The sequence below is a fragment of the Paenirhizobium daejeonense genome (genome assembly GCF_014280875.1).
GTDB classification, from domain to species: Bacteria; Pseudomonadota; Alphaproteobacteria; order Rhizobiales; family Rhizobiaceae; genus Allorhizobium; species Allorhizobium daejeonense.
This window is the reverse complement of record NZ_JACLAL010000010.1, coordinates 122,267-172,500: the sequence shown is the minus strand read 5'-3', so window position 1 is coordinate 172,500 and position 50,234 is coordinate 122,267. Positions and strand designations below refer to the sequence as shown.

The 50,234-nt window shown below is 60.0% G+C and carries 34 protein-coding genes, 1 tRNA gene, 2 rRNA genes and 1 other annotated feature (1 of these 38 cut by a window edge); of the genes, 24 read left to right on the top strand and 13 right to left on the bottom strand.

From position 1 onward, the window contains the following. Positions 1–51 precede the first annotated feature (51 nt). The 5 genes from H4I99_RS21535 to H4I99_RS21515 all read left to right on the top strand — a co-directional run bounded on the left by H4I99_RS21535 (position 52) and on the right by H4I99_RS21515 (position 5,502). Positions 52–2,850: ribosomal RNA gene (locus H4I99_RS21535) — 23S ribosomal RNA — on the top strand. 123 nt (positions 2,851–2,973) lie between these two features. Continuing rightward, positions 2,974–3,088 (top strand): 5S ribosomal RNA (gene rrf / locus H4I99_RS21530). 197 nt (positions 3,089–3,285) lie between these two features. Next, positions 3,286–3,362 (top strand) — tRNA-Met (locus H4I99_RS21525). A 7-nt stretch (positions 3,363–3,369) separates the two neighbouring features. Continuing rightward, positions 3,370–3,921 (top strand): hypothetical protein, encoded by a 552-nt coding sequence (locus tag H4I99_RS21520; RefSeq protein WP_163901780.1) that lies wholly within the window; start codon positions 3,370–3,372, stop codon positions 3,919–3,921. Between the two features lie 349 nt (positions 3,922–4,270). Continuing rightward, positions 4,271–5,502 (top strand): IS3 family transposase gene (locus H4I99_RS21515; protein ID WP_163901778.1). Its coding sequence is split into 2 segments (ribosomal slippage): positions 4,271–4,562 and positions 4,562–5,502, totalling 1,233 coding nucleotides; the frame shifts between segments, so codons are not numbered across the junction. Further along, positions 4,555–4,671, top strand: a sequence feature (AL1L pseudoknot). (Overlaps the previous gene by 117 nt.) Positions 5,503–5,685: 183 nt before the next feature. Here H4I99_RS21515 and H4I99_RS21510 read toward each other — a convergent pair. Beyond that, positions 5,686–7,500: a hypothetical protein gene (locus H4I99_RS21510; RefSeq protein ID WP_186663387.1), complete on the bottom strand. Its 1,815-nt coding sequence runs from the start codon at positions 7,498–7,500 to the stop codon at positions 5,686–5,688. A gap of 144 nt (positions 7,501–7,644) precedes the next feature. On the opposite strand from H4I99_RS21510, the gene H4I99_RS21505 reads away from it, so the two are divergent. The 14 genes from H4I99_RS21505 (at position 7,645) to H4I99_RS21440 (ending at position 31,544) form a co-directional block, all read left to right on the top strand. Beyond that, a complete protein-coding gene (locus H4I99_RS21505) occupies positions 7,645–10,122 on the top strand; it encodes an NACHT domain-containing protein (RefSeq protein ID WP_163901776.1) in 2,478 nt (825 codons plus the stop codon). 156 nt (positions 10,123–10,278) lie between these two features. Continuing rightward, on the top strand, positions 10,279–12,024 hold the full coding sequence (locus tag H4I99_RS21500; RefSeq protein ID WP_163901774.1) for a hypothetical protein: 1,746 nt from the start codon (positions 10,279–10,281) through the stop codon (positions 12,022–12,024). Positions 12,025–12,212: 188 nt separating this feature from the next. Continuing rightward, positions 12,213–13,631, top strand: coding sequence for an ABC transporter ATP-binding protein (locus tag H4I99_RS21495; protein WP_163901772.1), 1,419 nt, complete (start codon positions 12,213–12,215; stop codon positions 13,629–13,631). Between the two features lie 389 nt (positions 13,632–14,020). Beyond that, entirely contained in the window at positions 14,021–15,049 is a 1,029-nt protein-coding gene (locus tag H4I99_RS21490) for a hypothetical protein (RefSeq protein ID WP_163901770.1), read from the top strand. Between the two features lie 218 nt (positions 15,050–15,267). Then, positions 15,268–15,873 (top strand): DUF4238 domain-containing protein, encoded by a 606-nt coding sequence (locus H4I99_RS21485; protein ID WP_163901768.1) that lies wholly within the window; start codon positions 15,268–15,270, stop codon positions 15,871–15,873. Beyond that, positions 15,870–20,501 (top strand): hypothetical protein, encoded by a 4,632-nt coding sequence (locus H4I99_RS21480; protein WP_163901766.1) that lies wholly within the window; start codon positions 15,870–15,872, stop codon positions 20,499–20,501. Before H4I99_RS21485 ends, H4I99_RS21480 begins: the two co-directional genes overlap by 4 nt. Positions 20,502–21,255: 754 nt before the next feature. Continuing rightward, positions 21,256–23,142 carry a sigma-54-dependent Fis family transcriptional regulator gene (locus H4I99_RS21475; protein WP_163901764.1) on the top strand — a complete coding sequence of 629 codons (1,887 nt, stop codon included), beginning with the start codon at positions 21,256–21,258 and terminating at the stop codon, positions 23,140–23,142. 170 nt (positions 23,143–23,312) lie between these two features. After that, positions 23,313–24,386: a 2,3-butanediol dehydrogenase gene (locus H4I99_RS21470; RefSeq protein WP_163901762.1), complete on the top strand. Its 1,074-nt coding sequence runs from the start codon at positions 23,313–23,315 to the stop codon at positions 24,384–24,386. 127 nt (positions 24,387–24,513) lie between these two features. Continuing rightward, positions 24,514–26,316, top strand: a complete 1,803-nt coding sequence (locus H4I99_RS21465) for an NAD(P)/FAD-dependent oxidoreductase (RefSeq protein ID WP_163901760.1) — start codon at positions 24,514–24,516, stop codon at positions 26,314–26,316. Positions 26,317–26,490: 174 nt separating this feature from the next. Continuing rightward, complete coding sequence (locus tag H4I99_RS21460; protein WP_163901758.1) at positions 26,491–27,327, top strand: metallophosphoesterase family protein; 837 nt, start codon at positions 26,491–26,493, stop codon at positions 27,325–27,327. Continuing rightward, positions 27,324–28,493: an ABC transporter ATP-binding protein gene (locus H4I99_RS21455; protein WP_163901756.1), complete on the top strand. Its 1,170-nt coding sequence runs from the start codon at positions 27,324–27,326 to the stop codon at positions 28,491–28,493. The genes H4I99_RS21460 and H4I99_RS21455 overlap by 4 nt, the downstream gene beginning before the upstream one ends. A gap of 16 nt (positions 28,494–28,509) precedes the next feature. After that, positions 28,510–29,421, top strand: a complete 912-nt coding sequence (locus H4I99_RS21450) for a carbohydrate ABC transporter permease (RefSeq protein WP_425314404.1) — start codon at positions 28,510–28,512, stop codon at positions 29,419–29,421. Then, positions 29,421–30,254, top strand: coding sequence for a carbohydrate ABC transporter permease (locus H4I99_RS21445; RefSeq protein WP_425314403.1), 834 nt, complete (start codon positions 29,421–29,423; stop codon positions 30,252–30,254). Before H4I99_RS21450 ends, H4I99_RS21445 begins: the two co-directional genes overlap by 1 nt. 24 nt (positions 30,255–30,278) lie before the next feature. After that, positions 30,279–31,544 carry an ABC transporter substrate-binding protein gene (locus tag H4I99_RS21440; protein ID WP_163901750.1) on the top strand — a complete coding sequence of 422 codons (1,266 nt, stop codon included), beginning with the start codon at positions 30,279–30,281 and terminating at the stop codon, positions 31,542–31,544. Between the two features lie 80 nt (positions 31,545–31,624). Here H4I99_RS21440 and H4I99_RS21435 read toward each other — a convergent pair whose 3' ends face one another. The 9 genes from H4I99_RS21435 to H4I99_RS21395 form a co-directional block, all read right to left on the bottom strand. Beyond that, the gene (locus H4I99_RS21435) at positions 31,625–32,611 is read right to left on the bottom strand and encodes a substrate-binding domain-containing protein (RefSeq protein WP_163901748.1); all 987 of its coding nucleotides are present in this window, start codon (positions 32,609–32,611) and stop codon (positions 31,625–31,627) included. 147 nt (positions 32,612–32,758) lie between these two features. Next, positions 32,759–33,673 carry a TIM barrel protein gene (locus H4I99_RS21430; RefSeq protein ID WP_163901746.1) on the bottom strand — a complete coding sequence of 305 codons (915 nt, stop codon included), beginning with the start codon at positions 33,671–33,673 and terminating at the stop codon, positions 32,759–32,761. A 28-nt stretch (positions 33,674–33,701) separates the two neighbouring features. After that, positions 33,702–34,448, bottom strand: a complete 747-nt coding sequence (locus tag H4I99_RS21425) for a glycerophosphodiester phosphodiesterase family protein (protein WP_163901744.1) — start codon at positions 34,446–34,448, stop codon at positions 33,702–33,704. 33 nt (positions 34,449–34,481) lie between these two features. Next, positions 34,482–35,315: an ABC transporter permease gene (locus H4I99_RS21420; RefSeq protein ID WP_244625225.1), complete on the bottom strand. Its 834-nt coding sequence runs from the start codon at positions 35,313–35,315 to the stop codon at positions 34,482–34,484. 61 nt (positions 35,316–35,376) lie between these two features. Next, a complete protein-coding gene (locus H4I99_RS21415) occupies positions 35,377–36,303 on the bottom strand; it encodes an ABC transporter permease (RefSeq protein WP_163901740.1) in 927 nt (308 codons plus the stop codon). Positions 36,304–36,319: 16 nt separating this feature from the next. Beyond that, positions 36,320–37,306: an ABC transporter ATP-binding protein gene (locus H4I99_RS21410; RefSeq protein WP_163901738.1), complete on the bottom strand. Its 987-nt coding sequence runs from the start codon at positions 37,304–37,306 to the stop codon at positions 36,320–36,322. Continuing rightward, positions 37,307–38,338 carry an ABC transporter ATP-binding protein gene (locus tag H4I99_RS21405; protein ID WP_425314399.1) on the bottom strand — a complete coding sequence of 344 codons (1,032 nt, stop codon included), beginning with the start codon at positions 38,336–38,338 and terminating at the stop codon, positions 37,307–37,309. An 88-nt stretch (positions 38,339–38,426) separates the two neighbouring features. Next, entirely contained in the window at positions 38,427–40,061 is a 1,635-nt protein-coding gene (locus tag H4I99_RS21400) for an ABC transporter substrate-binding protein (protein ID WP_163901736.1), read from the bottom strand. Positions 40,062–40,196: 135 nt separating this feature from the next. After that, the gene (locus H4I99_RS21395; RefSeq protein WP_163901734.1) at positions 40,197–40,916 is read right to left on the bottom strand and encodes an HAD family hydrolase; all 720 of its coding nucleotides are present in this window, start codon (positions 40,914–40,916) and stop codon (positions 40,197–40,199) included. Positions 40,917–41,105: 189 nt separating this feature from the next. Here H4I99_RS21395 and H4I99_RS21390 point away from each other — a divergent pair, with 189 nt between their 5' ends. Beyond that, positions 41,106–42,050, top strand: coding sequence for a sugar-binding transcriptional regulator (locus tag H4I99_RS21390; RefSeq protein WP_163901732.1), 945 nt, complete (start codon positions 41,106–41,108; stop codon positions 42,048–42,050). Positions 42,051–42,137: 87 nt separating this feature from the next. Here H4I99_RS21390 and H4I99_RS21385 read toward each other — a convergent pair whose 3' ends face one another. Both H4I99_RS21385 and H4I99_RS21380 read right to left on the bottom strand, forming a co-directional pair. Continuing rightward, the gene (locus tag H4I99_RS21385) at positions 42,138–43,832 is read right to left on the bottom strand and encodes an SGNH/GDSL hydrolase family protein (RefSeq protein WP_163901730.1); all 1,695 of its coding nucleotides are present in this window, start codon (positions 43,830–43,832) and stop codon (positions 42,138–42,140) included. A 198-nt stretch (positions 43,833–44,030) separates the two neighbouring features. Then, entirely contained in the window at positions 44,031–44,612 is a 582-nt protein-coding gene (locus tag H4I99_RS21380) for an SGNH/GDSL hydrolase family protein (RefSeq protein ID WP_244625220.1), read from the bottom strand. A 439-nt stretch (positions 44,613–45,051) separates the two neighbouring features. Between H4I99_RS21380 and H4I99_RS21375 the strand changes: the two genes are divergently transcribed. The 4 genes from H4I99_RS21375 to H4I99_RS21360 all read left to right on the top strand — a co-directional run bounded on the left by H4I99_RS21375 (position 45,052) and on the right by H4I99_RS21360 (position 50,094). Continuing rightward, a complete protein-coding gene (locus H4I99_RS21375) occupies positions 45,052–46,314 on the top strand; it encodes an O-antigen ligase family protein (protein ID WP_163901726.1) in 1,263 nt (420 codons plus the stop codon). Beyond that, a complete protein-coding gene (locus tag H4I99_RS21370) occupies positions 46,311–47,450 on the top strand; it encodes an acyltransferase family protein (RefSeq protein WP_163901724.1) in 1,140 nt (379 codons plus the stop codon). The genes H4I99_RS21375 and H4I99_RS21370 overlap by 4 nt, the downstream gene beginning before the upstream one ends. A gap of 157 nt (positions 47,451–47,607) precedes the next feature. After that, on the top strand, positions 47,608–48,624 hold the full coding sequence (locus H4I99_RS21365) for a polysaccharide pyruvyl transferase family protein (protein ID WP_164490834.1): 1,017 nt from the start codon (positions 47,608–47,610) through the stop codon (positions 48,622–48,624). 24 nt (positions 48,625–48,648) lie between these two features. After that, a complete protein-coding gene (locus tag H4I99_RS21360; RefSeq protein ID WP_163901720.1) occupies positions 48,649–50,094 on the top strand; it encodes an oligosaccharide flippase family protein in 1,446 nt (481 codons plus the stop codon). Positions 50,095–50,133: 39 nt separating this feature from the next. On the opposite strand, the gene H4I99_RS21355 is transcribed toward H4I99_RS21360, so the two are convergent. Further along, a protein-coding gene (locus H4I99_RS21355; protein ID WP_163901718.1) for a beta-1,6-N-acetylglucosaminyltransferase crosses the window boundary here: on the bottom strand, positions 50,134–50,234 show its end. 847 nt of this gene lie beyond the right edge of the window; 101 of the gene's 948 nt are visible here — the last part of the coding sequence; its start codon lies off the right edge, out of view; its stop codon occupies positions 50,134–50,136.

Here is a 50,234-nt window from a genome sequence, read left to right as displayed (position 1 = left end):
GGAGGATGGGAATTCCAAACCCAATAGGTGATGAGCATTGGCAATGAGAACGATTAAGTGTCGTAAGGGCATTTGGTGGATGCCTTGGCATGCACAGGCGAAGAAGGACGTGATACGCTGCGATAAGCCGTGGGGAGCTGCGAATGAGCTTTGATCCATGGATCTCCGAATGGGGAAACCCACCTTAGATGCTTGGAAAATCCAAACTGTCAGCGATGACGGCTTGGGTTTCCAAGCATTGTTATAAGGTATCTGCACCTGAATAAAATAGGGTGTAAGAAGCGAACGCAGGGAACTGAAACATCTAAGTACCTGCAGGAAAGGACATCAACCGAGACTCCGCAAGTAGTGGCGAGCGAACGCGGACCAGGCCAGTGGCAATGCAGAATAAAGTCGAACCATCTGGAAAGTTGGGCCATAGCGGGTGACAGCCCCGTAGACGTAGAACATGCATTGTCCTTGAGTAAGGCGGGACACGTGAAATCCTGTCTGAACATGGGGAGACCACTCTCCAAGCCTAAGTACTCGTGCATGACCGATAGCGAACAAGTACCGTGAGGGAAAGGTGAAAAGCACCCCGACAAGGGGAGTGAAATAGAACCTGAAACCGGATGCCTACAAGCAGTTGGAGGCCGTAAGGCTGACAGCGTACCTTTTGTATAATGGGTCAACGACTTAGTGTAACGAGCAAGCTTAAGCCGGTAGGTGTAGGCGTAGCGAAAGCGAGTCTGAACAGGGCGTTCAGTTCGTTGCATTAGACCCGAAACCGAGTGATCTAGCCATGAGCAGGTTGAAGGTTGGGTAACACCAACTGGAGGACCGAACCCGCATCTGTTGCAATAGATTGGGATGACTTGTGGCTAGGGGTGAAAGGCCAATCAAACTCGGAGATAGCTGGTTCTCCGCGAAATCTATTTAGGTAGAGCGTCGACCGAATACCCTCGGGGGTAGAGCACTGGATGGGCTATGGGGACTCACCGTCTTACTGATCCTAACCAAACTCCGAATACCGAGGAGTACTAGTCGGCAGACACACGGCGGGTGCTAACGTCCGTCGTGAAAAGGGCAACAACCCTGACCTCCAGCTAAGGTCCCCAAGTCATGGCTAAGTGGGAAAGGATGTGAGGATCCCAAAACAACCAGGATGTTGGCTTAGAAGCAGCCATCATTTAAAGAAAGCGTAACAGCTCACTGGTCTAAATAAGGGTCTTTGCGCCGAAAATGTAACGGGGCTAAAGCCATGCACCGAAGCTGAGGATGTGGATTTATCCACGTGGTAGCGGAGCGTTCCGTAAGTCTGTGAAGGGGGATCCGTGAGGACCCCTGGAGATATCGGAAGTGCGAATGTTGACATGAGTAACGATAAAGGGAGTGAGAGACTCCCTCGCCGAAAGACCAAGGGTTCCTGCTTAAAGTTAATCTGAGCAGGGTTAGCCGGCCCCTAAGACGAGGCGGACACGCGTAGTCGATGGGAACCACGTTAATATTCGTGGGCCTGGTGGTAGTGACGGATTGCACAAGTTGTACTGGTTTATTGGATTATCAGTGCAGCGGAGCGGTTCCAGGAAATAGCTCCACCGTACAGACCGTACCCGAAACCGACACAGGTGGTCAGGTAGAGTATACCAAGGCGCTTGAGAGAACTATGCTGAAGGAACTCGGCAAATTGCACGCGTAACTTCGGAAGAAGCGTGACCCCATGGCACGCAAGTGTTGTGGGGTGGCACAGACCAGGGGGTAGCGACTGTTTATCAAAAACACAGGGCTCTGCGAAGTCGCAAGACGACGTATAGGGTCTGACGCCTGCCCGGTGCTGGAAGGTTAAGAGGAGAGGTGCAAGCTTTGAATCGAAGCCCCAGTAAACGGCGGCCGTAACTATAACGGTCCTAAGGTAGCGAAATTCCTTGTCGGGTAAGTTCCGACCTGCACGAATGGCGTAACGACTTCCCCGCTGTCTCCAGCATAGACTCAGTGAAATTGAATTCCCCGTGAAGATGCGGGGTTCCTGCGGTTAGACGGAAAGACCCCGTGCACCTTTACTATAGCTTTACACTGGCATTCGTGTCGGCATGTGTAGGATAGGTGGTAGGCTTTGAAGCTTGGACGCCAGTTTGAGTGGAGCCATCCTTGAAATACCACCCTTATCGTCATGGATGTCTAACCGCGGTCCGTTATCCGGATCCGGGACAGTGTATGGTGGGTAGTTTGACTGGGGCGGTCGCCTCCGAAAGAGTAACGGAGGCGCGCGATGGTGGGCTCAGACCGGTCGGAAATCGGTCGTCGAGTGCAATGGCATAAGCCCGCCTGACTGCGAGACTGACAAGTCGAGCAGAGACGAAAGTCGGTCATAGTGATCCGGTGGTCCCGCGTGGAAGGGCCATCGCTCAACGGATAAAAGGTACGCCGGGGATAACAGGCTGATGACCCCCAAGAGTCCATATCGACGGGGTTGTTTGGCACCTCGATGTCGGCTCATCGCATCCTGGGGCTGGAGCAGGTCCCAAGGGTTTGGCTGTTCGCCAATTAAAGCGGTACGTGAGCTGGGTTCAGAACGTCGTGAGACAGTTCGGTCCCTATCTGCCGTGGGTGTAGGAATATTGACAGGATCTGTCCCTAGTACGAGAGGACCGGGATGGACATATCTCTGGTGGACCTGTTGTCGTGCCAACGGCATAGCAGGGTAGCTATATATGGAAGGGATAACCGCTGAAGGCATCTAAGCGGGAAACCCACCTGAAAACGAGTGTTCCCTATCAGAGCCGTGGAAGACGACCACGTTGATAGGCCGGGTGTGGAAGCGCAGCAATGTGTGAAGCTTACCGGTACTAATAGCTCGATTGGCTTGATCGTTCTCATTGACCATGCTCATCAAGGGCCCGCAGCGGCCTTGATGATGCTGAAAACAAAGACGTGTTCATAAAACAAAAGAGGCTTCACGCCTCGCCAGCTTCTCAAATTGTTGCGCTTCGCTGACCTGGTGGTTATTGCGGGGCGGCTGCACCCGTTCCCATTCCGAACACGGCCGTGAAACGCCCCTGCGCCAATGGTACTTCGTCTCAAGACGCGGGAGAGTAGGTCGCTGCCAGGTCTGCAAAACGCAACAAAACAAAATCTTCTCCAAACACAAAGGGCCTCGAGCCCATATCGAGGCCGCACTAATCGCGGCCTCTTTCGTTTGAGCGTCACATCGACGAAATCAACCGCCAAACCAAATGGTCTGGCAATTCCGGCAAGCCTAAGGGAATGCCGATAAAACAGGCCAAAAACGGCCCGTTATCTTGGTGACGCGGGGTGGAGCAGCCCGGTAGCTCGTCAGGCTCATAACCTGAAGGCCGCAGGTTCAAATCCTGCCCCCGCAACCACCGACACTTGCAAATTCTCCCACTCGGGAGACTTCCGCAAAAGCTCCTCGGCGTAAGCCTCGAGGAGCTTTTTGCGTTTCTGCTCCGTGTCGATCTCGCCGGACGCAATGCGGGCCATGAAGTCGTTCTGCGCAGCCGCCACAAACTGCTGCTGCAGGATGTCCATCACATCCATAGACGCCATGATGTTGGCGATATCGCCATGGACCTGCAGGGCCGCCGGCTGGTGGCCGGGAGTCTTGCCGATCACGACCGTCTGGATGAGATCACGGACGATCGGCATCAGTCGGCGCTTGGCTTGCTCGTCGGCATTGTTGCGGGCGAGGAAGATCAGCTCGCGGATGGCAAGCTCCGTGTTGGCTGGATTGAACTGCGCCTTCAGCTTCGCAATCTTCGCCTGAAAATCCTCGACCGGCTCTTCGGCTGTGCCGGCGAGCTCCTTGACCAGCTTCTCGCGCGTGACTTCCAGCTCATCGAGCTGGTCGTCGAGGATGGCGAGGCGCGGCCGGCCTTCGGCATGCCGGTCCTGGATCTGCTGCATGAGGCTCGCCTGCTTTGACTTGATGGTCGCAAGCTCTTCCCCCAATTCGTCTCTTCGGGAAGGGGCGCTCTTCAGCTTGTTCGTCTCGTGCGCGACCATCTTCTCAGAAATACGGTCGAAGATATCAAGCGAGTAGAAGGCGACGGGTAAGCAGTTGAGCACGCGTTCTTCAAGTTCGTGGCGGGTGATTGTCTTGCTGTTACCGCAGCAGGCGCCACCGAGTTCATCGATCGGCAGGCGCTTCTTGCGGTTGGTACAGCTATAGCGATCCTTGCCGGAGATCGCGTAGGGGCCGCCGCACTCGGCGCATTGCAACATGAACCGCCCCGGCTTTGCCGGAGACCCCAACTCGTGAGAAGTAGGGTCTATGACAAGCAAGACGACGAACAAGTTCTCCCCTGAGGTCCGTGCCCGCGCCGTTCGAATGGTGACGGATCATGAAGCCGAACATCCTTCGCGGTGGGCGGCAGTATCTTCCATAGCGGCCAAGATCGGCTGCTCGGCGCATACGCTCAATGAGTGGGTGAAGAAGGCCGAGGTGGATAGCGGCAAGCGTGCTGGCCTGCCGAGTGACGTCGCCGAGAAGATGAAGGCTCTGGAACGGGAGAACCGCGAGCTTCGTCAGGCTAACGAGATTTTGCGCAAAGCCTCTGCATATTTTGCCCAGGCGGAGCTCGACCGCCCACTGAAGCGATGATTTCCTTCATCGATGCACACCGCTCGGTGCTCGGGGTCGAGCCGATCTGCAGACTGCTGCCGATTGCCCCGTCCACCTATTACGAGGTTATCGCCAAGCGCACGGACGTGGACCGCCTTTCGACCCGTGCCCGGCGTGACATGGCCATGAAGATCGAGATACGTCGGGTATTCAACGAAAACTTCCAAGTCTATGGCGTGCGTAAGGTCTGGCGACAATTGCAGCGAGAGGGTTACGACATCGCCCGCTGCACTGTCGCTCGGCTCATGAGGTCAATGGGCCTGCAGGGCATCATTCGCGGCAAGCCCGTCAGAACCACCGTATCGGACAAGGCCGCTCCATGCCCACTCGACCGGGTGAACCGACAGTTCTTTGCTCCAGAACCAAACATGCTGTGGCTTTCCGATTTCACGTATGTCGCGACCTGGCAGGGCTTCGTCTACGTGGCCTTCGTGATCGATGCCTTTGCCCGCCGCATCGTCGGTTGGCGGGCGAGCCGGACCGCCCATGCGGGCTTTGTGCTCGATGCCCTCGACCAAGCGCTTTATGATCGGCGGCCCGTTCATCGCAGCGGTCTGGTTCATCATTCCAACCGTGGCTCGCAATATGTGTCCATTCGCTATTCTGAACGACTGGCGGAGGCAGGCATCGAGCCGTCTGTCGGAAGCGTCGGCGACAGTTACGACAACGCCCTCGCCGAAACGATCAACGGTCTCTACAAGGCTGAGGTCATCCATCGGCGGGGGCCTTGGCGAAACTTCGAAGCCGTGGAGTTCGCCACGCTGGAATGGGTCGATTGGTTCAACAACCGCCGCATTCTGGAGCCCATCGGAAACATTCCGCCCGCCGAGGCCGAGGAACGATATTACGCCATGCTGGACGAACCAGCATTGGCCGCATAACTTAAATCAAACGGTCTCCGGTAAAGCCGGGGCGGTTCACTCTCCAGTTCCCATGCAACCAAGGAGCGCGCGTGAGAGTATGGCAACACAGCGCTCCGCCTAGTGCCGTTGGAAGGGGTGTTTAGCGACTTCATTGCGGCCATTCAACCAGCATCGGCAGGTTCCAGAGAGCGGGCGGTTCGCCTACGGCTGACACACAATTGATCCGGACGCACCCACCTCTGTGCATGCAGAAAAGAAAGACTGCAGGAGCCAATACAGTTGCACAAATGTGTGGGTTGGCCGATGCCCAGCCTGGATGCCAGCAAATGCATCCTCAACAGCCTGCTTGCTAAGTGACGACGTTACAATTACCGCCCGCCGCCGCACATCGGGCGCAATTCTTGCACGCACGATCGCTGCACCAAGGTCGCCCGCGTTGTTCCGAATGATCCTTCCGATCTGTGTCGGCTGGCCTTTTGCGTTGTATGTGGCGTTCCAACTCTGGACCTTGGCCTCCATCCGCTCAGGCGGAAACGTCATGTTGCCAAGGTTCTTAATCGCCTGACTCACTGCAACGTGAAACGATCCGGCACTAAGTGTCAATGCATCATGCTTCGCGTGGTAGAAACACACTTGGACGAAGCCGGCCTCTTCCTTGATGCCAATGAAGTCAGCCCACTCATCACCAAGATCGTCGCAGATCAGGATGGCATCCTCCGCGCCAACGTGCTCAACGATGGCTCCGAAGGTGGAAGTCCCGTCGAATGCCACCTGCCCGGCCAAGAATGCACCCTTCTCGTCGGTAACGGCCTGAAGAGATGCATCCGGATGTAGGTACGGAAGAAACGACGCCCCTCCATCCAGCATAGTTTCATCTCGAAACACTTGGCCGTCGATGTAGGAAAGTCGAACGTCATCAAACAAGACTATGAAGCAGTCCTCTTCATCGATATATGAATATAGCGGTCGCCGCTCCGGATCCTCTCCCAGCGCCAGATCGAGCGTTTCCACTTCTACAGCGGCGGCCATTCCGAGGGTCAGCGACCTTAATGCAATGCGGCTCTTGTTTAAACTTATCGTGGCGAGCTCGTCGTCGCAGTCTGGAAGTTTCGCAGCGCGCAACTTCCCGTTCCCTTCGATGGTGAGTGCTTGGTCGAGCTGACCGAGGAGCTCGTTGACGTCATCGGTGGAGAGTTCCGTGACTTTGTCTCCGACATGAACCAGCCGGATGGTGGCTTCGTTACCGAAAACCGCAGCCGCAAGTCGCGCAGTGTCCACCGCAATTGTTGTGGGCTGTGAGGCGGCAAGGGCATCCGCAAGCGACATGGGGCGCGCAAATGTCCTGATGAATGGGGAGACATCGGCAGGATCAATCCGGAGGGCGTCGATCATCGTCTCTGCGAACTCGATCAGCTCACCGTGACCCACCTTATCCGATCGAACACCAATACGACCTGTGCTCGGTGTCGTCGTGCTATGGATGCCATCGACCGACACCGTGTATGTCTGCGGAGCGTACCTTCGGCTGCCGGCCGGACCCACCACATTCGCCAGATTGGGGGCTTCCAAAGTCTTGTTCCGCATCACATGAGGCGACACTGACATATTGCGCATTCGCATTTTCTGGAAGATGGCGTTCTCGCGCGCTATTGCGCCTTCCATCCGGTTCACCGAGACTGACGCAAAGTGCCGAGACTTAAATGCAGTCGGCAGACCGAGGCGCGAGGAAAACAGCGCCGCGTGTCCTTGAGATTCAACGAGCATTAAGTAACCGAAAAGTTTCTCTTTTACCCCTGAGGCCGGACCGAGAAATGCAGGCGGTGTTTCGTACTCGAAGCAAATCGCCGACCACCGCGCATTACCCTGACTCTCGCGGATGTGTCTGAATACATTGTTCGCGGTTGTGCCGTGTGACTTGCGAAGAGCCGTAAAGAGATCCTCAATAGCCTTGTCGGTTAGATTCTTGCGGATAGTGAAAAACACCGCCGACTTTGCAATTGACAGGTTGTCAATCATGCCCCCTCCCATCATGAACATCGTCGCGGATTAATTCGCATCATATCGAGCTAAATGTCTATCTCTCTCAACCCACGATGTAGTTAATATACCGACACAAGCGTGTTATTCGGCGTTTGATTGCAGCAAAGACACTAATCAGCCATGTCCAGAGAACTCGACAATTTCATTGACCTCGATCGCACCTTTCGCGACCTCTCGATCTCCGATGATGAGGGCGACGAGGCGAAGATGGTGCGTCTCTGGGGGCTGGAGACACCGACCCGCTGGGTAGACCTGTTGACCGAACCTCGGGTCATCCTCCTGGCGGAGGCAGGATCGGGCAAGACCGAGGAAATACGGCACGTCTGCCGGCGCCAACGACGGAGAGGCAAGCCGGCGTTTTTTCTGCGCATCGAGCACGTCGTCGAGGATTTCGAGACCAGCTTCGAAGAAGGGAGCATTGAGGAACTCGAAGCATGGATCGCATCGGGCGAACCTGGTTGGTTGTTCCTCGACTCCGTCGACGAGGCACGCCTACGTGACCCCAAGGATTTCGAGCGTGCCATCCGCAAAATCGGTAAGAAGATCGAACGCATTCTCCAGCACGCGCACATCGTTATTACGGGCCGCACAGAGGCGTGGCGCCCGACAACGGATCTCCTGCTGTGCAGAAACAATTTGCGTTGGGATGCGTCGGCCGCGGCTAGGGGAGACGAGGCCGAATCCCAAAGTGAAATTGCTATTGCGCCAAAGCGGACTATCAAAGAGGTCGACAAAAAGGGGCCGTTCCGGATCGTGACCTTGGAGGATTTGCACGGAAGCCAGGTCGATACATTCGCCCAAGCGAAGGGTGTGACAGATCTGAAGGCCTTCAAAAAGGCGGTTGATCGTGCCGAGGCGTGGTCGTTCACCACGCGGCCGCTCGATCTCGCCGAGACGGTCGAATTCTGGAACGATCACCTGCGGATCGGCTCACGCTTCGATCTGATGACGAGCAGTATCGCTAAGCGATTGCAGGAGCGCGATCAGGATCGTGCCGATGCGCGTCCCATCTCCACAGACCGGATTCGCGAAGGTGCCCGTCTGGTCGCAGCGGCTGCGACCCTGTGTCAGGAATCCGCGATCCGGATCCCCGACGGGAATCAGAAAGCGAAGGGCCTGCCGATCAAAGAAGTGCTGACGGATTGGAACGATCAGGATTGCACCGCCTTGCTCAGCCGGCCGATTTTCGATCCCGGAATCTACGGCACAGTGCGTTTTCATCACCGTTCTGTCCGGGAATACTTGACCGCCGAATGGCTGCATTCGTTGCTTGTTGACGAAGGGTCGCGCGCGAAGATCGAGGGCCTGTTCTTCCGCAAGCAATATGGCATCGAGGTGATCGTACCGACGATGCGGCCGATACTGCCTTGGCTCGCCGTGCTCGATCGCCGAACCCTCGACAAGGTCGTGGACCTGGCGCCTGAGATCCTATTCGAGGGCGGCGATCCCAGTAAACTGCCCCTTGAGACGAGGCGCCGTATCCTACGTCAAACCTGTGAGCAGCTTGCGCAGCCCGCGCATGGTCGCAGTGTCATGGACTACGAGGCGGTACAGCGCTTCGCTAATTCGGATCTTGCTGACGATATACGTACACTGCTCGACCAATATTTCGGTGATGACGACATCACCTGGTTTTTGCTGCGGATGGTCTTTCAGGGCGGTATCGAGGCGCTCGCCGACAGGGCGAAGCATTTCGCGCTCACCTCGCGCGCCAAATATACCCGTATCGCAGCGATCCGGGCGGTCTTAACCGTCGGCACCCCGGCTGACGCCGCAGAAGTGCGCGATAGTTTCGTTGCAGAGGGACCATCACTTTCCCGCGAGTGGCTCGGGGAACTGCTAGCCGAACTGCCTCACACACTGGAGGCGATCACATGGCTCATAGAGGCACTTGAATGCTCGGCACTCCAGGACCCCCATCAGGTCGATCCACTCAAAGATCCTCTCTCACACTACGTTAATGAGCTCCCGCTCGCACTGCTCGGGCCGCTCATGGAGGGGCTGGTGGTCCTGCTCCGGCGCGAGCCAATTGTCGAGCGTCGGCACTGTGAGATCTCGCAGAAGTATGGGTGGTTAGCCTCGACGGCTGCCCGCGTGGCGATGCGGCAAATTGAGGCGCGCGACCCTGCAGCGCTGTTGTCGCCGACTCTGACGGCGTTGTGGCTACTCCCGATCGCGAGCGGCTATGGCCGCCACGATTTCGAGGAGATCCGCAAAGAGTTGCCGATCTTGGTAAAGGGGTGGCCGGACCTCAACTATGCCGTGTTCTGGCAATCTGTCGCACAGGAGCGCGCGTGGCGCGAGCGAGAGAAAGACGAGCGTCTCGTCGACTATTGGCATGTATCAATTTTCGGCAGCTACTGGGGCTTCGACCAGACCAGCTTCGATATCATCGCATACGACGTTGCCAATCGGACGCTGCCTGATGATCGCCTCGTCGCGCTGACCTTAGCGTTCCGTCTATTCGTCGTCGGCGGGCGTCCGCGGAAGTGGCGCGAACGGTTGAAACGTCTCGCCGCCAAAGAGGACGCCTTGCGCTCGAAGCTGGAGACGCTGCTCCATCCTCCTGCGGGCGAGCTGGCGAAATATCGCAAATAGGAGGCCCAGTGGAAGCGGCGCGACGCGCGAACAGCGGCGGCCCAAGAGGCGCTGCTGGAGCGCGGTAGGGCGCTACTAGCCGAGCGGGTCGATCAGATTCGCGATCCGGGCAAGGCAGGCATCTACACCCAAGATCAACATTACTTGCATGAGCGGATGCGATCGGCGGCCAACGAGAACGGCAACCACTGGACCGAGGGCAATTGGCGCTCGCTGATTAAGACTTATGGCGAGCCAGTGGCCAGCGCGTTCCGCGACGCCGCGGTGCGGTTCTGGCGCGACTATCAGCCTCTGACCCAGTCGCAGGGCGCACCGTCCAATCAGACTCCTTCCGCGTTGATCTTCGGTTTGACCGGCCTGGCGATCGAAGCGCGTGAGGAGGAGCATTGGGTCCAGCGCTTGAGCCCCACCGATGCCGAAAAGGCGGCGCAATACGCGCTTGCCGAGCTGAACGGATTTCCGGCTTGGTTGCCAGACCTCTACGGAGCGTTTCCCGGTGAGGTCGGCGCCATCCTTCTGAAGGAAATCCGCCACGAACTGGCGAGCGAGACCAGCGATGGCGAAAGCCACTACGTCCTTTACGACATGGCATGGCATGGCGAATGGGCGCGCGATCAGATCGCCACAGCCTTGCTCCCAGCGCTTAAGGGCAAACGGGTCAATCCGCGCAACCTCGGCTATCTTCTGTCTATCGTTCAGGGTTCCTCGGTATCTGATGTTGAGCTGGCCCAGATCGCGGCTAGAAAGGCGAGCACGAAATTCGATCCGATTTTCAGCCCGATCTGGTTTGCCACTTGGGTCGGCGTTGACCCGGACGCGGCTGTCCCGGCGCTCGCTGCTCGACTAGCGGCATTGAACGATCCCGCAGAGCAAACCAATCTTGCTCTGCGCTTTGTCGTATCGTTGTTGGGGGGGCGGCGGCAGGAGGGCCGCGCACGGCTTGCCTATCGCACTGTCGAGCACATGAAGACGCTGTACCTGCTCATGGCGAGGTACATTCGTGAGGAAGATGACATCGAGCGTGCTGGCAAGGGCGTCTATTCGCCAGGTCTCCGCGACGACGCACAGGACGCGCGCAATGCACTTTTCGCCTTCATCCGCGAGACTCCGGGCAAGGAAGCCTATCTCGCCCTGATGGAAATGGAGCGTGCGCACCCCGCAGCGAATTCACGGCCATGGATGGGCTTCCACGCCAAGACCAAAGCGACCCTGGATGCCGACTTCGCTCCCTGGAGGCCGAGCCAGGTCAAGGAATTCAATGAAGCAAGGGTCGCAACACCTGCCAACCACCGCGAGCTCTGGTATTTCGGAGTCGAGCGGCTCGAAGATCTGAAGCACGAGCTTGAACATGGCGACGAGAGTATTGCTTCGATCTTACAGGGCACGGATCAGGAGACGGAATTCCGCAAATTTATTGGAGGTTGGCTGCGCGGCAAGGCTGGCGGACGTTATAGCATCCCGCCCGAAGAAGAATTGGCTGACGCCAAGCGACCCGACTTGCGATTTCGAGGTGCGACATTCGATGGCCCGGTACCCATTGAGCTGAAGGTCGCGGACAACTGGACGGGTCCGCACCTGTTCGAGCGTATGGAGGTGCAACTCGCGGGTGACTATTTGCGTGATGTCCGCTCCAGCCGCGGCATTTTTCTCCTCGTTTATATCGGTACGAAGAAAAGCTGGGATCTATCTGGCGGCGGCAAGGCCGAGAGCTTCGAGGCGCTGCTAGCAGCACTGCGCCAATACTGGTCCGTAATTTCGAGCCAATACCCCAATGTGGAGGACCTAGCGGTGATTGGAATTGACCTCACTTTACGTGGCCTCGACACTAAGACAGTCAAGGCAGCCACCAAGGCGCGAAAGTCCGCAGAGAAGGACAAGACCGCGGGTTCTGTAACGCTATGAAAAGAAACAGGTGTCACTAACGCGCAAACGGGTCAAACCGACGTACCGTGAATGAGGTTCAAGGAGTCCTAACATTTCACCCGCCTGATTGCCGGATACGCAGACAGTCGTGACTACGAGTTCTCCGTTCTGAGCATCGAATTTGCTTAACCTGATACCCAAAAGCCGCCAAGCCGCTTCCGGCCCCCATGCGGAAATCATTTCCGTTATGCGCCTCCATCGCGGAGAACACGCGCGCGTTCAACAATCACTTCAGCATTGCCGCCCATGCACAAAACAAGACGCGCGAAGAGCGGACCGCCGGTGAGCTGTCAGCAGCGATTGCCAAGGACTACGAGATTCTAGTTGGCGCGGACATTGGGGAGTTGAATGCAACGGCGGCGAAAGCGAGATGCCAGGACGCGCTGGCCCAGATCGCGCCGCTGAAACCTGTCTGTGAAGGAAAGGCATTCGCAGCCATCGACATCGACGCCTGCATCGAGGCGATCAAGGATGCCGAGGGCGGGCCGAAACGCGAGCGCCTTGGCGCCTGCATCCGAGAGCGTGGCGATCTCGCTAAAGTCAATCATGAGGCTCCAACTGCCGGGCGGGCCGCGCAACTGACCACGCTTGCCGCCGAGCGGGAGGACGCGCTGGCAAGGACCGCCGGCGATCTGATGCTCCAGCTTTATCAGGCAGGCTCGAAGGTCGTGGAAACCGAACAGTGGGAGGATCCGCATCTATGCCCGCTTTGCGATGGAACGGGAACTCACAGCCTGCGGGACCACCTTGCCTCCAAGCTCTCCGAGTTCGAGGCCTTGGATACCCAATTCTACGGGCTAACGAACGTCTCACCCCAGGCGCTTCTCTCCGAGAGCTTCCGCAACGCCTTCGCGATCTCGCTCTATCTGGCGGCCGCGTCTCTCTACGGCGGACTGCCGAAATTTTTGGTTCTTGATGATGTGACGTCCAGCTTCGACGCCGGGCACCAGCACTTTCTCGTTGAACTCATCAGGACCACCTTCGCGAGGCCCGGAAACGCGACAGGACCGCAGGTGATCCTGTTGAGCCACGACACGATGCTCGAAAAGCTGTTCAACAAGCACAGCGGTTCGGGAACGTGGTGGCACCAGCGCCTCGAGGGATCGCCGCAGGTTGTCGTCCTGCCGCAGGCCGGAGCGGTCAACAAGGTGCGCGACCGCACCATTTCGATGCTTCAAGCCGGTCAGGTCGACTCCGCAAAGGAAGGCGTGCGGCAGTATTTGGAATATCGCTTGAGCGATCTCATCAGCAAGCTCCGGATTCCGGTGCCGGTGGACATCGCCTTCAATGACGACAAGCAATTGTCGAGCGAATTTCTCAAGGCCATTGAGGCGGCCGTCAAACTGCACAAGGCCGCCAACAGCCTCGAACTCGACGCAGCCCAGCAAGCCGGTCTGAACACCAACATGGTGACGATCGTTGGAAATTTCCTAAGCCATTGGGGCACCGGCCAGGCAGCGGCATTCTCCGGCCCATCCCTGCTCGGCGTGATGCAGGCGATCGATGACTATTGCGATTGCTTCACCTTCGCGCCCACGCCGGGCGCGGCCAGGGTTTACTACAAGTCACTATCGCAACGACAGTAGACACGCTTCTGCCACCGCCGATCGCCGACGCTTATTGCGTTCCTGAGTCCACACAATGCGGCGTTTCTGCGCGCCCGACAAGCTTTGCCGGCTTATACCGATCCGGTCTCATGCGGCCACCGTTTAAACGGCAGCTAAAACTTCACGGTGGGCCATCGAACGGCTCGGATGAGGTCGCGAGCTGACGAGGCAAGCTTTGCTCGATGACGCGCCGGATGAACGGCCGCTTGAGGTAATCTCCAAGCCGCAGCGTACTGAGTGAATGTGAACTGCAATTTGGGTTGATTGTGACCGGCAACAAGGTGAGGCTTCACTCCATTGTGCGGAGAGGATTTAGGACTAAAGTCTTCGCCTCGTTTCTTAGTTCTTGCAAACACTGGAGGCTAGGTTTGAACCAGGATCTGAAAAGCGTAGCCGATCAAGATATTTCAGATATTTCGAAAATTCTCGCCGACCGCTATCGTGCCGGCGTCGGCGGCCGAACCCATTGGCTGACCTACCACCTTAACAAAGGTCGCGTAACGGAGTTTGGCCAAGCCCTCATCTGCGCTTTGGCGTCCTGCGAGTATCGATTACCTGGTTTAGGCGAACGCCTTGTCGATGAGCTGATCGGTACGGGGTACACCCCTGCGGTGCAGAACCCGGTGGCATGGAGAGCGGGCTTCCAGCAACTGCTGCAGAAGTTCGCCGAGATCTTGGTGCTTAGGGTGTTGCTCGAAGCACCTTGGCCCGCAGGCGCACAATTCCAGCATGAGCCAGCCAATCCCACCACCGGTCGTCGGCCAGAACTCGCAGTTGAACTTGAAGAGCGTGTCTATCTGTTCGAGGTCAAATGCCCCTCCCTCGTCGATCATCAGACAGCACGGGGAGCGAATCCGCGACAGATCCCCGCCCGTTCTACACTGGGAGATACCCTTCGCGCGAACCAGAACCCGAACGAGCCCGTCACCTGGCCGCGTGACAACGTCCTGAAGGATTTTCTCGAAAGCGCCGATGACAAGTTCTCAGGCTTCTCCGCAAAGGAGACGATTGGTGTGCTCGTCGTTTTCTGGGACGCCTATGTATATGAACCCATTTCGGCGTTAAAATACCCGCAATCAGGTCTACTGACCGAGCACTCCTTTTATCAGTTGAATAGTGTGCGTGTTCCGTTCGATTCTGTCGACGGGGTGATCATGATGAATCATCTCGCAGTGCTCCATGCCGGCGCGCAGGAGCAGGGTCACGCGCACAGGCCGGGCTTTTTTCGGCTCGATCATGTTAATGGAGGCCTGCCGAACGTCTGGTGTCAGAATATCGGCGGCACGCAGCTCGATGCTTTCCTCATGGAGGCGCTCGACGCCATTCCTGTTGAAGACGCTGAGCAGGTTGAGTATCAGCTTCACGAGTTCATCGTGTGGATCAACCTACCCGATTGATCGACGGACTCCCCACGGGCCCTAATCTTTCACTCGGGGATCGTCGCCGACCTCAAACTGTGGAGATAGCAATAGCGCGGCTGGCCCGCAATGACAACACAGTTGAAAGCCGGCTGGCCGAAACCGCCGGACTCGGTTCACGACAGCCCGACCCGCCCCTTTGAGCGGGATGCCGCTTTTTATCTTGCTGCCGCGACGGGCATAGCTATGGTGATGCGATGCAGCTCGATCATTTCATTCTCCAGGAGCATCTGCGAAACCTCTACTTGACCGATGACAAGGGCCGCCTGGTCGCGGTCAGGAAGGACGACCTCAAGACCTTCCACGGCTTGACGGAAAATGTTTGCCGAAGGCCGGACGGAAGCACGAACCTCTACCTTCATGAGCCTCGGGCGATCGAAGAATTCCTCAATCGCATCGAACCGAACTACAATGCCGCGCTCGATGGGGTGCGCAACCGTGCGATCGAGGTCGAGCATTTCTATGTGACCGCCGGCTTCGTCGCCTACACCTTCAGCGCCCGAACCGGAGGATCAGGCGGGATGAGGCTGATCGCACCGCTCACGCCCAGAACATGCTTCGTCACGCTTCCCGGAACGGAGACGCAGAAACGGATCGTGCTCTACGGGATCAAGGCGGATGACGACCTTGTCCGGCGAATTTACATCGTCCTGACCCAGGCCGCCGTCGAGGAGTTTCTCTCGGCTCCCAACCTTGTGCCCTTTGACGGTGAGGGCGGGTCGCTCGGCGACCTTCTCGAGAACCTTGCCAAGCTCGCTCGCGGGCAGAACAGGGATCACCTACAATCCGGATATTCAACGTGACCCTCGATTCAGCGCTTATCGCCAAGCAGCAGCGGCTCAAACAGATCCTCCAGGACGAGATCAAGGAGGGCGATTTCGAGCGCCTGGTCGCGTCGCTTGTAAGCCGAATGCTCGATGTCGGCATCGCGATGGCCAAGCACGGCTTCCAGTTCGGTGGCGACGCCGGCCCCAGCGGCCGCGAAGGCCGGCGCTTCCGCATCGAAACCAAGCGCTATGCCGACAGCACATCACTCAGTCACCGCGAACTCCTCGGCGAGGTGGATCACGCGCTGCAAAGGGATGGAGCGCTTGAGGGCTGGTTCCTCGCCGCTACAAAGCGCGTCTCCGAGCAATTGGAGACGGACCTCCTTCTCCACGGCGAAACGCACGGCGTTCCCATCGTCGTCATCGATTGCAAGGTCGACGATGACGTCTGGTCCCTGACCGCGCTTTGCACTGTCGACCCTGCCATCCTCGACACCTTGGTGTCCAAGGAAGCGGGCGACATCGCCCGGGACTTCGTCGCGCCCGCCAGCGGCCAGTTGCAACGTCTTCGCCGCGAATGTGAGGCGTGGCAACTCGGTTTCGAGACCTTGCGAAAAGTCTCCCACGCAGAACTCGAGAGGATCTGGTCCAGCCCGCGGGCGGCGATTGCCAAGCTCGGTCAGGATGCAGCTTGCGGCAGCCGCCCTAACCGTGTGCCGCGCCGGAGCGTCAACCAGGCCCTCGATGCCTGGTGGAGTGGCGCTGCCGCGGGCGACGCACCTGCCGCAGTCCTCGGCCTCGACGGGGTCGGAAAGACCTGGGCGAGCCTCGATTGGCTCGTGGGCCATCGCGACCACCAGCCTGCCATCCTTGTGATTCCCGCGTCGGTTGTGGCCGGTGCCAGGATTGGCAATGCCGCAGCCGTCCGGCGCCTTCTCGCCGAGCAGGTCCATGCGCTCACAAACGTGCGCAGCATCGACCACTGGGTGACGCGCCTCGAAAGGCTGTTCCAGCGACCGGCGGCAGAGGGGCCGCTGCTGACCCTAATGCTGGATGGCCTCAATCAGGTCTCTGGCGTTCCTTGGATCGACCTCATCCGCATTCTCCAGGACGATGCCTTCGCCGGCCGCCTCCGATTAATCGTCACCACCCGCAACTATCACTTCGAGGAAAAGCTTCGCTCGCTACGAGGGCTCGCCGTCCTGCCAACCCCGATCGAGGTTGGCGTCTATGACGACACCGAACTCGACGCGATGCTCGCTTTCGAGCATCTGCAGCGGCAAGACCTCCATCCCGAACTCGTTGCGCTCGCCCGCAGGCCCCGCCTCTTCGCTCTCGTCGTCAAGTTTCGGGACCGGCTGGTCGAGGCCGGGTCAATCACACCCCATCGCCTGCTGTGGGAGTATGGCAAAGACACGCTCGGTCCCCAGGGCGGCCGTTCCTTCACTGAACGGGAGTGGCGCGAGTGGCTGCAAAAGCTCGCGCAAAACGTCCTCGACAACACCAGCGCATTCACCACCCAGTCGCTTGCCGACAGCGCGGCGCGCCCCGACCTCAGCGAGTCCGATGTGTTCGCTCGGATGAGCGATCTGATCGACGGCAGTTTCCTCAACACAACCTCGCGAGGGTACGAAGCGACCCCTGCCGTCGTGGCCCACGCCCTGGGGCTGGCGCTCCTTGTTCACCTCGACGGTCTCGCAGCCGGAGCAGATTATGAGGGGGCCCTGAACAATTGGCTCGATGCTATTTCCGGACTGGACGAACGAGCCGAGATCCTTCGCGCATCGGTCTCCATCATGGTCGCGCGCGGTGGCGACCTCCCCGAGTACGCCAAAGCCATCCTGCTCGCCTGGCTGCAGAGCCAGAACATTCCCGATACCCACCTCGCCGACCTCATCGGCCTGGCGCGACCGTTGGCGGAACCTCTCCTCGGCGCGATCGAGATCTCTGCCTATGTGCACCGATCGGCCCGACTCTGGGCAGTCAATGCGCTGCGTTCCCTGCCTCGCGACGACGCCGGCCTGCGTGACCTCATCGTTGCGAAGGCGGCGGAATGGCTTCGCGTGGTATCCCGCGACATCGATACGCGGAACGCGAATTCCGAGACGGAAAAGTCGCGGATAGCGCGTCTGTCCGAACGAATCGGCGTCGATCGAGCCGGTCCTCTCACAGTGCTCAGCACGCCGATCGAACTCGTCGATCAGGCGTCGACAATGGCGCCCGAAACGATCCCGTCGCTGATCGAGGGCTTCCCACTCGAACATGTCCTCCCGGTTTTCGAAGCCGCAGCGATCGCCTTCGCCATCCGGCATCGCGACGATATCTGGGAAAGCCTCAAATGGCTGATCCTCCTCAACGAGCTTGACCGCCCCCAAACCACCGCGGCGATCCGAGCAAGAGCGAATGCCATTGCGGCTATCACTCCAGAGCCCGGCGTCCATCCCGACGTGGCCCTGCGGGTGGCGGCCCTGCTGCTCTGGCTAAATTCCACCGACGAAGACGCCGAGGCGGCCGCTGCCCTCCATCCCGCGCTCTACCGGGTCTGGGACTACGACAGTGACTACCTAGTCGATCCGGGCGCGAGCTTCTTTGCTCTCGAGAGGCGCCATGCCACTTCCGTGCTCGAGAACACGAGCCTCACACTCTTCTCCCGGCTCAACCGCAGCCGGCACCTCTGGCTTGACCCGACGTTCACGCCGCCGCCATCGGTGATCGACGAGCTTGTCAAAAGCGTCGCGAACTTCCCCGCCAACGACCTCGACGCCGACATCTCCCCGACGGAGGTCGATCTCGCCTTCGATCAAAATGCACCGCTTCTGGCACGAGGCGCGCCCGAGGCCCTCGCCGCGATCGTTCGTGCCAAGCTCGCAGGGCTCGGATCCCGATCGCCGAGTTCGCGATATTGGGTGGCGGCACGCATCTGCGAGCACACAATCTTGTGGGATGCTTCGAGCGCCTCGCCGGCTCAGCAACTGCGCCAATCAAGTCGGCAGCCAGACGCTTCGGAAGAGTGTTACGCCGCTTCCAACCTCGTGATGGTCGAAGTCCTCGATCTTCCCCCGCTCGACCAGGTCCAGCAGATTGTCGCAGCAGGCCTGGGGAACGACCTCGACTTCGAAGAGATTGTTGGCGAACTGACCGCCGACGACGTGGATAAGCTGATCGCACGGTTCGGGTCGGCCGATGCGGCGGCAATCGACAACCTCATGGCCCTGCTGTTGATCACGCAAGCTCCCCTGAGCGACAGCGCCTGGAATTGGCTGCTGCCGTTCGCCTTCGGGGACAACGCCGAACAGCGGCGATCGATCGTCTTTCACACACTGACGCAATTCGACCCCAAGCGGCTCGGCAGAGAATTGATCGCCAGAGACTGGTCTTGGCAACCCGGTGGCGAACAGCTCTGCAATCACTATGGCTCGCTGGCGCTCGCCGAGGCGGCGGACGCGATCCCCTTCGATCAACTCGCCATGCGCCTTGCGCCGTGGCTGCTGCTGCATGTTGCCCGCAAGCGTGGCCAGAGCCCGTCCGAAACCGTGCTCGCCGCCCAACTGCTCGACAACATTCTGCGACCGACCACTCTCGACCTGCCGGAGATCGGGTCGCAGATCGTCATCTATCTCGAACGACGAGAGGGACAACCGTTCGCCTTCTCCATGCTCCCGCCACCGCCCGAGGACAACGGCGACCCGGCCCAGAGATTCCAGGCAATGATGGATACCGAAGGGCGACAGACAGCCAGACGTCGCGCTGTGGAAACCGCCTTGGCGCGCATCCGGCAAGCCCATGAAACCGGAGCCGATCTCTTCCTCGCCAGCTTTCAGAGCTTGGATTTGCGGACGCTGTTCCGCGAGGCGCCGGACCTCATCGATGGCTGGACCGCGGGCGCGTCCGACGTCACCGCCGACTTCAAGCGACGCGTGCTGCGAGCGGAAGGCTTCTACATCGCGCTCTGCGAAGCGGCCCTCGAAGAGCGTCCGGACCTGGGATCAATTTTGTGGCGAGCGCTGCAGGCGACAGGAGCGTTGAGAGTGCTTGGCCGCTCGCACGTCCCCGAACTCGTTCATATCCCGTTCCGGGTTCGGCAGACGCCCCAGTCCGAGCAAATCCTTGACGAGTTGCTGGAGTTGCCCAGCGCTAATACGGACAAGGACCTGTTCGATCTCGCTCTGGCGGCGACCATCAATGGGCGGACCCAGTGGCTCGAGGACGTGATCGCGCGAGATGCCGCCTCGACGGCGACCTGGCGCCGAATGCGTGCGGAGACCATGTCTGGCTTCGGTTCCTACTATAACCTGCCAATCGACGACGCCTGGCCAGAAGGCGAACTGACTGCGGCCGAGCATCGGCGCAACCAGTCGGCCAAATGGCGCCTTGGTGAAGCCTCAACTCGGCATTGGCTTAACGCCTACCTCCATGCCCCCGACGAGGCATCCGCAAACGCCGCCTGGATCCTCTTCATGCAGTGCGCCGATCGACGTGCCCTGCAACGGCTAAGGACCGAGTTGCCTGCCTGGCGAACCAGAGACCGGCTGCAGCGCCTCAAACGCGCGCATGCGATTTTCAATCTCCAGGTCCTCGAGCGCGCCATCGAGAAGCGCGAAAAGCCACTCTCGGAGAACTTCCTTGGCCGGAAAATTGTTCGCGGCATCAGCCCCTGGAACTAGATCACCGTGCATTTCCGGGGGAGCGACATGCATTTGAACTGCACTCGGACCTGCTTGGCCAGAGGCTCTCCGGCGCTCTCGGGGCGATGCGTCTCCGCGCTCAACCAGCCCGACAATGTCGACCTGAACGAAATTCTGTTCCGGTACTGTACAAGGGTGGCGACCAGAGTCCGCTTGGGCCAGAAGCGGTCACTAAGGTAGCGAACCGCCAACGTCCGAATTGTGGTCAGACGCAGAACGGCAGCTTACTGCTCGCTGATCCCCAGAACCGGACGGTCCGAACACGGCCCCAAACGAGATACTCCAAAAATGAGTAGGCAAGAAAGGCTTCTGACGCGAAGCGCAATTTGTTGCCGTAAGGGCGGATTGAGGCGGAGAATTTACAAGTCTCCGTGCAGTCATGCCCCCGCAACCAAATTCCACATAATAAATCCAAATCTCCTCTCTACATCAAACTCGTCAGAAAAAGCCTCAAACAAATTTTGACCGGCCTCCCAACGGCTAACAAACCATCCCGCCTGAACTTCTTGGTCCATACGTCAAGTCCGGGCAGCGATAGAGATTTACCACAGAAACCCCAAGCGCGGGCCTTCGCGCGTTTGCGCCTGCTCCCAACGCCGTCGCGGTCGCGCTTTCGTCCAGCGTGAGCCTTCTTGGCGCGTTAACGCCTTTACATTCTACTTTCTTGATTGGCATACTCGAACATTGGGAAACGGAGGGCGGTCTCTCTTTCGACGGACCGCGGCATTGTTCGATGTCGTTTGCTGACCATGTCAGGGAAATCGAAAGCGTCAGTCAGGGCGCACGGACCGGGCGTGACGATCTCGTCGTGGAGTCCTGGCGGCGTTGCCTTGAGGATTACCAGCTTGATCCTTCCCGCGCCCGCGAGGCGGTCATCGTTTCTGAGACCCTTCTGCGTGAGCACCGGCAGCAATCGGAGGATCTCGTCCGCATTGCGCGTTCCGGGCTGGAACGGCTCTATCATCAGGTTGCCGAGCAGAACTACGTGCTGCTGCTATCCGACCGGCAGGGCGTCACGGTCGAGTTCCTCGGTGATCCGTCCTTCAACAACAACCTGCGTAAGGCCGGGCTCTTTCTCGGTTCGGAATGGTCTGAGCCAAGGGCTGGAACCTGTGCTGTGGGCGCCTGCATTGCGACCGGCGAGGCGTTGACGATCCACCAGACCGATCATTTCGATATGACGCACACGCCGCTCTCCTGCACGGCGGCGCCGATCTATGACATGCATGGTTCGCTGGCAGCGGTTCTGGATATTTCGCTCCTGAGTTCGCCGATCCTGAAGACGAGCCAGAATATCGCTCGCCATTTTGTTTCCTCGACGGTGCGCCGGATCGAACTCGCCAATCTGATGGCGCACAGCCGCAACGATCTGGTCCTGCGCTTTGCAGCGGCACCTGAGTTTCTTGATGTGGATCCGGAAGCCGCCATCACTCTTGATGGCTCCGGCCGGATCAGCGGCATGACGCATGGAGGCGCGCGGATTCTCGCGACTTCCTGCGGTCTGGACTGGCGTCGTCCGCAGGACATCATCGGCCAACCGGTGTCCCGCTTTTTCGATGCCGATGTCAATGAACTCGCTGCGCTCACCCGCAGTCGGCTGCCGCAGGATAGGCGGATCGCGATCCGCGATGGCAGCATACTCTATGCCCATGCGATCGAGCCGCAGCAGAAGACGAAGGGCGTTCCGGTGTCTTCGGAACGATCCGCCGTTCCTGCCGTCGGCCGGCTGGGAGGCGATACGCCGGAAATGGATGCGCTGCGTCGCAAGGTCATCCGGCTCGGGCGTACGTCGCTGCCGATCCTCATTCAAGGCGAGACGGGAACCGGCAAGGAGTTTCTCGCGCGCATCATCCATGATGCGAGCGGGCTGAAGGGTCGGTTCGTGGCCATTAATTGCGCTGCCATTCCAGACCAGTTGGTGGAAAGCGAGTTGTTCGGCTATCTTCCGGGCGCGTTCACCGGAGCCCTGACCAAGGGCCGCAAAGGACTGATTGAGGAAGCCGATGGAGGCACGCTCTTTCTTGACGAAATCGGTGATATGTCTCCGACCGCCCAGAGCCGGCTGTTGCGCGTGCTGGCCGAAGGGGAGGTGCTACCGGTCGGCGGCTCTGTGCCGCGCAAGGTGGATTTCCGCGTTGTTTCCGCCTCTCACCGCTCGCTTGCCGGTCTGGTGGAGAAAGGACTTTTTCGGGGAGATCTCTACTACCGTCTTAACGCGGCGATGATGGTCTTGCCATCGCTTCGTGATCGCGAGGACTTTCCATGGCTGCTCGACCGCCTCCTGGAAAAGCATGGGGCCGCCGGTAGGCCCTTGCGTCTTTCCGATGCCGCGCGCTGCGTGGTGCTCGGTTATGATTGGCCGGGGAATATCCGCGAACTGGACAATGCGCTCGCCTTTGCCGGTGCTCTCTGCGAGGAAGGCCTGATCGAGGTCTCCGATCTTCCGGAGCATCTCGGCAGAACACCTTTGCCGGAGCCGGTCAACGCGCGTGAGGCCGAGCTTCGCGCCGTTCTCTCCGCCTGTGACGGTAACGTTTCGGAGGCGGCCCGTCGTCTCGGGATCGACCGCACCACGCTTCATCGGCAGATGCGGCGTTTCAATATCGGCAAGCTTCATTGAGGTGAGCATGGTGCCGCACCTGTGGCGCCACACTTGTCGCATCTCCCGGCGGAAAAGCATTGGCTTGCCGGATGAAAATTCAGGAAACAGCGGCTTTTCCGGGTGTCGGTCCACCATGGCACGCACCTTGCTGCCTAGTCTGCATTACAAAAGCAGAAAAGGGAGTAAACATGCGAGCCCTCCGTTTCCACGCAGCCAAGGATCTGCGTATCGACGACATTCCGGAACCGAAGAACCCGGGCAAGGGGCAGGTTCTTGTGCGCAACCGCTTCGTCGGCATCTGTGGCACTGACCTTCACGAATACAGCTATGGCCCGATCTTCATTCCGACCGAACCGCATCCGTTCACCGGCGCGCATGGCCCGCAGGTTCTCGGCCATGAATTCGGGGGTGTGGTCGAGGCGATCGGCGAGGGTGTCACCTCGGTCAAGGTTGGCGACCGTGTTTCCATCCAGCCGCTGGTGATGCCGCGTTCGGGCGACTACTTCGCTGACCGCGGGCTTTTCCACCTCAGCACAGAGCTTGCTCTGGTTGGCCTTAGCTGGGATGGCGGCGGCATGGCCGAAGCCGCGATCGTCAACGAATATAACGTCCAGAGAATCCCGGACGAGATGACCGACGAGGAAGCCGCGCTGGTCGAGCCGACGGCGGTTGCCGTCTATGCCTGCGATCGTGGTGGTGTCACGGCCGGCAACAGCGTTCTCGTCACCGGCGCTGGCCCGATCGGCATGCTGACGCTGCTTGCCGCGCGCGCAGCCGGCGCCGCCCAGCTCTTCGTTTCGGACCTCAACGACGCCCGTCTCGAATATGCCAAGGGCATCCTGCCCGACGTCATCACCATCAATCCCAAGCGTGACAATGTGGGCGACGTCGTCCGTTCGCTGACCGAAGGCAATGTCGGGTGTGACGTTGCTATCGAATGTGTCGGCAATGAGCATGCTCTCAAGGCCTGTGTCGATGCCGTGCGCAAGCAGGGCGTGGTGGTGCAGACCGGCCTGCATCCGCATGAAAACCCGATCGACTGGTTCCAGGTGACCTTCCGCGATCTGGAAGTGAAGGGTTCCTGGGCCTATCCGACCCATTATTGGCCTCGCGTCATTCGCCTCATCGCCTCCGGCCTGCTGCCGGCGAAGAAGGTCGTGACGAAGCGCATCACGCTGGATACCGCGGTCAAGGAAGGCTTTGACGCCCTTCTCGACCCGGCCGGCACGCATCTGAAGATCCTGATCGATCTTTCGAAATAAGGTGTCTTCCGCGTCGCCTGCCGGGAAGAGGAGCCCGGCCGGCGATTGCGGCGATCCCTTGAGATGTCGCCCGCTGAGGCAGGCGGCATCGCATCAGGCAGTTTCAAGCAACCATGGAGGAGATGACATGCTTGACGGAAGCCCCAATACCAAAATCGATGCCGTTCTCGCCAAACTCGGCCGAGCCCTTGAACAGGGTGATATCGAGGCCGCGGTCAATCTGTTCCAGGCGGATTGCCATTGGCGCGACCTCGTTACCTTCACATGGAACCTCAAGACACTGGAAGGCCGGGAACAGATCCGCGATATGCTGCAGAGCCAGCTTTCGTCGGTCCGGCCGGAAAACTTCGTGCAGGATGCGAAGGAGCCTGCAAGCGAAGACGACGGCGTGACCCAGGGCTGGTTCGAATTCGAAACCGGTACCGCGCGCGGCTACGGCCAGATCCGCCTGAAGAACGGCCTGATCTGGACGCTTCTTACCACCATGAGCGAGCTGAAGGGCCATGAGGAGCCGAAGGGCATCCGACGCCCGATGGGCGCCGAACATGGCCATGACAAGGGTCGCAAGAGCTGGAAGGAAAAGCGCGAGCAGGAGGCCGCCGAGCTTGGCTACACTACCCAGCCTTATGTCGTGATCATCGGCGGCGGGCAGGGCGGCATCGCGCTTGGCGCGCGCCTTCGCCAGCTTGGCGTGCCGACCATCATCATCGAGAAGAACGAGCGGCCGGGCGACAGCTGGCGCAAGCGCTACAAGTCGCTGTGCCTGCATGACCCCGTCTGGTACGACCACCTGCCCTATATTCCCTTCCCGGAAAACTGGCCGGTCTTCACGCCCAAGGACAAGGTCGGCGACTGGCTGGAAATGTACACCAAGGTGATGGAGCTCAATTACTGGGGCTCGACTACCTGCAAGTCTGCCGCGTTCGATGAGGCCACCGGCGAGTGGACCGTGGTCGTCGACCGCAACGGCGAGGAGGTCGTTCTGCGGCCGAAGCAGCTGGTGCTGGCAACCGGCATGTCGGGCAAGCCCAACGTTCCGAAGGTTCCCGGACAGGATATCTTCAAGGGTGAGCAGCAGCATTCCTCCCAGCATCCGGGACCGGATGCCTATGAGGGAAAGAAGGTCGTGGTGATCGGCTCGAACAATTCGGCCCACGATATTTGCGCAGCCCTCTGGGAGGCGGGGGCCGACGTCACCATGGTGCAGCGTTCCTCCACCCATATCGTCCGGTCGGAATCGCTGATGGAAATCGGTCTTGGCGATCTCTATTCGGAAAGGGCGGTGGCTGCCGGGATGACGACGCGCAAGGCGGACCTGATCTTTGCCTCGCTGCCCTATCGCATCATGCATGAATTCCAGATCCCACTGTACAACCGGATGCGGGAGAAGGATGCGGACTTCTATGCTGCGCTGGAAAAGGCCGGCTTCATGCTGGACTGGGGCGCTGACGGTTCCGGCCTGTTCATGAAGTATCTGCGGCGCGGTTCCGGCTATTACATCGATGTCGGGGCCTGCGATCTGGTGATCGATGGCTCGATCAAGCTCAAGTCCGGCTCGGATGTCGAGCGACTGACGGAAGATGCCGTGGTGCTGAAGGACGGCACGGTGCTGCCGGCCGATCTCGTTGTCTATGCGACCGGCTACGGCTCGATGAACGGCTGGGCCGCGGATCTCATTTCCCGCGAAGTGGCTGACAAGGTCGGGAAATGCTGGGGTGTCGGTTCCGACACGCCCAAGGATCCCGGTCCGTGGGAAGGCGAGCAGCGCAACATGTGGAAGCCGACGCAGCAGGAGGCACTGTGGTTCCACGGCGGCAACCTGCACCAGTCGCGGCACTATTCCCAGTATCTCTCGCTGCAGTTGAAGGCCCGCCAGGTGGGTATCGATACCCCGGTCTACGGCCTGCAGGAGCGTCATCACCTGTCATGATCAGGAATACCGCGCCGGCGAGAGACACCGGCGCGGTATCGTTTTCTGACGGTTTCATGACGGAATTGGAAGAAGGCTGAAAAGCGCCGTTAAGCGGCTGACACGGACAGCACCTAAACACATCGGACATAGCGAGGACAACGTCCCGCCTCCAGTGTTTCAAGGTGCTACCCCATGAAAATCGTCCAGATCAGCGATACGCATTTCAGTCCGTCCAAGCCGTACTTCAACGGCAACTGGGAGCCGGTCCGCCGCTGGATCGAGGCGGTGAAACCCGATCTCGTCGTGCATACCGGCGATCTCACCATCGACGGCGCCGACAAGGAAGACGACATCGTCTTCTCGATGGCGCTGCTCGACGAACTCGACGTGCCCGTGCTGATCGTGCCCGGCAATCACGATGTCGGCCATATGCCCGGCTCTCACCAACCGATCAATGACGAGCGCCTTGCCCGCTGGCGGCGTCTTGCCGGTCCTGACCGTTTTGCCAAGGATGTGGGCGAGTGGCGGCTGATCGGGATCAACAGCCTGCTGGTCGGCTCCGGCCATGCCGAGGAGGCGATGCAGCTCGACTGGCTTGCGGAGCAGCTTGAGACCCGCGACGGTCGCCGTGTGGCGATGTTTGCCCACAAGCCGCTGTTCGTCGACGATCCCTCCGAAGGCGATACGGGATACTGGGGGGCAACGCCGGCAGAACGCCGGCATCTGATTGATCTTCTTGCGGCGCATGACGTGGCGCTCTACGCCAGCGGTCATCTGCACTGGACATGGCAGGGCAGGCTGAACGACACCAAACTCGTCTGGGCGCCGCCAACCTCCTTCATTCTCGACAAGATGGAACGCGAAATGCCGGGCGAGCGTCTTGTCGGCGGCGTGGTGCATCACCTCGGCGATGAGGTGACGAGCGAGGTCTTCGCCGTTGAAGGGACGACGGCCTATATTCTCGATGATGTCATCGAGGAGGTCTATCCGCGCGCTGCCACGGCAATTCCGGTGGAGGCGGCCCAATGAGCGCCTTCAGCCTTCGCGACATCGAAAAATCCTATGGCGGTAACAGCATCCTGAAGGGTGTCAGCCTCGAAGCCGAGCCCGGCGAGTTCATTGCGCTGGTCGGACCGTCGGGCTGTGGCAAGAGCACCCTTCTGCGTATCGTCGCCGGTCTCGACCATGCCGACCGGGGCGAGATCGTCATCGGCGGTACCGATGTGGCGCACAAGGCAGCCGGCGACCGCAACGTCGCCATGGTCTTCCAGTCCTACGCGCTTTATCCGCACCTGACCGCCGCGCAGAATATCGCCGTGCCGCTTGCCATGCGTCGCTTGAGCACGGCCGGCCGCCTGCCGCTGATCGGCGGGATGATTGGCAGCCAGCGCCAGATCCGCGCCGATATCCAGCGTCAGGTCAACGAGATGGCGACGTCCCTCAAGATCGACCACCTGCTCGACCGCAAGCCCGGGCAGATGTCCGGCGGTCAGCGTCAGCGTGTGGCGCTGGCCCGCGCCATGGTGCGCCATCCCAATGTCTTCCTGATGGACGAGCCACTTTCCAATCTGGACGCCAACCTGCGCGTTCATGCCCGTGGCGAAATCGTCGAACTGCATCGCAAGGCCGGCGTGCCGACGCTCTATGTTACCCACGACCAGTCGGAAGCGCTTTCCATGGCGGACCGCGTGGCGGTGATGATCGGCGGCCGGTTGCTGCAACTCGATACGCCGCGCAACATTTATGACAATCCCGCCCATATCGAGGTCGCCCGCTTTCTGGGTCAGCCGCGCATCAACGTAATCCCGACCCGGGGCGATGACAGCGGTCTGGTGCAGGCCGGCGACATCAGGCTTGCCACACGCAGCTATCTCGTTGCGGGCGCTGCGGTTTCCGTCGCTTTCCGCCCGGAGTTCGTCCGGCTGGCGGCAAGCGGCGAAGGCGGCCTGCCGGCGAGCGTAGAGCGGCTGGAATTCCTCGGCTCGGAAGTCGTGGTGTTTACGCGGCTGGCGGCGATGGAAACCATCGTCGTCGCGAAGATATCGCCCGCCGAGGCCATCGGCCTGTCTGCCGGCCAACGCGTCGACCTGAAGATGGCTCCCGAAGCGTTGATGGTCTTTGACGAACACGGCGCAAGACTGTCGGCGGACGTCGCCTCGAACGCGGAACATCGGGCGGAGGCGCTTCATGGCTAGCCTTGCTTTCGACGGGATGCAGGCGGGTTCGGCTCATTCGCCGGCAAAGGTTGCGCAGCGCCGGGAGGCGCGTATTGCGCTTCTTCTGTCCGCGCCGGCACTCGTATTGATGCTGCTCTTCATCATCCTGCCGACGATTGCCGTGATCTTTCTCGGCTTCACCGATTTCGAACTCGGCTACGGCAGCTTCCGTTTCGTCGGCTTCGAGAATTATGCCGACCTGATCGGCGACCGGACCTTCCGTAGGTCCCTTTGGAACACCACGGTCTATGCGGCCATCGTCGCGCCTGCGTCCATGGCGCTTGGCCTTGGTATCGCGCTTCTGATCGAGGCGGAAGGTTGGGGCAAGGGGTTCTTCCGCACCGCCTACTTCCTGCCGGTCGCCTCGCTGCTCGTCGCCATGGCGACCGTCTGGCAATATCTCTTCCATCCGACCATCGGCCCGATCAACGCTCTTCTCGATCTGGTGGGCGTCACCGGTCCGAACTGGCTCGGCGCATCCAGCACGGTGCTGACCAGCCTCGCGATCATCGGCATCTGGCAGTCGACCGGTTTCAACATGGTGCTGTTCCTGGCCGGTCTCTCCGCGATCCCGCGAGAACTCTATCAGGCGGCGGAGATCGATGGCGCACGCTCGGCCTTCTCCCGGTTCAGCCTCGTGACCTGGCCCATGCTCGGGCCGACCACGCTCTTCGTCACCACGATCAGCATCATCAACGCGGTCAAGGTGTTCGAGACGGTCAAGACGCTGACCGAAGGCGGCCCGAACAAGGCTTCGGAGGTCCTGCTCTTCACCATCTATCAGGAGGGCTTCGTCTTTCTCCGGGTCGGCTATGCCTCGGCCATGACGGTGATCTTCCTCGCGATCCTCGTGTCGCTGATGTTTCTCCAGTACCGCGTCATGGACCGGAAGGTGCACTACGCATGATGAATGACACTCTTTCCCCCGGTCGCATCCTGCGGCTTTCGGTTCTGACGATCGGGGCGATCGTCTTCCTCGCGCCCTACATTTTCATGATCTCCACGGCTGGCAAGGCGCAGAGCGATATCTTCTCGTCGTCGCTCTCGCTGATCCCGCAAACCTGGTTCTATGTGGAGAACTTTTCCAAGGCTCTCAGCCGCGTGTCGATGGGCAGCCTGCTTCTCAACGGCGTGGTCGTCTGCGGCCTGATCCTGATCGTGCAGGTCGTGGTCGCCATCCCCTGCGCATATGCCATGGCCAAGCTTTCCTTCCGGGCGGCACGGCTGATGATGGCGCTGGTCATGCTCGGCCTGCTGGTGCCGATCCATGCGACTGCGCTGCCGCTGTATGTCGCCTTCGACAAGATGTCGGCGCTGAACAGCTACTTTGCGCTCGTCGCACCGTTTTCGATCTCGGTCTTCGCCATCTTCCTCTTCCTGCAGTTCTTCCGGGGCATTCCCGATGACCTGATCCATGCGGCGCGGCTGGACGGCATGTCGGAAACCGGCATTGTGATGCGGGTCATCGTGCCGAATGCGTGGCCAGCGATCACGGCATTCTCGATCTTCTCGGTGGTGGCCCACTGGAACGACCTGTTCTGGCCTTTGATCGTCGTCACCAACCAGGCCTATGCGACTCCGCCGCTCGGACTTCTCTATTTCCGCGCCGCGGAAGCCGGCGACGACTACGGCGCGCTGATGGCCGCGACTCTCATCATCACTCTTCCCCTCGTCCTCGCTTTCCTGTTCGCGCAGAAGCGGTTCGTCGAGGGCATCACCATGACCGGTCTGAAAGGCTGATCGGTCCAACCCAGGAGCACAGCGATGACTCTCTTCAAAAAGGCGATTGCCGCGGCGGCCGTGACGCTGGCGACGATCGTTCCGGCCCATGCCGAAACGACGCTCAATGTTCACTATCCGATGCCCGGCTTCTTCAAGGACGTGATGGACACGATCTCGAAGAAGTTCATGGAAGAAAATCCGGATATCAAGATCACCTTCGCCAATCCTTCCGCGACCTATGAGGAAGGCATCCAGACCATCATGCGTCAGGCCGGCACGGCTGAGATGCCGGATATCACCTTCATCGGCCTCAACCGCCTGCGCATGGTCAACGAGCGGGATATCCCGGTCGATCTCGCTCCGTTCATCGCCAAGGACGGCAACATGGCCGAGCAGGGCTTCTCGGACAACATCCTGAAGCTCGCCCAGGTCAAGGGCAAGCAGGTCGGTCTCGCCTTCGCGACCTCCAACCCGATCATGTATTACAATGCCGATCTCGTTCGCAAAGCCGGCGGCAACCCGGATGTCCCGCCGAAGACCTGGGACGAAGTGATCGCGCTTTCCTCCAAGGTCAAGGCGCTCGGCGACGGCAACGAAGGCATCGACTTCCGCTGGCAGGGCGACGACTGGATGTTCTCCGCACTGCTGTTCGGTGCCGGCGGCAAGATGCTGAACGACAATGAAAGCGCAGTCGCCTTCAACGGTCCGGAAGGTCAGAAGGCCATCGAACTGCTCGACCGCATGGTCAAGGAAGGCGGTCTGCCGGTCTTCACCAAGCAGGCCGGAGAGCAGGCCTTCGTTGCCGGCAAGGTCGGCTTTGCCTTCCAGACCACCGGCGCGCTGCGCAACACCATCAAGAACGTAGGCGACAAGTTCGATCTGCGCACCGCCCAGATCCCGCTGATCGATCCGGTAAACGGCAAGCTGCCGACAGGCGGTAACGCTGCCGTCATGCTGACCCGCGACGCCGCCAAGCAGGATGCTGCCTGGAAGTTCATCAAGTTCGCCGCCGGTCCGTTCGGCGCCTCGGTTGTCGTGCCGGGCACCGGTTACGTGCCGAACAACGAACTCGCCGCCGCTTCGCCTGAATATCTCGGCAATTTCTACAAGGAAAACCCGCTCTTCGTCGCCGGCCTCTCGCAGATGCCGCGCATGATCCCGTGGTATGCCTTCCCGGGCTCCAACGGCGTGAAGGTCACCCAGACCATCGTCGAGAACCTGTCGCGCGTGGTCGAGCAGACGGCTTCGCCGAAGGAAGCTCTCGATGATGCGGCTGCCGAAGTCGAAAGCCTGCTGCCGCGCAGCTGAGGCATATCATTTGACGAGGAACCAAGAAGCGCCGCCCGAAGGGGCGGCGCTTTCGTCGATGCAGGATGAAGATGAAAGCGTCAGCCCAGTCGGCGCACGGTGCCGCCGGCATGCAGCTTGTAACCGATCATCAAGTGACGCGGGGTTGCGGCGTTTTCGGCGATGTCGAGCAGCAAGGAAGCGGCGGTTGCGCCCATGCTGGTATCGGGCATTTCCACCGTCGTGAGCGGCGGATCGATCAGGCGGCCGATGGCGATGCCATCGAAGCCGACGACGGACATGTCGCCGGGGACGGAAAGGCCTTCACGTCTGACCGCGCCGATGACGCCAAGCGCCAGGAGATCGTTGGAAGCGATGATTGCCGTGGGACGCTGGCGCTTCAGCGGTTCGGCAAGATCGAGTTCGTCGTGTCCCGTGACGAAGGGGATCTGCAGCGCATCGAGCACAGGCAGGCCTGCGGCCGCCATGGCCTCGCAATGGCCGTCATAGCGCAGCTTTGCCCGGTCGGACGCGTCGAAATGGCCGGAGACGAAAAGGATCCGCCGATGGCCATGTTCGATCAGGTATTCTGTGATTTCCTGCCCGGCGAGCCGGTTGTCGGTCGTCACTGCCGCAGGAAAGCGTGGTGTTGGCAGGTTGTTGAGCAGCACGGTTGGCGGCATGGCAAAGGGCAGGGACAGTTCGCTCTTCAGCGGGTTGCACACCGTAAGGATCAGGCCTGTCGGCTTCTCGGAAAGGAGATATTCGATGGCTTCCGCCTCGCGCGCCGGGTCGTAGTCCGATTGTGCGATCAGTACGCCGATCCCGGAAACGCGCATGCGGTTCTGGATGCCGAGCAGCGAAGCGGCAAAGACAGGATTGGTGATGCTCGGGATCAACACACCGATGGCGGATCTGCGCCGGATCATCGGGGCGGGGCGTTCCGTCCGGCGATAGCCGAGGTCGGAGGCTGCCTTGCGCACGCGCCGCACCATGCCTTCACTCACCGGACCGCTGCGGTTGAGGACCCGGCTGACGGTGGCTGTCGAGCAGCCGGCTTTGGATGCGATGTCCTGAAGCGTCGACATTTGGCCCTCGGCGCGGTTTCGGGTCCTTCGGTCCGGACGGACCTGCCTGGCGATGATCCGATAACGGGTCGTTGTGACATTGGTTTGAAGGTTGTCACAAAGGGAGCGGCTGCCGCCCGTTGATGGCTCCGGCGACAGCCAGTCTTTTCACTCGGCGGCGGCAGCAGTCTTGCGACTGTTCAGCGCGATGAGATTGCGGGCTCGTTCAAGGCTTTCCGGCTGTTCGGCACGGTAGCGGGCGCCTATTTCCATCATCAGCACGGTGCCGGGCAGGAATTCCAGCTCGCTGAAGATGTCGTCCCAGTCGATGTCGCCCCAGCCGAGCGGCATGTGCAGGTCGCCGATGCCCATCGCGGTGTTTTCCTGCGGATGGTAGCCCTGATAAAAGCCCTGGGGACGGCCGAAGGAATCATGGACATGCAGGTGACCGGCGACGGGCGCCATGGCACGGAGCTGGTCGCGGAAGTCGAGACCGCGATAGGTCGATTCGATGTAGGCGTGGCTGAAGTCGATCAGCGCGACAATGTTCGGATGGTTCAGGGCCTTTACGGTTGCCGCGACCTCGGCCGGTGTCTGGCGATACTGGCCGGGCTCGGTGGTGAAGATGTTCTCCAGCGCGATCTTCACGCCATACGGCTTGCAGAACTCGGCGAGTTCGAGCAGCGCTTCGCGCTCCCGCATATCGGCTCCGGCGCGTTCGGCAATCTGGTCGGCGCGCAGGCAACCGCCGTGCTGGACGAGGATGCGTGCACCGACCCGGTCGCAGATCTCGACCAATGCCTTGGCGGCGTCGAGCTGGTAGCGGCAGCTCACCGGATCCATGAAGTTCGAGGATACGAGGCCGTGCACCGTATAGCGGAAGTCGAACTGGCTGGTGAGCGCGATGAGGCGTTCGGCCCGTTCCTTGATGATGCGACCGCCGGCGATCAGGTCGACACTCGTGATGCCGAGTTCGACCGTGTCGACGCCGATTTCGGCAAGTGCGCGCAGATCCTGTTCGAGGCTGGCGAATTCGCCGTCTTTCGAGCCGACGTTGAAGCCGGTTCCAATGATATTGCTCATGGTTATCTCCCGAGAGGTATGAGGAAAGTCATGCGTGTTCGGTGGTCTCAGCGCGAAGGCGGAGCGCAAGATCGGGGCTGTCGGAGGTCAGGTGACCGATGCCGCGTTCCAGCCAGGGCCGGATCAGCGTTTCCTCGTTGAGCGTCCACACGCAGAGACGGTCCAGCGGCAGCCGGGCTGTGATGAGGTCCCATTCGGCCTGCATCAGCTCGTGATGGATGGCGACGATATCGACAAGGCTCTCGACCTTGTCGAGGAATGCGGCAAGTCCGCCCTGCCGGTCAGCCCAGTCCTTGTTCACAGAAACGAGCCGGGCGACCTGCGGCGCGGCTTTACGGCAGCCTTCGAGGATCGAGGTGTCGAAGGAGGTGAGGTGCGAGCGTTCCGTGACGCCGAAACGGGTAGCTTCCTCGACAACCTTTTCGACGATGCCGTGATAGGGTTTACCGTTCTCATCGATCTTGATCTCGATATGCAGGTCCTTGCCCGAGGGGGCGAGAACGGCAAGCACGTCGGCAAGGGTCGGGATCGTATCGTCCGAGCCTTTCAGCTTCGTCGTCTTGCGGGTCTCAGGCGAAAGCGTGCGAACCGGGCCGGTGCCTTCGGTGGTGCGGTCGAGTGTTGCATCGTGGATGACGATCAGCTCTCCGGCATCCGTCAGGTGAACGTCGAATTCTATGGCGTCAACGCCGAGCGCAAGCACGTTGCGGAAGCCGGTGAGGCCGTTTTCGGGCCATAGGTTGCGAGCGCCGCGATGGCCGGTGATCTTTGTCATGGGTCTGTCCTGATCGGTGGAGTTTGAAGACATTCAGCGCACGGTGGGGTCGAGCTTGTCCCGCAGCCAGTCGCCGACGAGCGAAATGGAGAGCGTCGTCAGCATGATGACGAGGGCGGGCGCGAGCATGATCCATGGTGCGCGGGTGAGATATTCGCGGCCGAAGCCGACCATGTTGCCGAGGCTGGTTTCAGGTGGCTGGACGCCGAGCCCAAGGAAGGAAAGGCCGCTTTCCATGAGGATGATCTCGGGAAAGGTGAGCGTCATCGAGACGATGAGGGTCGAGGCGACGTTCGGCAGGATGTGACGCATGTAGACGCGGAGCGGGGTTGCGCCAAGCTGCACCACCGCGGCGGCATAGCCCTGTGCGCTTGCCGAGATCGCAAGGCCGCGGGCAATGCGGGCATAACGTTCCCATCCGTAGAAACCCATCAGGCAGACGAGCAGCGTCATCGACGAGCCGAAGAAGGCAAGCACGGCGAGCGACATGATGAGGAAGGGAAGCGCTGCCTGGAAGTCGGCGAGAACCAGTACCAGATGCTCGACGGTGCCGCGGAACTTTGCCGCGAGAAAACCGAGCGTGGTGCCGAAGACGGCGGAAATGATCGTCGCGCCGAAGGCAATGACGAGCGAGACGCGGATCGACTGGATGAGACGCGAAAGGACGTCGCGGCCGAGTTCGTCGGTGCCGAGCAGGTGGCCGGGATGGCCGGGCAAAGCGAGACGGCTTCTGAGGTCCATGGCGGTGATGCCGTAGGGTCGGATGCTATCGGCGAAGAAGGCGACGAACACCATTGCCGCAAGCCAGAAGATACCCAGTCCGACGGATAGAGGCACATTGCGGCGAAGCATGCGGATCAGGCGCATGGTTCCCCGCGGGGCTGGATGAGCGTGAGAGATCTCGATGGAGGTCATGGCTTCATCCTGTTCAATGGGCTGTCTGGCTGCGAAGCCTGGGGTCGAGCCAGCCGTAAAGCAGATCGACAACGAGATTGGAGAGCACCATGGCGGCGGCGACGATCAGCAGGATGCACTGCACGACCGCGAGGTCGCGATTGGTGACCGAGACCACCAGCAGGCGGCCGATGCCGGGCCATGAGAAGATCGACTCGACCACGACGGCGCCGGCGATCAGCGAGCCGACCATGAAGCCGACGATGGTGACGATCGGGACGGCTGCATTCGGCAAGGCATGACGCCAGACGACGTCAGGCCATTTCAGCCCCTTGGCGGAGGCCGTGCGGATATAGGGTTGGCCCATCACCTCGATCATGGCGCTGCGTGAGAAGCGGGCCAGGATGCCGATGCCGCCGATGCTCATGGTCAGGGTGGGAAGGATGCCGTGCATCCATGTGTCCTGCCCGCCGGACGGAAGCACACCCAGGATGACCGAGAAGATCAGCACGAGCAGCAGGCCCATGACGAAGGAGGGGATGGTGAAGCCGAAGATCGCCGCAAGGATCACGCCACGGTCGATGGTGCTCTGGCGGTGAAGCGCGGCATAGACGCCAGCGGGAATGCCGATGGCGAGCTTCAGCAGCAGGGCCGGAATGGTTAGCTGCAGCGTGGCCGGCACGCGTTCGATGACGAGTTGCAGGGCGGATGCCTTGTCGCGCATCGAGACGCCGAAATCGCCGGTGAAGATCTCCTTGATATAGGCGAGGTACTGGATCCACAGGGGCCGATCGAGGCCCCAGGCGGCGCGGAAGGCATCGATCGATTCCTGCGGCACGTCAGGGCCGAGCATGACCTGTGCCGGGTCGCCGGACATGCGCAGGACGATGAAGGCGAAGGTAACCACTGCGAGAATGGTGATGAGTGCCCTGAACAATCGCGTGAGAACGAAACGGATCATGATTTCCCTCTCTTCTTCAGGCGGCCATCGAGGCGTCGCCGTCGTCGATCATGTGACAGGCGGCGGTGCGGCCGTTGCCGAGTTCGCGCAGAGCCGGAACCGAACTGCGGCAGATATCGCCGGCAAACGGACAGCGCGGGTGGAAGGCGCAGCCTGCCGGACGATTGGTCGGGTTCGGCGGTTCCCCTTGCAGGATCATGCGGCCGGTCAACGGTTTTCCCGGAACGGGTACGCTTGAAACCAGCGCCTTCGTGTAGGGATGGCGGGGCGAATGGAAGATCACGTCCGACGAGGCTTCCTCGACGATCCGGCCGAGATACATGACGGCGACACGGTCGGCGATGTTGCGCACGACCTTGAGGTCATGGCTGATGAACACCATGGCGATATCGTTTTTCTCCTGCAGATCGCGCAGCATGTTGACGACCTGCGCCTGGATGGAGACGTCGAGCGCCGAGACCGGTTCATCGCAGACGATGAGTTTCGGGCGGGTTGCGAGCGCCCGGGCAATGACGGCGCGCTGGCGCTGTCCGCCGGAGAGTTCGTGGGGATAGCGGTCGGCCTGATCGTGGCGCAGGCCAACGGCAGCCATCAGTTCCTCGACGCGTGCCGGACGTTCGTTCTTCTCAATCAGGCCGTGGATATCGAGCGGTTCACCGATCTGGGCCGCGATGGTCAGGCGGCGGTCGAGGGCCGCCAGCGGGTCCTGGTAGACGAGTTGCATGCGGGCGCGCAGCGCTCGCCATTGCGGCGTGCCGAAGGTGGGCATGGATTGTCCTTCGAAGGTCACTCTGCCGCTCTGGGCGGGGTCGATACCGAGCAGCATGCGCCCGAGCGTCGACTTGCCGGAGCCGGATTCGCCGACGATGCCAAGCGTCTCTCCGGGCTGGACGGTGAGGGACACGCCATCGACAGCGCGGACAGGTGTGGGTCTGCCCAGCAGGCCGTGGCGGATCTGGTAGATGCGGACGAGTTCTTCGGCCTTGATGAGAGGTTCTGACACTTAGACGCTCTCCAGTATCTTCGTCTCGACGCGTCTGATCGTCTTGACGGGAACGGGGTTGAGGCAGGCGAGCAGTCGGCCGTCGTTCATCGTCTCCAGCGCGGGCAGCAGGGCGTGGCAATCGTCTTCGGCGTGGGCGCAGCGTGGGGAAAAGGCGCAACCGGTCGGAAGATGCTTCGGGTTCGGCACTGTACCGGGAATGGGGATCAGTCTTTCGCGCGGTCCATCGAGGCGCGGGATCGCGTCGAACAGGCCGCGGGTATAGGGATGGCGAGGTTCGCCGAAGAGCTGGGCAATGCCGCCTTCTTCGACGATGCGGCCGGCATACATGACGCAGACGCGCTCGCAGACCTGGCTGACGGCGCCGAGGTCGTGGCTGATGAAAACAGTCGCCATGCCGGTCTCGGCGCGGAGCTGGATGAGGAGATCAAGGATCTGCGCCTGGATCGTCGCGTCGAGCGCGGTCGTGGGTTCGTCGGCGATCAGGAGGTCGGGCTCGCCGGCAAGCGCCATGGCGATCATCAACCGCTGACACTGGCCGCCGGAAAATTCATGAGGATAGAGGTCGAAGCGACGGCGGGCATCGGGAATGCCGACCATATCGAGCAATCTCAGGGCTTCAGCCTTGGCCGCCTCGCCTCGCAGACCGCGATGAAGGGCAAGCGCTTCCGTGATCTGCCGGCCGATCCGGAGCACGGGATTGAGCGAGCTCGACGGGTCCTGGAAGATCATTGCAATCTTGCCGCCGCGAACGGCTTCCAGCGCGGATCGCGGGCCGCCGCAGAGTTCCTTTCCGTCGACGCGGACCGATCCGCTTACAGTGGCCTTGCCGGGCAGAAGTCCAAGCGCCGCAAGCCAGGTGACGGACTTTCCGCAACCGGATTCACCGACAAGGCCGAGAGCTTCGCCGGGTTTCACATCGAGGTTTATGCCGTGCAGGACCTGCACGCCGTCAAAGGCGACTTTCAGGTCGCGAATTTCCACGAGATGGGTGTTCATGGCGATCACCTTCTTCAGGGATGTGGGCTTCATGGCCGATGCGTTGCAACCGGGCGCTTGCCGCGGCCATTGCAGGAAAAGAGATCCGGCGACGCGTGGCCGCCGGATCGCATCGGACCGATCACATGGTCCAGTTGTTGGAGCGGAAGTCCATGGCGAAGGCCGGCGCGGCCTTCCACTTCAGCGAGGACTTCATGCCGGTGAAAACCGCGTTCTGGTGCAGGACCTGATAGGCTGGGTCTTCGCGTTCGGCGATTTCCAGCATGCGGGCGATGGCCTTCTTGCGCAGCGCGCGGTCCGTCGAGGTTTCCATAACGACAGAAAGTTCGTTGACCTCGGCGTTCGACCAGTCCTTCTTCTGTTGCATTTCGCCGTTCGGGCCGAACTGCACCACCATCGGGGTGATCGGGTCGTTGATGGTGTTGGATGCCGACCAGTCGCGCACACCCTTGACGCCCTGCGGATCGTGGATTTGCGCCCAGTTTTCCTTCATCTCGATTTCGACGTTGAGGCCGACCTGCTTCCACATCTCGACCATGATCTGCGCATTGGCGGTCTGGTTGGTGTAGTAGTTGTTGAGAAGGCGGTAAGGGATTGGGTCGCCCTTGTAGTTGGCTTCCTTGAGGAGCTTCCGGGCGAGCTCCGGATTGAATTCCGGTGCGGCCCAGCCATCGATGAACATGTCGGTGGCCTTGAAGGATTCAAACTGCAGACCGGCGGGAACGACGGTCAGGCCACCCCAGAGGGCCTCGACGATCGCCTGACGGTCGATCGAATGGGTCATGGCGCGACGGACCAGCGGGTTGGCGAGGATTTCGTTCTCTGTGTTGAACACCGAAATGCGGTGGTTCCAGATGGTCGAGCTCTGCACTTCGAAGCCGGGTGCTGTCTGTACCGTTGCAATCTGGTCCGGCGGCAGATCGCAGGCGAAGTCGTACTGGCCGGAAAGCAGGCCGTTGACGCGCGAGGCGACTTCCGGAACCTCGACGAAACGGATTTCCTCGAGCGGCGGGCGGCCACCCCAGTATTCATCGAAGGCGACAAGGGTCAGCGAGACGTCCGGCTTGTATTCGCCGACCATGTAGGGGCCGGTGGTGATCGGCTTGCGTGCCCAGTCGGTATAGCTTGCGGCTTCATCCCAGGCGCGGCGGTTGGCGATCTGACTGCCGCCGGAATAGAGGCGGCCTTCCAGCGTCACATCAGGCGTCGCGTTGTGGAAGCGGACGGTATACTTGTCGACGGCTTCGACGCCGGCGAGTGCCGGCCACAGGCGACGGCCGATGCCGGGAACGATTGCCGGCAGTTCCTTGACGGTGGTTGGCTTGTTGTCGGATTCGAAGATCGTCTTGCCGCCCTTCGGCTCGGTATTGCCGAACACGCGCTCCTTGGAGAAGGAGAAGACGACGTCGTCCGCCGTCAGTTCGTCGCCGTTGTGGAATTTCACGCCCTGCCGCAGCTTGAGTTCGAGGGTCTTGTCGTCGATGCGGCGCCATTCTGTGGCGAGGCCGGGAACTGGACCCTGGTTGCCCATCCAGTCACGCAGGATCAGACCTTCCCAAAAGTTCGGGAAGAAAATGCGCTCGCCGACGTTGGACTGTTCGTTCCAGACGTCGAGGGTATTGTTGTTGGTGATCTTCTGTACAGCGATGGTCACCGAAGGGCGCTTGCCCTGGCTGGAAACCGAGCGTGGCAGGATCAGGCTGCCGGCGGTCGCGCCCATAAGTCCGAGCGCGTTACGTCGTGTGATGGGAAGCATCGGAATACTCCTTTTCGCAAGAGGACGGCATGGAAAGCGGAAGCAGTGTTCTTGCGTCTTCCGGATGTCCGTCTGTTAATGGACCCATGAATTTTTGATGATATTGCCCGTCGCGGAGGCCGCGACGGGCAGCGATCAGGCGTCCACGGCGAGATCCGCGACATCGCGTCCAAGGGAATGGCGCGCTGGCGTGGACAGGACCGTGTCGAAAGCTTTTGAAAGTTCATCGGCGCCGGTGACGACGCAGATTGCTCCAGCGCCAGCGAGCACTTCGTGACGTCCCTCCCGCGGATCGGTGGGATCGACGAAGCCGATAGCCCTCATGCCGGCGGCGGCCGCACCCGTAATGCCGTGGGCGCTATCGTCGATGACAAGGCAGCGCGAAGGTTCGACGCCGAACCGCTCGGCGCAGAGAAGAAAGAGATCCGGCGCAGGCTTCGGTCTTTCGACCATCTCGGCGCTGAAGACGTTCGGCGAGAACTCGTTCCAGAGATCGAATAGGCCAAGACTGTTCTTCAGCCGCTCCACCGTGCTGTTGGAGGCGACGCATTTCGGTTGACGCAGGGCGCGCACGACAGGGACGATGCCGGGCATCGGGGTCAGCGCGTGGGCGAACTCGGGGTAAAGATTGGCCGAGGCTTCGGCAAAGACGCTTTCGACATCCTCAATGCCGAGTTCCTCGGCGCAGATGCGTTTCGCGTCCGTCTCGGAGTAGCCAGTGAAACGGTGGTGGACGTCGGCATGGGAAATGTCCGAGCCGGCGTTGCGCAGAGCCTGCCAGAATACCCGGCTGGCCAGCGGCTCGCTGTCGATCAATACGCCGTCGCAATCGAAGATGATGAGATCTGCTGTCACTATTCCAATGCCCGTCCTGTCCGGCTTTGCCGGGGCGGAGACGCAGGATCGGTAAAATCTGCCTCGTCGCCGCCATGTGGTTGCCGATTACGGGAGTTTCCGGGACATTGCGCCTGGACCCGCGATCGTCTATGCGGCGTCTCTAGGTTACATATGTTACGTCAGTGTGACATTTGAGCGGAGGTTGTTTTGGAAAATCAGGAACTGATGGTGCGGGCCTCGTGGCTCTACCATGTGGAGGGGCTGACCCAGGCGCAGATTGGCGAGCGCATGAATCTCACGCGCCGGCGGGTCAACGAGCTGTTGGCAGCGGCTCTGGAGAAGGGCGTGGTTCGTGTCAGCTTCAGCTCGCCATTGGCGGAAAATGTCGAGCTGGAAGCGCGCCTATGCGCGCGCTACGGACTGCAGGACGCGGTCGTGGCCCCGACGCCGGAAGATCTCTCCCATATGCATGCGGTCATAGGGCGGGCATCGGCGGCGTTCCTCGATCGTTTCATTCAGGTGCGCAGACCTGCTTCGATCGGTGTCGGCTGGGGGGCGACGCTGCACGAGACCGTCCAGCAGATGACGGGTACGAGCGAGCCGCAAATGCGGATACGCTCGCTGATGGGCGGCCTGACCCGTGGATCGGAGATCAATACCTTCGAAATCGTCAGAAGCCTGGCCAAGGTGCTGAACGCCAAATGCCATTACTTCGCGGCGCCGATCTATGCGGGCAGCGAGGAGGCTCATGATGTGATCATGGCGCAGCCGGTGTTTCGGGAATTTCTTCGGGACGGATCGAGTGTCGAGCTTTCCTTTCTGAGCGTCGGTGATGTCACCGGCCAGTCCCTTCAGGTTCGCTATGGCCTGCCGCAGCATGTCGATATCGGGGAACTAGTTGCCGCTGGGGCCGTGGGAGATTTGCTCGGGCGTTATCTCGACAGGGATGGGCGGCCGATAGACCATCCGCTGAACCTACAGGTGATCTCTCCCGATCTCGACGCGTATCGAGGTATCCCCACCCGTATTATCGCCGCCGGTGGACCGCATAAGCATGCGATCCTCGGTGCGACGCTCAAGGCGGGCTTGGCAACAGTCGTCGTTACGGACGCCGACAGTGCCCGCTGGCTCCTTTCAGAAGGGAGCCGATAGGGCCGGTGCCAAATTGCGGGCAGTGCTGTGCCGGATTGGCCGGAGAACTGCCCGCTTCCCGCATTCGTCGGGCGTCATGGTGGTCTACTACACAGCGTTCCATGCTGGCCTCGGGTCAGCGCACTTGCGCAGAAACGGCTTCGAGACCTTGATGACACCTTGCCCCGAAACCCGCCGGTTGATGTTGACGACAAGCGGGCGGGTCGCGATGCGCAGGGTTGTGGCATCGATCCCGACCGGTATCAGGAAAGGTGGAATCTTGAGCCAGCCGGAAAAGCCATCGGCCGCAAGCGGCAGATCCTGTGTCGTATAGTCCGCATTCTGCAAGCCGCCACGGGCAATGAAGGCCTGAGCATTCGCGGCATTGTAGAATTCCATCTGCCAATAGATGGAAAGCCAGCCATCCCACGGGTTGAGTTCCACATGGATCCCCGATTCCAGCCAGTCGGTTCCCGGTATGATACCAGTCGTCGAGAGCGTCAATGCGGCGCTCTTGGCGACCCGCCATTCCTCATGGCGATTGCCTGAAAGCGTGCCACTCGGCGTGATGGTTACCACCTGCGTCTTGTAACTTCCGGTGGTCTCGACCGAGCATGTAGCCGTGCTGTCGCCGCTGGCGCGCGTGATCGCAAGTGAGCTGACGCGCGTGCCGGAGGTGCCGGTGCCGGTGGCAGCGGTCGTGGATGCGAAGGCCGCGTCGCTCCAGAGGTTCAAGGCGGAAAGCACTGATGGCTCCGAGAGGTCCATATGTTCGCCGGTGCTTACCATGGATTGCAGGATCGGCAGAAGAATGCCGGACATGCGCTCCGCGCCCTTTGGGTTGGGATGGATAGCATCGCCGCCGAACAGGGTGTCGTCAAAACCAGGATAGTTGAAACCCGAGCCGGTGAGATCGCAGACCCGCACTCCTTCGCGCGCTGCCTGCGCCTTGATCCATGCGTTGACCCCCGCGACCATCACAGCCTTTTCCGATCCTTCCTCCCAGACACCCCTGTCCGTGATGGTCTGGATAACGGTCCAGATGCCTTCGTTGCGCAGCAGGTTAAGTTGTCTGTCCAGGCGCTCGATCAGCTTACGGGGCGAGTCCATGCCGGCACCGCTCGAAATATCGTTCGTGCCGATATCGAGATAGACGATGCCGGGCCGCAGTGCCGCGACATAGGGCGTCCGCGTGATTGTCCCGGGGGCACTTCCTTCCGCGACAATGTGGTCGCCGCCGCGCCCCTGAAAGGCGCCGCTGATATAGTTGTCGTTGCCCAGATTGTTGTTCACGTCATGCCAGACATCGAGGTTGAAGCGATTGTCACGCAATCTGATCCACGGAAGAACGCCGCGCACGATGCTGGCCGCCAGATCTTTCGGGGATCCGCCCGCAACGGTGGCCCAGCCGCCACGCTGGATGAAGGAATGGCCGAGTCCCACCACCTTCGCGCCCGCCGCCAGGGGCAGCGTTGGAAGAGGGCGGCGGACGTTGATGGAAAATGGCTGGCGTATGCTGCGTTCGCCATCGGTGGCCGTCAGCATGATCTTCGGCGAGGGGGCCGTCCCATGGTTCAGCGGGTTGATACCGGTGACGAGACTGTTGCCGGAAAGGGCAAACATCCCATCCGCGTTATCTTCGAGAGTGAAGCTCCATGAAACGGACGCGGTATTTTCCACGGAGATCACGCCGACCAGAGAGCCCGCGGCCCTATCGTCATCGATCACCTGTCCCGACAGATGAATGAACGGCCGCCCGCCGGCAAGAGCCTGACCCGTCAGTGCAATTCCGATACCGATCATGGCCGCACCTCCGCTGAGGACGGCGCGACGGGTGGGCAACAGCGAGGGTTTTGGTTCATGGCAATTCCTTTCCTGAAGAACTGCCTCAAAGCCTAATGCGCTTCTTGATGAGGGGGACGCGAAGCCCATCTCTGACCGTCGATTTCGCATCGGCTTCTCCTCTAATCTCTTGTTTTCATTACTATGAACAGGGAAGGCTCAGGGTGTGGTCTTCCCCGGTTTGCAGCCGTTTTCCGCGAGATGGCGGACCAGGATGGGTGTCATGACTTCTCCCGCCTTTTCAGGTCGTGGATGCAGGCCGTCGGGGATTGCCCTGTCGCGGTCGGCTTCTGGAAGGGCCTCCCAGGCGGACCTGAAATCGACGAAGCCCATGCCGCGACTTTCGGCTTCTTCGCGATGTGCGTCTATGTAGGAGGACAGGAACGGCCTCATCCAGCCGCGCAATCCCGAAACCGGGTTCATCGCCATGACGACGATCCGTGCATGAGGCGCGCCTGCATGCAACCCGTCAAGAATTGCTGCGATATTGGAGCGGCTGGCGGAGACGCTCATCCAGCGATTGATGGCCGCATCGTTGGCATAGAATTCTACCAGAACGATGTCGGGCTTTTCTGCGGTCACGCGGTCGATTTGGCCAAGCGCCCAGTCGCTGGTGGAACCCGCCAGCGCGACCGTCTTGACCGTCACGGTCTCCTGCAGGCAGGCGGAAAGGGCCTTCTCCAGCATCTCCGGCCAACCGCCGCGGGAAGTGAGGGAGGTTCCGAGCGCGACGATTTTCAATGGTGGCGGTTCCTGAGTTGCGAGACTAGCGCTGCTGTTGGAGCCTCCGAGAATAAAAACCAAAAGCGGAAGAATCCGGCTAAGCCAGTTGAAGGAGTGCCTTGCGGGCGCAGGCGGCTTTTCCCGTAAGATGGACAGTTCTGGAGCGGCGTTCTCGATATGGGATATCATCAGGTACCTCATCCGGGATACGATCTCCACTTTCTTCTAAAACGTTCGTGTGAATGCCGCATAAAACGACTACGGCATTGCAGCAATATGGGAAGAAGGATGTCCTTCGTGAACCGGTAATCGAACGGGTTTCGGCATTTGTTCCCACTTTGATTGGGTGCTTTTCCGCTTTGTTCGTTGGAGACCTTTCGCATCTGCGAAGAATATTGTAGCGTTTTTGAGGCTGGTACGGGGGCGGCGTGTGGGCGAGTTATCGGATTGGACCTAGATGCCAGTTATACAAATTTCGTACTTTCGGCTTCTGGTCGGTGTGCATCTGACCACTTGGCTGTTCAATTTGCAGATTATCGGCTTTGGTAGCGGCGCCAATCAGCTTCAAAAAACCATTCTGTTTTTTACAGCTGTCACCATGTTGTTTACCCGCCGAGTTGATAAATTTGTTTTATCCATCGTGCTGGCTATCTTCGCTGTCACGTTTGTTGCCGCATTGGCGACATCCTACAATGATTTTTCTTTCGGACGATATCTGAAGAGCTTGTTTTCCCTCTCTGCAGTTCTGTTGCTGCTGCCGGGGTTGATAACGGAAAATGACCGGCATTTCATTTTGAAGTGGTTTGCGTGGAGTCCTGTGGCGTGTGTTGCGATCGGCGCCATGTACAATGTCGTGGGCCTCTGGCCCCTCTGGTATCAGGACTTCCTTGGCGTGTCGCGTCTGCAAGGCTCGACCATTCCCTCCGGGCTCGGCGGTATCGGGTATATCGGAACGGTCGCCGCGCTTCTGGCGTCAGGCCTTTATAACAAGAAGTATCTTCTCCTGGGGGCGGTGAACCTTGTAATTCTGGCTCTGTCGGCGGCTCGCATGCCGTTTGCGGTTGCCGCCATGTGTTCCCTGGTGATTTTCTTTCATTTCCATGGCCGCTCGTTCGCGCGGCTTTATCTTTCCACGATCGTCTTGGCGATGGTGTGTGTTGCTGCCTATGTTGCAATCGGTGACAAGATTGCGGCCAGGTTCGAGAGCGAAAGTGCCAGCGGCCGCGAACTTATCTGGGAAGTTCTGGATAGCGTGGTTCAGCAGTATCCCTATTTCGGCATTGGCCTCGGACACCAAATCAATATCATTCCCGAAGACGTGATGGAAAAGACGGCGACGTTTGCTGCGCACAACGAATATCTGCGTCTTGCGGTCGAAACCGGGTATGTTGGTGTAACAGGTATAATGATATTGTTTGCTGTTATGTTCTTCTACATGTTCATGACGCGAAAATATTGTAGAAATCCGATGTTTGTCGTGATCGTGTCTAGCTTCTTCATATATTGCTACACTGACAACGTAATCAGCTCGAATATGGCTGTTTTCGTACTTGTGATGGCTGCGAGCCTCTCGCTTGGCTATGGCCACCGGCCGGCGGTCCCCGCACAGCAACCGATGTCCGGCGGGTCTCGTGGCCAAGGGCGAAGAATAGGACCTTTGAACAAAGGCGAGTTGGGTGGCCGCATGACGGTTTTGACGGCAGGTGGGGCGCAGCCATGAAAGCATTTACAAACCGCATCGGTTGTCTCGACGGCCTGAGGGGCATTGCCGCGCTCTGGGTTTTGGTCGGGCACGCACATATCCTGTCGGGTTGGGATGTGCCGGTTATCGGAGATCCTGATCTGGGCGTTGATCTGTTTGTATTGCTGTCTGGGTTCTTGATGACGTTTCACTATCAGTTGAGGCGGGATAAGGAGCCATGGACGGCATCGATGACGTGGGGGTCCTTCTGGATCCGGCGGCTTTTCCGAATTGCGCCGCTTTACTACGTCTTGCTGTTTGTGGCCCTCGCCAGCGGATCATTCATTTACGAGAGCCGTGCCGTCATCGATGCCTTTAATGGGGTCCTCCCTCAGGAACCGGATCGTTATCTCGATAGCAGCCTGACCAATCTCCTGGTTCATATGAGTTTCGTGTTCGGTTTTCTGCCGGAATATGCGTTCCGAACGGCGCTGCCGGACTGGAGCATCGGTCTGGAGATGCAGTTTTACCTGATGTTTCCTTTCCTGATGCTTCTGGTGCTTCGGGCGGGATGGTTGCGCGCTGCCTGTTTCATCATGGCAGCAGGGGTGGCGATTGCGATTTCTCTCAAGGTGGCCGGCATCCGGTTTCCCATGCCGTCGTTTCTTCCCTTGAAGCTGCATGTCTTCGTGGCTGGCATGTTGCTTGCGGGGGCCCTCAATTCCTCCCGGAAAACAATCTGGATGCATTTCGGTGTTGCATCTTTCGCTGTTCTCCTTCCTGTGGGAGCCAGCGCTTCACCGTTGCACGAAGCAGTCAGGCTGACGGTGATAAGCCTCTTTTTTGCGCTGGTGTACGCATCGGTCCTGCCGGGGCGCATGAGCAAGCTCTTTACGGGTGCCAGCGAATTCCTGGGAAGCCGTTTTTTCCACTATTTGGGCGAGTTTTCTTATGGCGCTTATCTCACCCACCTCCTCATCATGCAACCGGTCATCGCCATGCTGATCGGTGAGTTCGGAACGGAAATGAGTGCGCCAGCGCGCTTCTTCGCCGCGCTCGCCCTTACCATACCGGTCGTCTATCTCCTGGCGGGGGCGGGCTATTACGTCGTTGAGAAGCCAGGGCAGCGCATGGGCAGGCTGCTGTCGAAACCTCGTCAGGTTTCTGTGACATGAGTGATGACGGCGCGGTTGTTCTGCGACGTGTAATCAGAAGGCGGCGGCCTTCTGACGAGGCTGATCACCAGACGACCGAGCTCCCGGCGCGCCGCGTTTGATGTGGCGCATCGGTCTTTGGAAGAATATTTCCCATCGCCTAGCGAAAGGTTAGTACATGACGCATCATTCGATGATGGACGCCCTGAAGAACAAGTTGTCGGCGATCAAGAACGTTGTCCCGGTTGAAAATCCTGTCGTCTATATCGATTACCCCGTGCACGACAATGTCGGGGATCTCCTGATCCATCAAGGCGCAGATGCGTTTTTGGAAGACTACGGCTACAAGGTACTCGGCAGGTATTCCATCCACGATTTCACCCACAGGCCTCAGCGACATGTTCCTGATGTGGACTGGAAGCCGTCTGTCGCGGATCTCGATGCGCTTGTACGAAAATTCAACCCCACGCTCATCCTGCATGGTGGAGGCAATTTCGGCGACATATGGCCGGAGTTTCAAAAGTTCCGCGAATTGATCGTGGAGCGTTATCCGGATACGTCCATAGTGATCTTTCCGCAGTCGATCCACTTTGGTGAAGCTGCGGGGAAAGAACGCGCGATCAGAATCTTCGGTGCTCACAAGAAACTGCATATCTTTACTCGTGATTCGGAGTCCTGGGATTTCGTCTCCAGGGAATGCGGCTTGCCGGGTGGATTGTTGCCAGACATGGCGCATCAGCTATGGGGCCGTCTTCCTCAGGACACGGCAGGCGAAGACAAGGGCGTTCTCGTTCAGCGGCGTCGCGACAAGGAAAGTCGCGAGGCGGGAGAGCCGCAGGGAAATCACTTTGATTGGGACGACCTGCGTAAACCGGGCGAGCGGTATGTCATCCGGGCCTTGCGGAAGTGGCAGGGCATCGACAGTCCGCTTCGCCATTATATCTCGAATTATGCGCTCTGGCGTATTTACCGCGACAATCTCGTCGATCGGGCGGTCTCCTGTTTCCGGCCCTATGGAGAGATCGATACCGACCGCCTGCATGGCATGATCCTCGGCGCGCTGATGGCCAAGAGGATACGTTACGGAGACGGAAACTACGGGAAGCTGCACCGCTACGCCCGTGCCTGGCTTGCGGAATCGCCGTTGATCCAAAGTGGGCTGGAGGAAGCGCCGTCCACGCCGATAGCAAGCTGATCAGCCTCAAACGCAGGAACGAGCATGTCGAGCCGACTGAAGTCAAAGACCATGCGCGCTTTGCCGTGGAGTTTCGTTGAAAGCCTGATCAACGGTATTGTCGGGCTGGCCCAGACGTTTGTTCTGACCTGGTTCCTTTCGCCGGATCAAATGGGACGAGCGGCAATCGCCCTGGCAATTGTCGGCACGGTCGAAATCATCGCAACCCTCGGGATGGGAGAAGCGGTCATTGCGGCTTCGTCCTCGCATACGCGCATAACGGATACTGCCTTTACGGGCACCATGGCCGCGACTGCGGTGGCCATGGTGCTCTGCTGGTTGATAGCCGGGCCGGTGGCGAGCCTTTACGGAGAGCCCGAGGTTGCAGGTCTGCTGACGCTTGCAATCCTGACTTTGCCGTTCAATAATTTTGTTGCGGTGCCAACCGCTCTCTTCACACGCAAGATGAGGGCGGCGGTGGTCACGTTGCGGATCACGATGGGGCGTGTGATGACCCTGGTTGCGATGGCAATTCTTGCCTACTTTGGTTACGGGGCCTGGGCTATCGTCGGTGGAACGGTGATCGGCTCGGCAATCACGGCCGCTGTCCTCCTGCCAGCCATAGCCCGCATGCCGCGCCTGCGGTTCAATCTTGCCGAGTTCAAGAGTCTTCTGGTTTTTGGTGGAGCGCTGAGCTTCGAGCGTCTGCTATGGGGGGCGATGACACGCCTTTTCTGGCTGATTATCGGCTATCTGCATGGACCTGCCATTCTTGGTTTCTTCCAGTTCGCTCAGCGCTTGGTGGATGAAACCGCCAATCTGATCCAGACGTTTTCGATCCGGTTCGGACTTTCGTTTTTTGCCGGCATGAAGAGGGCGGGACGAGATCCGACGGAGGCCTTTCTCAAGGCATCCCGTATCATCGGCGTGGTTGCCGCACCGGTCTTCACCGGTATAGCCATCGTCATGCCCGATGCGATCGGCAGCATATTTGCGGAGCGGTGGGAGCCTGCGGTGATCGTTAGCCAGATCGTCGCTCTTGGCTGGATATTCGCGTTTCCTCGCGTGCTGGTGGGGCCGCTGTTGCGGGCACAGGGACATGTCGGGGCAATCGTCTTCTATGCAATGCTTGCCAGCGCCACGACACTCATCGCTGGTGGTTTGACAGGAGGTTACGGCCTGGTCGTGATCGGTTTGGCATGGATCGCGCGGCACGTTGTCGGCGTGGCATGGAGCCTTCACGCGATCAAACGCTATATCGGAATCGACGGACGGCGGCAGATGAGCCTTTACTGGCGCTCGCTGCTGGCAACGGGGCTCATGGCCGCCATTGTCATCTGGGTGGCGAGCCTCGTTCCGGAATGGAGTCACGCCAGCCGCTTTGCCCTGGAAGTCGTGGTCGGGGCCGTCAGCTATGCTGTCTTGGTATTGCTGATCGATCGCCCGAGCGTTGCTCTGCTGCGAAACGTTGCGCGGGGCATTCGGGGATGAAACTGACCGGCACGTCGGGAAGCCTCCCGTATGATAGTCTTACGAGAGTGCGACGGCTTCCAGCGTGCTGAAGACGGTTTCGCCGGAAGCCCTTTCGAGCTTGCGTGCAAAAAAGTAGTCAGCGCCCAGTATACTGGGCA

What these genes read in the sequence shown, in the direction of transcription:
- H4I99_RS21430 (WP_163901746.1), bottom strand. Translation starts at nt 33,673, where the DNA reads ATGAGCAATATCATTGGAACCGGCTTCAACGTCGGCTCGAAAGACGGC.
- H4I99_RS21455 (WP_163901756.1), top strand. Translation starts at nt 27,324, where the DNA reads ATGAGCGCCTTCAGCCTTCGCGACATCGAAAAATCCTATGGCGGTAAC.
- H4I99_RS21465 (WP_163901760.1), top strand. Translation starts at nt 24,514, where the DNA reads ATGCTTGACGGAAGCCCCAATACCAAAATCGATGCCGTTCTCGCCAAA.
- H4I99_RS21485 (WP_163901768.1), top strand. Translation starts at nt 15,268, where the DNA reads ATGCAGCTCGATCATTTCATTCTCCAGGAGCATCTGCGAAACCTCTAC.
- H4I99_RS21415 (WP_163901740.1), bottom strand. Translation starts at nt 36,303, where the DNA reads ATGATCCGTTTCGTTCTCACGCGATTGTTCAGGGCACTCATCACCATT.
- H4I99_RS21405 (WP_425314399.1), bottom strand. Translation starts at nt 38,338, where the DNA reads ATGAAGCCCACATCCCTGAAGAAGGTGATCGCCATGAACACCCATCTC.
- H4I99_RS21425 (WP_163901744.1), bottom strand. Translation starts at nt 34,448, where the DNA reads ATGACAAAGATCACCGGCCATCGCGGCGCTCGCAACCTATGGCCCGAA.
- H4I99_RS21475 (WP_163901764.1), top strand. Translation starts at nt 21,256, where the DNA reads ATGTCGTTTGCTGACCATGTCAGGGAAATCGAAAGCGTCAGTCAGGGC.
- H4I99_RS21495 (WP_163901772.1), top strand. Translation starts at nt 12,213, where the DNA reads ATGCGGAAATCATTTCCGTTATGCGCCTCCATCGCGGAGAACACGCGC.
- H4I99_RS21365 (WP_164490834.1), top strand. Translation starts at nt 47,608, where the DNA reads ATGACGCATCATTCGATGATGGACGCCCTGAAGAACAAGTTGTCGGCG.
- H4I99_RS21505 (WP_163901776.1), top strand. Translation starts at nt 7,645, where the DNA reads ATGTCCAGAGAACTCGACAATTTCATTGACCTCGATCGCACCTTTCGC.
- H4I99_RS21445 (WP_425314403.1), top strand. Translation starts at nt 29,421, where the DNA reads ATGAATGACACTCTTTCCCCCGGTCGCATCCTGCGGCTTTCGGTTCTG.
- H4I99_RS21510 (WP_186663387.1), bottom strand. Translation starts at nt 7,500, where the DNA reads ATGATTGACAACCTGTCAATTGCAAAGTCGGCGGTGTTTTTCACTATC.
- H4I99_RS21385 (WP_163901730.1), bottom strand. Translation starts at nt 43,832, where the DNA reads ATGATCGGTATCGGAATTGCACTGACGGGTCAGGCTCTTGCCGGCGGG.
- H4I99_RS21450 (WP_425314404.1), top strand. Translation starts at nt 28,510, where the DNA reads ATGCAGGCGGGTTCGGCTCATTCGCCGGCAAAGGTTGCGCAGCGCCGG.
- H4I99_RS21375 (WP_163901726.1), top strand. Translation starts at nt 45,052, where the DNA reads ATGCCAGTTATACAAATTTCGTACTTTCGGCTTCTGGTCGGTGTGCAT.
- H4I99_RS21460 (WP_163901758.1), top strand. Translation starts at nt 26,491, where the DNA reads ATGAAAATCGTCCAGATCAGCGATACGCATTTCAGTCCGTCCAAGCCG.
- H4I99_RS21435 (WP_163901748.1), bottom strand. Translation starts at nt 32,611, where the DNA reads ATGTCGACGCTTCAGGACATCGCATCCAAAGCCGGCTGCTCGACAGCC.
- H4I99_RS21500 (WP_163901774.1), top strand. Translation starts at nt 10,279, where the DNA reads ATGCGATCGGCGGCCAACGAGAACGGCAACCACTGGACCGAGGGCAAT.
- H4I99_RS21470 (WP_163901762.1), top strand. Translation starts at nt 23,313, where the DNA reads ATGCGAGCCCTCCGTTTCCACGCAGCCAAGGATCTGCGTATCGACGAC.
- H4I99_RS21420 (WP_244625225.1), bottom strand. Translation starts at nt 35,315, where the DNA reads ATGCGCCTGATCCGCATGCTTCGCCGCAATGTGCCTCTATCCGTCGGA.
- H4I99_RS21360 (WP_163901720.1), top strand. Translation starts at nt 48,649, where the DNA reads ATGTCGAGCCGACTGAAGTCAAAGACCATGCGCGCTTTGCCGTGGAGT.
- H4I99_RS21370 (WP_163901724.1), top strand. Translation starts at nt 46,311, where the DNA reads ATGAAAGCATTTACAAACCGCATCGGTTGTCTCGACGGCCTGAGGGGC.
- H4I99_RS21400 (WP_163901736.1), bottom strand. Translation starts at nt 40,061, where the DNA reads ATGCTTCCCATCACACGACGTAACGCGCTCGGACTTATGGGCGCGACC.
- H4I99_RS21440 (WP_163901750.1), top strand. Translation starts at nt 30,279, where the DNA reads ATGACTCTCTTCAAAAAGGCGATTGCCGCGGCGGCCGTGACGCTGGCG.